The organism is Candidatus Izemoplasmatales bacterium, from assembly GCA_041649275.1.
Taxonomy (GTDB): domain Bacteria; phylum Bacillota_I; class Bacilli_A; order Izemoplasmatales; family Hujiaoplasmataceae; genus UBA12489.
The window spans coordinates 1-55217 of the sequence record JBAZNL010000010.1 but is presented as its reverse complement, the minus strand read 5'-3'; the positions used below and the strand labels follow the sequence as shown (position 1 = coordinate 55217).

The following is a 55217-nucleotide window of genomic DNA, read 5'->3' as shown; positions in this document are numbered from 1 at the left end:
ATTCAGAAATCGGGATGTATTATCTAAATAGCCGCTATTACTCCCCGGCCTTGTCGCGATTCCTGAACGCGGACGGCTTGCTTGGGGAACTTGGCGACATCGCCTCCGTCAACATGTATGCCTATTGTGTCAACAATCCCGTGATGAACGTTGATCCAACCGGGTATTGGGTTCTTGCATGTTCGTTATCATTTTCTGCGTGTATTATTGGAGGCGTTACTGTTTCAATTATCTCATTAACAGATGGAAAAGGAAACTGTGGCTTATTGATCGCAGCATTTGGCATTTTCGGAGTGTTGGCAGAGGGATCGTCACTGGGAGTCGGATTCATGTGGAAATATAAAACCGTTAATGAATATCTTAACGCTATAATGGTGGCTTACTCAATAGATGTTTATGTTGGAATGGATTTCGTTTCTGATCTCCCGAATTATTGGAATGGAGATTTTAAAGAACGTCTCGTTGGCGTACAACTCACTTGTCCCGGATTCGGAGCGGCATATACATCTAATGCCTTCTGGGCGCTCTATATACCCATACGGAAAGCGACATCGTGGGGAGGCGGAGGAAGATCAAGATGAAGAATAATTACTTATTTCGATTTATTACGAAACACAGGAAACTCTTCGCGTGGATATTGGTTTGCCTTGTGGTCATGATGCTCTGCATAATGGCGTTTTTTTATTCCGCAATTATTCGACTAAATACAATAATGCGTTTTGCAAATAACGGACGAGAAGTGGTTTGGAATAACGAGCTAAACGTTTCTGAAGACGATTTTGATGAACTTTCCTTTGTTACGCCGGTAAATACAGATACGCAATACTACATTAATGGGGGATGCAAATACACAGTTAACCGCCTCGAATCGGGCATCATAACAATATGCGGGATTGCAAATTATGAAGTGCTTGACTATAATTATCAGACCACAATTGAACAAATTAACAATCAAAGGTTCATTGTTTGTATGCAGATCATTCATTGGAAATGGACAGTAATAACGGTGGAAAGCATCAATTGAAAAGTACTATGTGCACATGTTTTCACAACCATTAGTTCGTGCATATGTGTGATTAACCTACTTGCGCCTTGCGTTAGAATGGACTGTATGAACGGATTATCGCAGCATATGTAGTGTGGATGGTGTGGGTGTTTGTCAGTGGGCCCCGAGTGATTTCATATAGGTACAACCAGGAGGGTTAGAGAAACCACGCTAAGCAAAAATGGATTGGCGCGGGAATTGAACGAGCGCTCTGCGATACTATGCATATTGGCAGGATATGACTCTCGCTCGTCGGGCAACTTTTACAGATTGCACTTCTCAAATCGTTCGTTCCTATGTCCATATCGAGGTCGATGTGCATCGACATTTCATCATTTGATATGACCAAAACAATTTGCTGCCTCCGCCGTGAGTCTATGTCAGGAAAGTGAACGGCGTCACTCAGGACACCTACGAGATCCGCTACCTGATCGATTCCGACGGAAGCATCCTAGGCTTCGTTTATGAAGATGCGACCTATTACTACCTGAAGGATCTTCAGGGCAACGTCATCGGCGTCATCGACGAAGCCGGAAACGAACTCGTGCAATACGAATATGACGCGTATGGGAACGTCATCAGCAATCCTGACGATCCTAATGGTAACATCTTCGAGATTAACCCATATACATATCGTGGATATCGATATGATTCAGAAATCGGGATGTACTACCTGAACAGCCGTTATTACTCCCCGGCCTTGTCGCGATTCCTGAACGCGGACGGCTTGCTTGGGGAACTTGGCGACATCGCCTCCGTCAACATGTACAACTACTGCGCGAACAATCCCGTGATGAACGTTGATCCAACCGGGTATTCGGTGGTAAGTTTCATTGGTTTTACCATCGTAATTGGCGCAATTGGAGGTGCATCGGTTACCGTTGCATGGGTTATAGATAGTTACGGAAATCAAGGAATTTTAATAACCGCAAGCTACGGGTTTTATCTACCTGGAATATCATTTTCGTGGGCGCCGTTCTTCTCGTGGCGAAGAACCATATATGATTTGCCCGGAATCTCGATGGTGGTTGGTGGCACAACGGCTTCGCCCTTAACATTTGGTATAGAATTCTTCAGCGACAATAAAGGCGTTGCGGGTATTTCATTAAGTATCGGCGTCGGAATTCCGAGTGTAGAAATTCACTTAGGTAGCGCGGTAACCGTGCTAATTCCGTTTAGCAAACAGAAATTGATTGAAAAAGTCCAGATTGTGGAATTGTTGAAACGAATAGGAGAGATGCTCCGTGGTCAAGCCCGCCGATAAGTATCTGGTATCCATATCATATTCATTCTATGAAAACTATCAGTTGTCGACGCTAGCGTTTTTTGATGACGGTTTTTCAATTTCTGGTCCCTTCATTGATACGACGAGATACCAATATCGTCAAGTGATAAAAGTTGTTCGAGCAAAGATATTGCCATTATTAAAGTTATACATGTATGGTTCGTATTTTGTTATTAATTCCTACTTTCCCGGACTAATTATCGAAATTTTCGTTAAGCATCAGGTGTTGTGTGAGAGATATAATAAATCGGTTCACAATCCTGGTTGTTCTTCATTTCAATACTGGCTGAACAATAAATAAGATAGCTGGCAATCTCAATCCGGTTGTATATCATGCAACTAGACCAGGTGTAAAACGTTATTAAACGCGTGACGCTTATTGGAATGACGACTACAATCACAAGCATTGAGGTAGTAATTTAGTTAACGGTCAAACCGCCTTGACGGGCATGGAATGTATCTATGCTTGGCAGGGATATTATTCTGGAGATAGGTATTCAGTTAGTCCAAGTGACTTCTATTGGTATTACTCAATTGTTGAAAAATATGCGAGGGTGGAATAAGCGTGGTATTGTATAAAAAGCGATTGCGTTATCCCATCGTGGGATATTATGGCTTAGTCGTTTCGCTTGTATGTTTTACGGAAGTGATATTGCACTTTGACCGTTATATATTTGCATTTCCTTTCCATATGGCGATATCGATTTTCCTCGTCGTGATAGTGTTGCTGCTGTTTGTGAATAACATATGCGGGTTCCAATTTCTGCTCGTTACCAACGAAAAATAGTAATTCGTCTGGCCGTTTTCAAGAAGACGTTTTTATTATCGTCGTACTCGAATTTACAAATGGTTCACGCAGAGTCCCGCGTTTCCATCGTTGGAAACGTGAATGAAACTGGAAAAGGGGAAATACTCATGCCTTTCATTAGATTGTCTGATCGTGCCCAATCGATCCTTGAAATAATACTGCGAGCAGCTGAGTATCAAGAGCACATCTCTGACAACGTGCGAAGTTAACGTACTTCCATTGGATAGTTGAACTCAACACTAATCCTTTGACGTCGATAAAGCCCCTATCTTGGAGGATGTTGTCTCGACAAATCGATCGATCTCCGGGTCTGCCGATGTCAACATTTGGATTCGTACCGATTCGAGTTATGGAAGTCGCGAGTGCAGGATGTTCCCCCTATACAAGAGAACCACCCCTTGTCTTCGCCAATCGGCGATCGATGCAAGGGGTGGTTCTTTAGTATGCTGGGATTTGAATTGGTTTTTGCGCGCGTTTCAACTGAACAGGGTCGAGATGCCCTGGTCGTCGATGATGTTGATGATGCCCTGCCCGAGCAGGGGAGCGATCGAGAGCTGCTTCAGCTTCGGGAACTTCTTCTCCTCCGGCAGATAAATCGTGTTCGTGCATACGAGTTCGATGATCGGCGAGTTGATCACGCGGTCCGGCGCCGCCCCGTTCAGAAGCGGGTGGGTGCAGAGGGCGTAGATGTCCTTCGCGCCGGCTTCCTTGAGCGCGACCGCGGCCGCGACCATCGATCCGGCGGTGTCGATCATGTCGTCGATGATGATGCAGTTCTTTCCGCGCACGCGGCCGATGATGTTCATCACCTCGGCGACGTTCGGCTCTGGACGCATCTTGTCGATGATGGCGATCGGGGCGACGAGGATGTCGGCGAGCGTCCTGGCGCGGGCGACGCCGCCATGGTCCGGCGAGACGACGCAGACGTTCTCGAGGTTCTTGGACTGGATGTAGTTCGCGAGGATCGGCATCGCGCGGAAGTTGTCGATCGGGATGTCGAAGAAGCCCTGGAGCTGGGCGGCGTGGAGGTCGACGCTGATGACGCGGGTCGCGCCGGCGACGGTGAGCAGGTCGGCGACCAGCTTCGCCGAGATCGGCTGACGCGCCTTCGCCTTGCGGTCCTGGCGGCAGTAGCCGTAGTACGGCATGACGATGTTGATTTCTCGGGCCGACGCGCGCTTCAGGGCGTCGATCATGATGAGCAATTCCATGAGATGCTCGTTCACGGGGTTCGAGGTGGTCTGGATGACGAAGACCTTGTGACCGCGCACCGTTTCGCTGATGTTGATCGAGATCTCGCCGTCCGCGAACCGCGACACTTCGCAATCGGACAGGGGAATCCCGACGTAATCGGCGATCTCCTGGGCGAGCGGATGGTTGGAGCTGAGCGAGAAGATCTTGACTTTGGATCCGTGGAAAATCGCCATCTGGTTCCTCCCGGGTCACTGGAAGTGACACCCCTATTATACACCGCGCCGAGACATAAAAAAAGTGCCAACCTTCCCAAGTCGGCACCGCGTGCGTTTTCATTCCGTAATCTTTTCGACCGGTTCGCCGGGCGGCAGCTTGCTGTAGGCTTCGAGTACGGCGTTTTCGATCATCTGGCGCGTCTCCGAGTTGATCGGATGGGCGACGTCCTTGAACTCGCCCGAAGGCATCTTCCGGCTCGGCATCGCGACGAACAGACCGTTCCGGCCTTCGATGACGCGGAGCTCATGGACCACGAAACTGGCGTCGAACGTGATCGCGGCGATCCCGACGAGGCGATTCTCGCCGTCGACGCGCTTGACCCGGACCTCGGTAATCAACATGTTAACACCTCTGGTCTGGATTATAGCATGAGCGAAACCCTTTTCCAATGGGGTTGCCCTTTTATTTTGTGAATTTGGCCGTGAAAATACGACATTTTTCGCCATTTTCGGCGATGAAACGCGCGATTTCGTCGCTTATTCCGAGGAACGCCTTGAGGATCGTCGAGCCGCTTCCGGTCATGACGACGCCCTCCGGACCCAGTTCGCGGGCGATCTTCGTCTTCCAGGATTCCACTTCGGGAGCGATCGCGAAGGTCGCCGGTTCGAGCGCGTTACGCATGTTCGCGACCATCCCGGAAACGTTCTGCACGGCTGCGGCGGCACGGAATGCGGCGAACGGAACGGACGGATATCCGCCCTCGTCCCACGCCGCGAAGACCTTTTCGGTCGACGTGAAGACGTTCGGATGGACGACCAGCACGGACCAGGCGGACAGGTCGAGGTCCGCCGGGACGATCCGCTCGCCGACGCCGTAAACGGCGGCGGGGCCGCCGACGAGGCAGTAGGGGATGTCGGCGCCGTGGCCGAGGGCGAAGGCGGCCATGTCTTCGGCCGACATGCGCCAGCCGAACAGTCCGTCGAGGCCACGGATCACGGCCGCCGCGTCGGCGGAGTTCCCGCCGAGACCGGCGCCGGCCGGAATCCGCTTCTTGATCGCGATCTCGACCCCCGTCGTCTCGCCGTGGCGCACGAGCAGCGCGGCGGCGACGCGCGTGATCAGGTTGTCGCCGTTTTCAAGGAACCGGTCGTTGGAGTCGATGCGGACGCCGGCAAGGCCGGGGACACGTGCGATCGCGACGTCGTCGCAGAGGTCGATCGTGGCGTTGAACATCTCGAGTTCGTGGTAGCCGTCGGGACGCTTCCCGACGACGTTCAGGAAGAGGTTGACCTTGGCATATGCCTTCTCATCAATCCGATCCAAGACGTCCCCTCCTTCCCGTTCTCCTCCATTGTATCATGCGGACGCGTGTTTTCCAATCGTCCGAAAAGACGAGATCGCCGTCGCCGGCGATCTCATTGAAGCGTGATTTCGAGGATGTCCTCGGCCTTGAAGCGTTCCCAGGTCGAGAGCACGATCTCCTTCGCGGTGTAGTCGACCCTTTTGATCGTGCCGTAGGTGAAGCGCACGTAGCCGTCGTGATGGTACTTGACCTCGATCTCGGCCTTGGTCGAAAGCGCCTCCTGGAGCTGGCGGTTGAGCTCGTCGCAGGCGTCGTCGGACAGCCGCGGCCGTTCCCGCTTGCCGAGCCGGTAGCGCATCTCCTCGAGCATGGAGGTGTATCCGGCGAGGGCGTCGAAGGCGTTCCACTTGATGATCCCGCGGTCCACGTAGGCGCTCATGCGTGGTGACCCCCGATCATTTCGTTCCTGGCCTTGATGGTCGAGGAAACCAGTTCGCTCGAGGCGCGGTTGACGGCGTTCTTCCCGAAGCGGAACTTGATCTCGTCGATCGCGGTGAAGACCGCCTCCTCCCGGACGGCGCGCTCGACGTCGTCGAAGAGGCTCGCCTGGCGCGGCTGTTTGTCGACCAGGTTCCCGACGCCGACGTGGACGCGGCGGATCGGGCAGCGTTCATAGTGCATGTTGAAGAGGTGCAGGCAGGCCTTGTACACGTCGCTCTCGTTGGACGTCGGCTGGTCGAGGGTGATCTGGCGGCCGAAACCGCCGCCGACCTCCTGGCCGTAGCCGATCCCGAAGTGGACGGTGCGGGCCGCCTTGCCGGCGAGACGCAGGCGGCGGCAGACCTCGTCGACCATCTCGATCACGATCTGGTAGATGTCCGGCGGATAGTAGTCGCGGAACAGGACTTGGCCGCTGCCGAAGCTCTTCGTCACGGGCTTGACCTTGGATTTGTCCTGGATCATGCTCATGTCGACGCCGTGCGTATGGTACCAAAGTTCCTCGCCGAGGATCCCGAAGCGCTTCTTGAGGCGGCCGACGTCGCACTTGGCGATGTCGCCGATGCGGTACATCCCCATCTGGTTGAGGTGCGCCTCCATGTTGCGGCCGATCCCCCACATTTCCGAAAGGGGAGTCACCGTCCAGAGCTTGTTCGGCAGATCTTCGTAATCCCATTTGGCGATGAAGTCGGGGGCGCGCTTCGACTCGATGTCGAGCGCCAGCTTCGCCATCAGCATGTTCGGACCGATGCCGCAGGTGGCGGTGACCTTCGTCTCGGCGTAGATCGCCGCCATGATCTCCCTGGCGAGTTCGACGTCGGTCTTCTTGTAATAGTCCACGTATTCGGTGAAGTCCATGAAGACCTCGTCGATCGAGTAGACGTAGAGGTCCTCCTCGGAGACGAAGCGCATGTAGATCTCGACGATCTTGGTGGAGAATTCGAGGTACTTGTCCATCCGCGGCTTCTGGAAGATGATCTTGATGTTGCGCGGCAGTTCGAAGATGCGGCAGCGGCTCGGCACGCCGAGCCTCTTCAGATACGGCGAGACGGCGAGCACGATCGATCCGTCGCCGCGACCCTTGTCGGCGACGACGAGGGGCGTCTCGAAGGGGTCGAGCCCGAGCAGGCTGCATTCGACCGAGGCGTAGAAGCTCTTCAGGTCGATGCACATGATGTGGCGGTGCAGGCGATATTCTTCCACGGTCTCCCCTCCTTCGCAACCATTATACCGATTTTGGCGGCGCTTGGAAAGCCCCGGCGGCGGTTTTCGCGACTGAAAGCGGCATCTTTTTACTATCGTAAAAACGGGCCTCGGGACGATTCTCGCGGCGGTTCGCTTTTCACCGGCGGGCGCCGTTGACATTCGCGTTTCGCGGGTCTATAATATAGTTGTCCAAAATATACAACGCATTGGAGGATATCCATGAAGACACTTGAAACGGCGCTTGGCCGACTCAATTTCTCGCACAACGAGGCCGCCGTCTACCTGTACCTGCTCGAACACCCGGGCCGCACGGTCTACCAGATCGCCCGCGACCTGTCGCTTTCCCGCTCCACCGCCTATCCCGTCGTCGCGAAGCTTTTCTCCGACGGCGCGGTCCTGATGGAATCGTCCGCGGACAAGGACGCCTATTTCGCCGAGGCGCCGGCGGCGCTGCTTTCGCGGATCCGCGCCGGCGTCGACGAGACGATCGGCTATCTCGCGCAGGAACTGCCGAAGACGGCCGTGAAGCCGGAGCGCGACGCCTACGCCACGGTCGTCGGCTACGAGTCCGTCGTCGCCCGCGCCCGGGAAATGCTGCGGTTCGCGACCAGGGAGGTCTACATGAACACCGACCTCGACATCGGTCTGTTTCAAAGCGAGTTCGCAGCCTTGGCGGCGGCGAACGTCCGCGTCATCGTCTTCTCGTTCCATGCGCAACGCGCGTTTCCCGGCATGGTGGAACTCTTCTCGCATGGACTCCCCGGCTTCTGCAACTCCCGCCTGATGCTCGTCGCCGACGGGAAGGAATCGATGCTCGCGAACCTGAACGAGAACCGCGGCGAGTGGACCGGGACGGTCTCCAGCAACGCCCTCTTCACGAAGGTCGTCGCCGAACACATCCATCACGACATCTATCTGACGCGGATCACCGAGACGCAGGGGAAGAACCCCTTCGAGGAACATCCGGAGATCCTGCTCGGCACGCTCGCCGAGCGGCTGGAGTGACATGCTCGAACATCTGAACCGACAGAACTACCTGAAGGTGGTCCTGTCGATCGCCCTGCCGCTGTCGCTGCAGGTCCTCTTCCAGTCATCGCTCGGCATCATCGACCAGATCATGGTCGGAACGCTCGGCGAGACGGTCATCTCCGGAATCGGTCTCGGCGGGAAGATCCCGACGGTGTTCTTCTTCACCTCGGGAGCCTTCACCGTCGGCGCGTCGATCCTGATGAGCCAGTTCTACGGCCGCAAGGATCGCGAGAACGTATCCCGCGCCTTCGTCCTCTTCAGCCGCTGGATCGCCGTCGTCGGCATCGTCTTCTTCCTCGGGGGAATCCTGTTCGCCGAATCGATCATCTCGATCTACACCCCCGACCCGGCGGTCCGCGCCGTCGGCGCCGTCTATCTCCGCATCGTCGCCGTCGGCTTCCTCCCGAGCGTCGTCACCGGCATGGTCGGCAGCCTCTTCCGCAGCCTCGGGAAGGTCAAGCTCCCGACCTACGCCTCGTTCGCCGGCGTGTTCCTGAACACCTTCCTGAACTGGGTGCTCATCTTCGGGAAGTTCGGCCTGCCCGCGATGGGCGCCGCCGGTGCGGCGATCGCGACGACGGCGACGCGGTTCCTCGAGTGCGCGATCCTCGTCGGCTTCTTCCTCGCGCATCAGAAGAAGCCGACGGAGGCCTTCGACCTGAAACTCGGTGTCGGTTCGGTCTTCCGGCTGAATGCCTTCCGGATCACCCTGCCGATCTTCCTGTCGGAACTGCTCTGGAGCCTCGGCGAGAACGCCTACGGCATCATCTACGGCCACATCGGCACCGCCGAGACGGCCGCGATGGTGTCGATCGGTCCCGTCGTGATGCTCACGATCGGCTTCTTCGCCGGAGTCAGCCAGGCGGCGTCGGTGACCACGGGCAACCGGCTCGGCGCCGGCGAACCGGACTTCGCGCTGTTCCTCGGGACGCGGACATGGCTCATCGGAATGTTCGGCGCGATCGTCTTCGGAATCCTCGTGATCGTCGCGTCGCCGTTCTATCCCCGCATCTACAACGTCGGAGAGACGACGCGCGCGACGATGTCGGCGATCCTCATCGCCTATGCCCTCGTGCTCTGGATCAAGGTGTCGAACATGATCCTCGGCGGCGTCCTCAAGGCCGGCGGGAAGACCAAGTATGTCTTCTACATGGATCTCGTCGGAACGTGGGCGATCGGCGTCCCGCTCGGCGCGGTCACGGCGTTTCTCTTCGACTGGCCGATCCAGTACGTCTATCTCGCGATCGCCCTCGAGGAACTGGTGCGACTCATCATCGGCGTGGTCCTCCTGCGCTCGCGAAAATGGATCAGGACGATCTCCGCATAAAGTCCGCGAGCGCGGGATCGACGCCCGTACATGTCAGAGGCTCGAACGAAAACCCCCCGACCATTCCGATCGGGGGGTTTTGCATGTGGCAGGATTCCGTCGCTCAGGCCGGGAACCAAACCGTGATTCTGGTTCCCTTGCCAAGCTCGCTCTCGAGGGTGATCTTCCCCCGGTAGGCGAGCACGATGTGCTTCACGATCGCGAGTCCGAGGCCGGTCCCGCCGGTCTTCTTCGAGCGCGCCTTGTCGACGCGGTAGAAACGTTCGAAGACGCGCGCCTGGTCGGCCTTGGGAATCCCGATGCCGTCGTCCTGTACGACGAGTTCGACCCCGGCGTCGTTCTTGGCAAGGGAGATCCGGACATGGCCGCGTTCGACGCCGTACTTGATCGCGTTGTCGGCGAGGTTGCGGACCAGCTGGGTCATGTGCTCGTGGTCGGCGTAGAGGGCCGTCGGCACGAGGGTGGTCGCGATCGTGATGCCGCGTTCGGCGGCGATCGGCTCGAGTGCGGCGGCGACTTCCTTGACGACGTCCGCGAGGTCGATGTTCGTCGCGTTCTTCGTCAGCCCGCCCTGCTCGTACTTCGAAAGGTCGAGCATGTCGGCGACGAGGTGGTTCATGCGCCGCGCCTCCTGGATGATCCGTTGCGCCAGGTCGATGGTCTCTTCGGGTCCCTTGGTCATGTTCGCGGCGATCAGTTCGGAGGCACCGAGGATCGAGGTGAGCGGGCTCTTGAGTTCGTGCGACGCGTTCACGAAGAAATCGCGCTTGAGAACCTCGAGCTCACGTTCCTTCGTGATGTCGGTGTAGATCAGAAGGACGCTTTCCGTCTCCTTGCCGTCATCCGGGTTCTTGATGACGGTGACGGAATAGGACCGTCCGTCGACGGAATCGGTGCAGTTCGTCCCGATGCCCTTCTCGAGGGCGTCGCGGATCGCCGCCTGGATTGTCTCGCCGCGGAACAGGTACAGATAGTCACGGTCGAGGTTGTCGTCATTGAATCCGAGCAGGGACTTCAGAAAACGGTTGACGAGGACCACGCGGCCGTAGACATCGAGGATGCAGAGCCCTTGGTCCATGTGGTCGAGGATGAAGTCGAGTTTGCGCTTCTCGTTACCGAGTTCCCGGATGTTCGAGGAGATCATCCTGGCAATGTCGTTGATCTCGTTCGTGATCATGTTCATCTCGTCAGCGCTCTCGATCGGAAGACGTTCGACGTAACGCCCTTCGGGGATCGCCTTGAGCGATGCGGCGGTCTCCCGTAGCGGGCGCAGCGTCCGATCGGCGACGAGTTTTGCGAAGACGATGGCGACGCCGACGAGGAAAGTCGCGACCAACAGCGTCAGAAGAACGAACTCGGTAATGAATGGAGTGATCGAAGACGCCGGAATCGAAACCCGAAGATAGCTTCCGTCCGGCAATCTTTCGGCCAGATACATCATTCGTTTCCCGAGCGTCTCCGAATAGCGAACAACGAATGTTCCCGGGTCTTGAAACTCAGGTCTCGAAAGGTGGTTTTCGCTAGAAACGAGGGCGGAATCGGCGAGGACGACCCCCCCCTGATCGATCAGCGTGATGCGCAGATCGGTGCCGATTCCATCGAATGCGTCGATCGTCTCCTCGATGTCTCCTGATTCTTCATAATGGTCTTTGACAATGATCAAATAGTTCTGTATATTCATTTCAGTTGCTTTTGAGATCGAATTCTGGACAACAAGCGTCGATCCGAAAAGAAACGTCGCAAAGACGATGACGATGATCAGACCGAATCGAACGACGAGCTTTTTCTTCATGGAACGAACTTGTACCCGATCCCGCGGACGGTCTTGATCGGGTCCTCCGGCAATCCGGCTCGTGCCAGCTTCTGTCTGACTTCCTTAACGTGAACGTCGAGCGTTCTCGTCTCTCCGAGATAGTCGTAACCCCAGACGGAATCGAGGATCGACTCGCGTGTCAACGCCCGGTTCGGATTGCTCATCAGGAGTCGCAGAAGCGAGAATTCCTTTGCCGTCAGGGAAACCTCGTTTTCACCGACGATGCATGCGTGTTCGGCGATATTCAGAACGATTTGACCCGATTCGACGGTTTCCGTCTGCTTTTTATCGTTTCTTCGAAGCAATGCCTTGACGCGGCTGATCAGTTCGAGGACCCCGAAGGGCTTGACGAGGTAGTCGTCGGCACCGGCGTCGAGGCCGACGACGCGTTCGATCTCGGAACTCTTCGCGGAGACGATCATGATCGGGATCGACGGCATGCCCGGGTTCCCGCGCAGCTTCCTGAGTATCTCGATCCCATCCGAGTCCGGTAACATGATATCGAGCAGAATGAGATCTGGCAACGCCAGTTCAATCGCCGCATACAGCGATTTTCCGTCTGTGAACGTGTCGACTTCGTATCCCGAGTTCGCGAGTGCGATGTGGATGATGTGGCCGATGTTCGGATCATCTTCGACCGAGTAGATCAGAGCGCCCATGGAATCCCTCCTCAGAAAATCAGATTGTGCTTGTGTTCGCCGGTGATCGAGAAGACCACCCATTCGCCGATGTTCACGGCGTGGTCGCCGATGCGTTCGAGGTACTTCGCGACCATCATCGCGTAGATCGCGTAATCGGCGTCGATGGTCCCGCTTCTGATCGCGGAGGCCACCGTCTTCTTGACCGATTCGAAATAATCGTCGACGACGTCGTCGTCGTCATGGATGCGCTCGGCGAGCGCGACGTCGCGGTTGATGAAGGACGAGAGCGCGCTGCGAATCATCTCGGTCGCGGCCTCGGTCATCGGCTTCATTTCCCTGATCTCGTAGGGTTTCTTCGTCTTCTCCATGAAGATCGCCATCTTCGAGATGTCGGCCGCATGGTCGCCGATCCGTTCGAGATCGGTGATCATCTTCAGGACGGACGTGATCAGCCGCAGGTCCTTCGCGACCGGCTGTTCCTTCAGGATGATCTTGAGGCATTCCTTCTCGATCGTCTGTTCGAAGGCGTTCACGACCTTGTCGGCTTTGACGGTGCGTTCCGCGAGATCGACGTCCATCGTCAGAAACGACCGGAGTCCCGCGTCGATGTTCTGCATCACGGTGTCACCCATCTTGATCAGTTCCAGCTTCAGGTTTTCCAGTTCTTCGTCGAAACGGATGCGGCTGTTCATCGGCCTGCTCCCCCTTCAATCATTATATCATAGATGCGCGTCATCATCCGAACCTCCCGGTGATGTATCCTTCCGTCTTCGGATTCGACGGATGGCTGAAGAGCTTGTCGGTGGGTCCGACCTCGACCAGTTCCCCCGAGAGGAAGAACGCGGTGTAGTCGGAGATCCGCGCCGCCTGTTGCATGTTGTGGGTCACGATCACGATCGTGTAATCGTTGCGGAGGCCGACGATCAGCTCCTCGATCTTCGCGGTCGCGATCGGGTCGAGCGCCGACGTCGGCTCGTCCATCAGGATCACGTCCGGTGCCATCGCGATCGCGCGGGCGATGCAGAGCCGCTGCTGCTGCCCGCCGGACAGGCTGAGGGCACTCTCCTTGAGCCGGTCCTTGACCTCCTCGTAGAGGGCGGCGTCCCTGAGCGCGCGCAGGACGATCTCCTCGAGGGTCTTCTTGTCCCTGATGCCCTGGCATCGGGGTCCGTAGGCGACGTTGTCGAACACGCTCATCGGAAACGGATTCGGTTTCTGGAAGACCATCCCGATCCTTCGGCGCAGGTCGATCACGTCGGTCCCCGGCGCATAGATGTCTTCGTCGCGATAGCGCACGTCGCCCTCGATCCGGCAGTTCGGGATCAGGTCGTTCATCCGGTTGAGCGTGCGCAGAAACGTCGATTTCCCGCAGCCGGACGGCCCGATGAGGGCGGTCACGCTGCGCCTGGCGATGTCGACCTTGATGTTCTTGAGCGCATGCGTCGCGCCGTAGTGCAGATTCAGTCCTTCGATCCTGAAGGCGCCGTCGACGTTGCTTTCGCTGTTCATGCGCCCACCCCCGTTCTCTTCCTGATGTAGCGGTTCGTGATCAGTTTGACGACGATGTTGAGGAACACGACGATGACGACGATGATGATCGCGATCGTCGCCGAGAGTTCGACGTTGGCCGGTTCGTCCGTCATCATCGCCCATATGTGCACGGCGAGGGGAGTCGACTTCCCCGTCAGGGAGACGTCGTCCTTGATCGTGGTGCCGATCGCGAAGACGAGTGCGGCCGATTCGCCGATGATGCGCCCGATCGCCAGCAGCACGCCCGTCACGATGCCGGGAAGGGCGCTCGGAAGGACCGCCTTGAAGGTCGTTTGGGTCATGGACGCGCCGAGCGCGAGCGACGCCGAGCGATAGTCGTCGGGAACCGTCTTGAGGCTTTCCTCGGTGGTGCGGATGATCACCGGAAGGAGGATGACCGCGAGCGTCATCGAACCGGAAAGGAGATTTCCGCCGGTCGCGCCGGTCCACTTCACGGTGAGCGGCACGAAGACCGCGAGCCCCAGCAGGCCGTAGATGATCGACGGCACCCCGGTGAGCGTCTCGATGAAGGTGCGGATCGCTTTCGTGAATGGTCCGACGGCGGCGTATTCGGTCAGGTAGATCGCCGCGGCGACGCCGATCGGAAGCGCGATCAGGAGCGTGAGTCCGATGAGCACGAGCGTCGTCAGGATCGATCCGCGGATTCCGCCGCCCTTCGTCTGGAACTCGATTTCACGGATGGCATCGTTCGCATCGAGCGAAGCGATCATGTTCTCGGCCCCGTAGCGCGAAAGCGCGGTGGAATATCCGTCGAAGGCGATCCGGACCACGTCGTAGTCGGTCCGGAGCGGGAGCGGTTCGGTGCCGACGCCCTTGTCGTGCAGATAGGCGAAGGGGCTGTCCGGATGGACGTAGTCGACCTCGACGACCGTCTTTCCGAGCAGATCGGTCGCGTCGGAGAGGGCGATGCCCCATTTCTCCGAATAGAACGATCCTTCCGGCAGGTCGATCCCGGCGGCGCAGTCGCACGCTTCGGATCCTTCGTAGAAGTCGGCGACGAACCCCTGCGATTCGAAGTTCTCGACGACCAGGTCGAGGTTGAGGAGCGCCGCTCCCTTCCCGAAGATGAAGGCGAGGATCGCGATCAGGGCGGCGAGGCTCGCGGTCGATGACAGATAGGTCGCGGCGTTCAGGAAGAAATCCCGGAGCTTGCGCGCGCTACGCCTTGACATGGACGGATCCCACCCTTCGCCTGATCGCGTTCAATGACAGATTGGTGATCAGGATCACGACCATCAGCACGAGACCGACGGAGAAGCGGATGTCGTAGTCGATCCCGGTCGTTTCCTTCAGTCCCTCGAGCATCATCGTGGTCAGCGTCGCGGTGGTGTCGAGGAGGTCGAACGACACCCCGGAGCGCCGTCCGCCGGCGACCAGCGAGACGGCCGTCGCCTCGCCGAGGGCACGGCCGACGCCGAGGATCGCGCTCGTGAAGATGCCCGACTTGGCGGCGGACAGCACGACCTTGAAGTGGGTCTGCGTCTTCGAGGCGCCGAGTGCGAGCGAACCGTGCTCGAGCGCCTTGTCGACCGATCGGATCGCGACCTCCGAGATCGAGGTGATCGTCGGGATCGTCATGAGCGCCAGCACCAGCGCCGCCGCCAGGATCGAGTTCCCGCCTTTCGACTGGTATCCGATCGCCATGCTGAAATCGTAGACGAGCTTCAGGATCACCCCGGCTCCGAAGAGCCCGAAGACGATCGAGGGGATCGAGGCGAGCGTCTCGACGACGGTGCGCAGGACCTTCGCGAGCGGCTTCGGCGCGACCTTGGCGATGAAGAGCGCCGTGAGCACCCCGACGGGAAAAGAGACGGAAAGCGACAGGAAGGTGATGAAGAGCGTCGAGAGGATCAGATATCCGACGCCATAGGCGTTCGAAACGAAGGTCGCGCCGACGAGCCAGACGTCGCCCGTCAGGAAGCGGAACAGGTCGACCGAGCCGAGGCCGTCGTTGTCGGAGACGAACGGGATGATCCCTCGGACCAGGACGATGCCGGCGATCAGGAAGACGAACGAAGCGGAAAGCAGCGCCGCGGCCAGGAAGACGCTCTTTACGACATGGTCGATGCGGCGGCTGCGGACGGTGTTCCGCATCGCGATGCCGATCATCGGATTCGTCATCCGCGATCCCTCCTTTCATGCGAAAAGACCCTTCCGGGTCTCATGAACGCCGATGTGATTCGAATCATTCGCCCGCGGCGACGTCGGACCACTTCGCGCTGGTTCCGTCGTAGATCGCCTTCAGGTCGGCGGCGGTGACGTCGGACAGCGGGTTGCTCAGATGGACGATCGCGACGATGGCGTCCCAGGCGAGCTGGCCGATCTGCGACTCCGGAACCGTTTCGGTGGACTTGAAGAGGCGGGAGGCGAAGGCGACGTCCTTGCCGACGGAAGTATCCTTGATGGCAGGGTCGTTGGTGCGCTTGTAGGCGTCGCCGGAGCCGGTGTGGTCGTGCTCGGCGACGAAGTTGCCGCACTTGGGCATGAAGGCCGCGGTCAGCGCCTGGGCGACCTTCTGGATCGAGTCGGACCCGCCGAAGCGCACGGTCACGCCGCTGTTGTCCTCGACGCAGACGTCGTGCTGGGCTTTGATCGAGTCCCAGGTGGTCGAACTCGGGAGCGAGATGGCGCCGGCATTGGCGATGATGTCGCCGGCATCGGTCGTGCCGAGGAAGGCGACGAACGCGTTGACGATCGCTTCGACCGTATCGGAAGGATAGTCGCCCGCCGCCCGGGTCATCCACATGAACGGACGCTTGAGGGCGTAGGTGTTGTTGATGACGTTGGCTTCCGTGGGAGCGACGCCGTTGTAATACAGTCCCTTGACGCTGGTGTTGACGCTCGAGAGGGAGATGTAGCCGATGCCGTATTCGTCGATCGTCATCGCCGTCAGGATGCCGGTATTGTCCTTGATGATGAAGCCGTCGGCGAGGACCGAATCGTCGGTCTCGGCCTCGGCGAAGCCGATGCCGGCCATGAAACCGGCCCTGGTTCCCGAGGTGGTATCCCGGGTGTAGACGTTGATGGACATGGACGCGTCGAATGCTTCGGTGGTGGTGGTCGTGGATCCGCAGGCGACCAGCGCCGCGGCGGCGATGAGGACGGTCATCGCAAGCAGGATTCTCTTCATGGGTCGATCAATCTCCTTTTCTGGATTTCCGACCTCATTCTACGCTTCCCCGGCGCCGGCTCACACCCGTCTCGTGTAAAGGATTGTAAAGTCGAGGTAAAAAAAACGCCGCGGATGCGCGGCGTCGATGGATCGGATTCGTCAGGATTTCGGCTTGCGGCGGAAGATCCGCGCGCCCTTCAGGAAAGCGAGCGTCCGCTGGTTCCAGAAGAGCATCGCGAACGCCCCGCCCACGGCGACGGCGGGGAGAACGATCGCGAAGACCATCGTACCGGTCTGGATCTTCGCCTTCACGACCACGGTCAGCTCCTCGGTGATTCCGTTCGTGAGCGTGACGATGACCGTCGTGGATCCGAATTTCAAGCCCGATGCGTTCCCGTCGTCGTCGATGGCGAGGATCGTCGGATCGCCGATGGCGTATCCGGCGACGGTCGCGTCCCCGAGGGTCACGTGGTCGAGGAGGGAAATGGATTCCGTTTCGGCGCGGATCACGAGTTCGCGGGACTTCAGACTCAATCCCGCGATCGCCGCGCGGATCGCCGTCGCGGCATCGTCGACGGCCGTCTGCGCGGCATCCGCGTCGTCCATGATCGCATCCGCGGCGTCGATCCGACGCACGAGGATCTGGAAGGACGAGTTGGAATAGACGGCAGCGCGCATCGAGGCTCCGTCCGCGATCGCGGCGGCCAGCACGGTCTTGTCGGCCCGTTCCGTCAGGAGGGAGGAAAGACCGTCGAGCAGCACGAGCGCCGCGTCCGCCTCGCTCTGGTCGGTATCCTTGTCGAGGATCACCGCGAGCACGTCCGCGAGAGTGGTTTCGTAAAGCGCGGCCGATGCCGGAGTGAAGGGCGACAAATCGAGCGCCGCGGCCGTCCGATAGGCGGCGTCGAGCGCGTCGACGTCCGCACGCGGCACCAGGAGCGCGAGCGCGTCTTGAACCTGAGTGAGCAGCGCGTCGGTCTCCGCCTGCGAGGCGTCGGCGTCGGCGATCGCGGCGTTGACCGCCAGATAGGTGCCGTAGGCGAGGACGGCTTCGCGGAAGAGCGCGTGGGACGAGGTGGTGTAGGATTCGCGTTCTTCGTAATAGGCGACGATCGCGGCGTTGTTGGCGAGGACGAGGGCGCTCTTGTCGGCGCGCAGGACGAGGAGGTCGTACAGGGAGGACAGGGCGGTGGTCGCGGCGGCGACCTCCGCGACGTCGGCCTCGGGATCGTCGATCACGGTCTTGACCTGCACGAGTCCGGCGGTGAAGAGCGGTGCCGTCGACGGCGTATACGGCGTCAGGTCGTATTCGACCGCGATTCCGTAATCGGCGATCAGCGACGTCTTGTCGGGTCGCAACGCGAGAAGCGTGAGTGCGGCTTCAACGGCGGACAGGGCGGTTGCGGCTTCGTCGACGCTCGCATCGGCGTTTCCGACGATCTCGTCGACGGTCATCGCGACGCCGGCGAGAATCTCGGTGGCGAAGGCGTCGTAAGCGGCCTGGAATGCGGCGAACGTCGACGGGATGTAGATCGACCCGTCGGATCCGTCGATCGCATCCGCTTCGGCGATGGCCTGAAGCAGATCGGTCTTGTCGGCGAGCGGAACGAGGACGTCGACGGCGCCGAGGATGATCGCCGTCTGGGCGGAGGTCAGGGTCTCGCCGGCACGTTCGTTCTGGATCACGTTGCGCACCGCGTCGAGGATCGCGGTGTAGTCGGCGCGGGAACGGACGGTATAGGCGGTGACGTTCCTCGCCCGGGCGACGATGTAGGCGTCGGAGACGGCATCCCACGTCGCCTTCGTCACAAGCTGCGACAGAAGCTGCCTCAGATCGGCTTCGAGGGCGTCGACGGCGCTCTGTTCGGCGAACGGATCGGAAAGCATCGCGTCGACGGCAGCGAGTCCGCCGAGGTCGTCGAGATCGGCTTCGAACGCGAGGAATGAATCGGCATTGTAACCCGCTTCGGCGGCGATCGCCGCGGCGACCTGGTCGCGCGCATCCTGGAGACCGGTGTAGTCGTCGGCGGCCGAGACCCGGAGAGACGGTGAAAAGGCGATCAGAACGATCGCGGACAGAAGCGCGATGACGGTTTTCCGGATCATGCTCACGGGAACGCCTCCTTTCATTCGATGCGGGCGCGGTATGCCCGCTCCATGCGGGCGAGCATCTCGTCGACGACGCAGCGCGGCGTCGCGATGTTCAATCGGTAGAATCCCTCCCCTTCGGTTCCGAAGAGGGCGCCGTCGTCGCCGTAGACCTTCGCTTCCTTCTCGAAGAAGTCGCGATAGGCCGAGCCGAGTCGACGGCAGTCGACCCAGAGGAGATACGTTCCCTCCAGCGGCACGGGCGCGAGCTTCGGCATCGTCGCGGCGATGCGGGCGCGGACGACGCGCTCGTTGCCTTCGACGTAGACGAGGACTTGGTCGAGCCAGTCGCCGGCGTGACGGTAGGCGGCTTCGACCGCAGCGGCGGCGAAGACGTTCATCGCCCCGAGATGGAGGTTCTCCATGAATCTGCGGATCTTCGTCTCATATGCGGAGTTCTCGGTGTAGATGAACGCCATCCCCGCCTGGGCGAGGTTGAACGTCTTCGTCGCCGATAGCATGACGACGGTCAGTTCCTTCGCCTTTTCGCCGAGCGTGAGGGCGGCGGTGTGCGTGGATCCGGGCAGGATCAGGTCGGAGTGGATCTCGTCGGACAGGAGGATCGTCCCGTGCTTCTCGCAGAGGGCGAGAATCCGGGACAACTCGTCCATCGTCCAGACGCGGCCGACCGGATTGTGGGGCGAGCATGCGAGCAGGACCTTCGAACGCGACAGGCGGGCGTCGAGGTCGGCGAAGTCGATCCGGTAGCGGCCGTCCTCGACGATCAGCGGACTCGTCTCCAGCCGGCGTCCGATCTCCTCGACGGACGGCTTGAAGTTCATATAGGCCGGCGTCATGATCGTGACCGCGTCGCCGGGTTCGGTGAGCGCGGAAAGGACGAGCCGGATCGCCGAGACGACGCTGTAGTACGGAATCGCCTTCGTCGGATCGTAAACCACCCCATGACGGGCGCGATGCCATGCGGCGAATGCCTCGAACAGGCTGTCGGGCAGATAGCCGTAGCCGTAGATGGGATGGTCGGCGCGCTTCTTGATCGCGGCGACGATTTCATCGGCGACGGGAAAGTCCATGTCCGCGATCCAGAGCGGCAGGGCGTCCTTGTCCGGAACGAAGTCGGTCTTGATGCTGCAGGTGTCGCGCCGATCGATCGGCCTGTCGAAATCATATCGTTTCATTGCACGCCTCGCTGTCTGAATCCTCTGATTGCGTCTCCTTGACCGATGGCCGCGTCACGGAAGCGGGATGAAGACCGAGGCGTCGCCGACCACCATCGGCAACTCCCCGTTCCATGTGGCGTAATAGATGACGCTCATGACCACATCGGCGATTTCGGCGTCGGTCAGACCGGGCAGTTCGGTCCTGTAGTAGTCGAAGAGGTCCGCGACCGCGGTCTTCTCCGTCATCACCTTGTAGGCTTCGGCGTCGGCCGCGATCTGGACCGCGTCGGCCGCGCCTTGGGCGGCGATCACGGCCGCATCGGCGAGCGCCTGGGCATTCATCAGGGCGGTCGCGTTCTCGATCTCGGCACGATCCTGGTTGGCCTGGGCGATCTCGATCTGCTGCTGCGCCTGGGCCTTCGCTTGGATCGTCTGCTCGACGAGGTCGCCGGCATCGATGTCGTCGAATGAGGCGCTGTCGAGGGTGATGTAGTACTGGGCGTAGAGGAGCGTCGTCAACTGCGTTTGGAACTCCTCGCGGGCGGCTTCGAGATCGGTGCTCAGGAGTCCGTAGATGTCATAGTTGATCGTGACCGCCTGGAGCGCCTGCTTGGCTGCGGCATTCAACTGGGCGGAGGTGATGTCGGTCGATCCCGTCTTCTTGAAGAAGAGCCCGGCATCGGCCGCCCGGATGTGATACGTGGTGGTGATGACGAACGTCGCATAGACGGAATCCCGGGTCTGTCCGCCGAGGACTTCGTCCTTGGTGGCCCCGAGCGTCACGGTCTTCACGGCCGTGCTGATCGGCGTGATGTGCTCGAAGATCGACTTTGCCTGGAAGCCCTCGAGCTTGACCTCCTCCATGACGCCGTACCGGTCGTCGTAGATGATCCCGACCTCGTTGGCGTCGACGCGGGTGAACGCGCCGAGAAGCAGGATCGCGGGACCGACGAGCGCGATGGAAACCATCAGCCAGCCGTTGCGCTCGCGGTTGACGCGGTTGTAGCGGGTCGCGCCGGCGACGCCGGCGACGGCCAAGACGATCGTGAGGATGATCGAACCAATCAATAGACCCATTCTTGTATGTTCCTTTCTGTTGAGAACCGCCTTCCGGTCGGTCTGAAGTCGTGTTCGAGCGAATGATCAGCGCGTTCCGTCGCCGAAGACCTTGCGGTAGATCCGGTCGACATGGCGCGCGTAGTAGTCGAGGGTGAAGCAGGCGCCGATCGCATCCGTTCCGAGAGCGGCCTTCACGAACTCGTCGCCCTGGAGGAGTTCGCGGAACTCCACGCCCGTCCGGATCGCCTCGGCGGCGATCCTCTGGACGGCGTCATAGGCTTCCTCGCGCCGCCGGCCGGCATCGACAAGGGCTGTCAGGACGCGCTGCGAGAAGATCGTTCCGCGCGTCAGGCCGATGTTCTCCGCCATCCGCTTCGCATCGACGACGAGTCCGACGAGGACGCCGGCATACCGGTCGAGCATGTAGTCGAGCAGGGCGGTGGCGTCGGGGAGGAGGATGCGCTCCACCGAGGAGTGCGAGATGTCGCGCTCGTGCCAGAGCGCGACATCCTCCATCGAAGCGGAAGCGTAGCCGCGCAGGACGCGGGCGAGTCCGCACACGTTCTCGCTGGAGATCGGGTTGTGCTTGTGGGGCATCGCCGACGAACCCTTCTGGGCTTCGGAAAACGGTTCGGAGACTTCGCCGACTTCGGTCCGCTGGAGATGCCGGATCTCGGTGGCGATCTTCTCGAGCTCGCAGCCCACCAGGGCGATCGCGGACAGGTACGCCGCATGCCGGTCGCGCTGCAGCGTCTGGGTGGAGATCGTCGCGGAGCGGATGCCGAGTCGGTTGCAGACGTATGCTTCGACGGCGGGATCGGTGAAGGCGTAGTTCCCGACGGCGCCGCTGATCTTGCCGCACTCGACCTCTTCGGCGGCGGCGAGGAAGCGGCGCTTCGCCCGCGCCATGTCCTCGTGCCAGAGGGCCCATTTCAACCCGAAGACCGTGACCTCGGCGTGCATGCCGTGGGTGCGGCCGACGCAGAACGTGTCCTTGTACGCGTATGCCTGTTTCCGGAGGACCTCCATGAAGCGGTCGATGTCGGCGGCGAGGATCGCGTCCGCCTGTTTCAGCAACGCGCCGTTGGCGGTGTCGACAATGTCCGTCGAGGTCAGGCCGTAATGGATGAACCGCCCTTCCTCGCCGAGCGTTTCCGCGACGGCGCGGGTGAAGGCGATCACGTCGTGCTTCGTAATCGCTTCGAGTTCGCGAACGCGATCGAGCGAGTACGACGCGTTCTTGCGGAGGAGACGGAGTTCGCGTTCGCCGATCACATTCGCGGCGGCGAGCGCCTCCGCGTTCAGGATCTCGATTTCGAGATAGGTGTCGAAGCGGTTCTTGTCGGACCAGACGGCGGCCATCGGTCCGCGTTGGTAGCGGCTGATCATGGGCGCCCTCCGAGGAGTCCGCGGCAGCACGCGATCGTGTTTTCCAGAAGGCAGGCGATGGTCATCGGACCGACGCCGCCGGGAACCGGGGTGATCCATCCGGCGACGGCTTCGGCCGACGCGAAATCGACGTCGCCGGCGATCACGCCGTCGATTTTCGAGATTCCGACGTCGATCACGACGGCGCCGGGCTTCACATAGGATCCGTCGATCATGCGGGTCTTTCCGATGGCGACGACGAGGATGTCGGCGCGCTGCGTCTCGGCGCGCAGGTCGGCGGTCTTGCTATGGCAGACGGTGACGGTGCCGTTGGCGTTCAGAAGCAGTGCGGCCATCGGCTTCCCGACGATCTGGCTGCGGCCGACGACGACGCATTTGCGTCCGGCGACCGGAATCTGGTAATGTTCCAGGAGGCGCATCACGCCCCGCGGCGTGCAGGGGACGAGGCGGGGCCGGCCGTTCGAAAGCGCCGCGACGTTCTCGGGAGTGAAGCCGTCGACGTCCTTCCCTCGGTCGATCCGCGCGATGACGCGGTCGGGATCGAGGTGCTTCGGAATCGGCAGCTGCAGGAGGATGCCGTGGACGCCGGGATCGGCGTTCAGGCCGTCGATGATGGAAAGGAGCCGCGCCTCGTCGACGTCCGAAGGCTCGCGGATCACGGTGGAACGGATGCCGGCATTGCGACAGGCATTTTCTTTGCTCTTGACGTAGGTCTGGCTCGCGGGATCCTCGCCGACGAGGACGACCGCAAGATGCGGGACGACGCCGGCGTCGCGGACGATCGTTTCGACGTCCCGCTTGACGGATTCGCGGATCAGGGCGCCGAGCGCCTTGCCGTCGAGGAGGACCGCCATCAGCGGACCCTCCCATCCACGTAGCAGCCGAGGATGTCGGCGTAGTAGACGGTGTGGTTGGCGTTGTTGGCGGGATTGGAGTAGAAGCGATCCTTGATCGCCTGCGGAACGGCAGCCTGGTCGAGCTTCTGCCGGTACATGATCCGGCATTCGTAGTGGAGGTCGCATTCGCCGATGACCGGCGCGCCGACGAAACGGCCGGCGACCGGCGTCAGGCCGCAGGCGGCGAACTTGTCGACGTCGCGCCCGGACTTCGTACCGCAGAACCGGATCGCGTCCGCGAGTCCGTCGCGCAGGGGAACGCTCACGGTGAACTCGCCGCTCTTCTCGATCAGCGGATAGGTGGCGCGGATGTCGCGGACGAAGACGACCACCATCGGACGGTTCCACATCATGATCGGCCCGCCCCAGCCGATGATCATCGTATTGGCCTTTCCGTCCGTGGATGCGGTCAGAAAGACGCCGGGCTTCATCCGTTCGAGAACGGAACCGGCGTATTCGAACGGCGAAACATCAACATACATGGCGGTCACCTGCCTTCACAGTCATTATATCATATCGTCGTTTTCTTAAAAAGAAAATCCGGCATCCGGCGGCTTCCCGCCGCGAAGGACTTTTCCAAGCTTTTTCGCATAAGGAATTCCATCGCAAATAAAGTGTGTTACAATGATATAAAGTATCCGTTGGGGGTTTTCATACCATGAGAGTCGGCATCGTCGGTCTCGGTCTGATGGGCGGCAGCATCGCCGCCGCATTGAAGCCGAACCACACCATCCTCGCCTACGACATCGATCCGCAGGCGGCGTCCCTCGCGCTTGCGAAGGGGATCGTCGACCGCGCCTGTGCCGCTCCCGCGGAGCTGCTGGGTTCGTGCGACGTCGTCTACCTTTGCCTCTATCCGCGGGCGCTGCTCGAGTTCGTCGATCAGAACGCCGCGACGATCCGTCCCGGGACCGTCTGCGCGGACATCGCCGGCGTCAAGTCGGCGATCGTCGAAGGCGTCCTCGCGCGGATGCCCCAAGGCGTCCAGTTCGTCTTCTCCCATCCGGTCGCCGGACGCGAGAAGACCGGCGTGGCGTACGCCGACCCCGCCATCTTCCGGGGAGCCAACTACATCGTCGTCCCGACGCCGGCGAATACCGTCGCGGCGCTCGAAACGATCCGCTCGCTTGCCCGGGAAATGGGATTCGGCAACGTCACGGACCTGACGGTGGAGGAACACGACGCGATCATCGCCTATACCTCCCAGCTGACGCACGCGATCGCGCTCGCCATCGTCGACAGCGACGACGGGGTCTTCGACACCGGACGCTTCATCGGCGATTCCTACCGCGACCTGACCCGCATCGCGATGATCAACGCGCCGCTGTGGAGCGAACTGTTCCTGGAAAACAAAGACAACCTGATCGCCCGCATCGACGCCTTCCGCGCTTCGCTGGACGAGCTCGAAAGACTCCTTCGAAGCGGCGACATCCACGGCCTGAAACTCAAAATGGCGGAAGCGAACCGCCGTCGCACGCTACTCGAAAAGGGGAAATGACATGAACGTACTGATTACGCCCGGAAACATGACCGGCTCCGTCGCCGTTCCGCCGTCGAAGAGCCAGACCCATCGCGCGATCATCGCCGCTTCGCTCGCCAAGGGCAAGTCGGTGATCCACAACGCCGCCGTCAACGACGACGTCGCCGCGACGATCGCGGCGATGGAGAAGATCGGCGTCAAGATCATCAACAACGGTTCCCAGCTGATCGTGAACGGCGTTTCGCGCATCCTCGTGAGCGACGACAACTTCATCGACTGCAACGAATCGGGATCGACGCTGCGCTTCGTCCTGCCGATCCTCGCGTTGTCCCGCGAAAAGGTGATCTACACCGGCAAGCCGGGACTGATGAAGCGCCCCCTCTCCGCCTACGACGACATCTGCCGCCAGCACGGTCTCGTCTACCAGCAGAACGAGAAGTCGATCATCGTGAGCGGCACCCTGACGCCCGGCGTCTACGAGGTGCCGGGATCGATCTCGAGCCAGTTCATCTCCGGACTGATGTTCGCCCTCCCGCTCCTCAGGGCGGATTCCGAGATCCGCATCCTCGGCTCCCTGGAATCGAAGGGGTACATCGACATGACCGTCGACATCCTCCGCCGCTTCGGCGTGCGGATCGAGGAACGGGTCTCGTCGTATCTCGTCCCGGGAAACCAGACCTACGCGCCGACGAACGTCACGATCGAGGGCGATCATTCGCAGATGGCGTTCTTCGCCGTCGCCGGCGTGCTCGCCGGCGACGTCCTCTGCCGGAACGTCACGCCCGTCTCGCTGCAGCCCGACCGCCGCATCCTCGACGTCATCCGCGACATGAACGGATCCGTCGAAGTCGTCGAGGGCGGCATCCGTTTCCGCCGCTCGGACCTGAAGGGATGCGTCGTCGACGTCTCGCAGTGTCCCGACATCGCGCCGATCATCTCCGTCCTCGGCGCCTATGCTTCCGGCACGACGACGATCGAGAACGCGTCCCGGCTCAAGTACAAGGAGTCGAACCGCCTCCAGACCACATACGACATCCTGAAGGGGCTCGGCGCCGACATCGAGGTGACCGACACGTCGATCGTCCTTCGCGGTCGCGACACGCTCGAAGGCGGTCCGCTCGATCCGGCCCCCGACCACCGGATCGTGATGTCGGCCGCGATCGCGGCGACGCGATGCGCGAAACCCGTCGTGATCCGCCACGGAGAAGCCGTGAACAAGTCCTATCCGAACTTCTGGAACGATTTCATGAACGCCGGCGGCGTCATCGCCGCGATGGAGGAATGACATGCGCCAACTGCAGGTGAAGGCATCTGCGAGGACCTACGAAGTCCTGATCGAGACCGGCCTGCTCGACCGGCTCTCCGGCCATCTCGATCCCGACACGTTCTACGTCGTCGTCTCGGACGACCACATTCCGGCAGCCTACGTCGAAAAGGTGACGGCGGCCTGTCCGAACCACATCGTGATCCGCTTCCCCGAAGGCGAGGGAAGCAAATCGCTCGCGGAACTCGGACGCATCGTCGACATCATGACCGACCAGTGCGTCCGCAAGGACTCGTGCGTCATCGCCCTGGGCGGCGGCGTCACCGGCGACCTCGCCGGATTCGCGGCCGCCGTCTACCTGCGCGGCATCCCCCTCATCCAGATTCCCACGACGCTGCTCGCGCAGATCGACTCGAGCGTCGGCGGGAAAGTCGCGATCGACACCGCCAAGGCCAAGAACGCCATCGGCGCGATCCATGCACCGGTCAAGGTCCTGATCGATCCGGCCGTCCTGAAGACCCTCGACCGGCGCCAGCTCGCCGCCGGCATGGCGGAGATGATCAAGTACGGCATGATCGCCGACAAGGAGTTCTTCCACCGGATCAGGACCGAGGACGTCGCCGCCGACTGGGAGTATTTCATCTACAAGTCGCTGGAGATCAAGCGTCGCTTCGTCGAGGCCGACGAGTTCGACGAAGGCGTCCGCCGCTCGCTCAACTTCGGTCACACGTACGGCCATGCCCTCGAGGCGTACTATGAGTACAAGAAGTATCTCCACGGCGAGGCGATCGCGATCGGCATGGTGATGATCGTCTCCAATCCGGAAGTCCGCCGCGAACTCGTCGAATGCCTGCGCAAGTACGGGCTTCCGACCTCGGATCCGGTCGACATCGAGAACCTCAAGATGTACGTCAACCGCGACAAGAAGAACCGCAAGGATCTCCTCTCGATCGTCGACGTCGTCGACATCGGTTCGTCGGTCATCGTCAAATCGCAGTTCAAGCTGTGAGAAAGAGCTGATACGTTGAACACTTTCGGAAAGAACATCAGAATCACCTTCTCGGGCGCTTCGCACGCCCCGGAGATCGGACTGACGGTCGAAGGCCTTCCCGCCGGCGTCCGGCTCGATGAAGAAGCGATCCGCTCCGCCCTCGCCCGTCGCCGCCCGCAGACGTCGATCTCGACCTCCCGCAGCGAACCGGATCGATATGAGATCCGCTCCGGGGCGCCCGACGGCGTCACCGACGGCACGCCGCTCCGCTTTTCGATCCCCAACACCGACACCCGCTCGCACGATTACGATCCGCTCCGGAACAGACCGCGTCCGGGACATGCGGACTATCCCGCCTATGTGAAGTCCGGCGGGACCGAGGACCTGCGCGGCGGCGGCATCCACTCCGGCCGCATGACGGCTCTCTTCATGATCGCCGGCGCGATCGCCGATACGGTCCTGATCCGCCACGGCATCCGCGTCGGTTCCCACATCCTGTCCGTCGGGCACGTCCTCGACCGCCCGTTCGATCCGCTCGCGATCGAACCCGAAGCCCTCGCGCAGCTCGCGAGCCTTCCGTTCCCGGTGCTCGACGACGACGCCGAAGCGCGCATGCGGGCCGTGATCGAAGACGCCAGGGCGCATGCGGACACCGTCGGCGGAATCGTCGAAACGGCCGTCGTCGGCCTTCCGGTCGGCACCGGCGAACCGCTCTTCGATTCGCTCGAAAGCCGACTCTCGGCAATCCTCTTCTCCGTTCCCGCGGTCAAGGCCGTCGAATTCGGCGACGGCTTCGACATCGCGCGCAAGCTCGGTTCGGAAGTCAAGGATGAATACGCCTTCGATTCCGACGGCCGCGTCGTCACGCTCGCCAACCACAACGGCGGCATTCTCGGCGGAATGGCCACCGGCATGCCCCTGATCCTGCGGGCCGCGGTCAAGCCGACCTCCTCGATCGGTCTTCCGCAGCGCACCGTCGACCTTCAGACGCGCGAAAACGCGACGATCGTCGTCGGCGGACGCCACGACCCCGCCATCGTCCACCGCGCCGTCCACGTGATCAACGCCGCCGTCGCGTTCGCGCTCTTCGACCTGCTTGCGGAGGGCAAGCCGGCCGCCTGGTTCCGATGAAGACCTTCGGACTGCTCGGCCGCCGTTTGTCCCACAGCTTCTCGCCGGCGGTCCACGCCGCGTTCGGCGATCCGTCCTACCACCTGTTCGAAACCGAGGATCCCGTCGGCTTCCTCCGCGAGGGGGGATTCGACGGGCTGAACGTCACGACCCCCTACAAGGAAACCGTCGTTCCGTTCCTCGACGAACTCGAAGGGTTCGCCGCGGCCACCGGATCGGTCAACACGATCGTCCGCCGCGACGGCCGCCTGCATGGATACAACACGGACGTCGACGGCATCGCCGCCACCTTCGCCCGCCACGGCGTCGATCCTTCCGGCAAGCGCGTCGCCGTCATCGGCAACGGCGGGGTCTCCGTGACGCTAAGGCGCTATTTGCTTGACCGCGGCGCCGCGGCGGTCGACGTCTACTGCCGCACCCCGCGCCGCGAGGGCGAAATGCTCCTGACGTCCGCGGGCGGACCGCATGCGATCCTGGTGAACGCCACCCCCGTCGGGATGCACCCCGACGAAGAGGGCATGCCGGTTTCGCTCGATCCGTTTCCCGACCTCGAGTTCGTCTTCGACCTCGTGTACAACCCGCTCCGCACGGACCTTCTGATCACCGCCGCCGATCGCGGGATCAAGACCGCGTCCGGACTCCTGATGCTCGTCATGCAGGCCCGCCGGGCCAGGGAACTCTTCACCGGCGAAACGATCGCCGAGGCGACGGCGCGCGCCGTCCACGGACGGCTTGCGCTCGATCTTGCCAACGTCGTGCTGATCGGCCTGCCGCTGTCGGGCAAGTCGACGTTCGCATCGCGTCTCGCCGCATCGCTCGGCAAGCGGATCCTCGACACCGACGCCGAGATCGAACGGATCGAGGGAAGAAGGATCGCCGCCATCTTCGCTGAAGAGGGCGAAGCCTCTTTCCGCGCGATGGAGGCGCGGCTCGTCGAACGCCACGCGGCAGATCGCGGCCTGATCGTCGCGACCGGCGGCGGGATGGTGAAGGACGCCGAGGCGATGCGTCGCCTCAGGCATAACGGGATCGTCGTGTTCCTCGACAAGGACTACCGCAAGATCATGGCGGCCGACATCCGGAACCGTCCGCTGATCCAATCTCCGGCCGACGTCGAGCGTCTCGCTCGCGAACGGCGGCCGCTATACGAACGATACGCCGACGTGACCGTCGAGGTCACCGGCCGTCATGACGAAACGACACGCGAAATCGAGGCGAAGATCCATGCGCATCTTGATCGTTAACGGACCCAATCTGAACATGCTCGGCGTCCGTGAGCCCTCCGTCTACGGATCGCGTTCCTATCGCGACCTCGTCCGGGAGATCCGTCGCCACGCGACGGCTGGCGGACTCCGGGTCGAATTCGTCCAGTCCAACCACGAAGGATGTCTGATCGATGCGATCCAGCGCCGCTACCGGCGGCTGGACGGCATCGTCGTCAACCCCGGGGCGCTCACGCACTACTCCTATGCACTCCGCGACTGCATCAAGGCCGTCGGCGTCCCGACGGTCGAAGTCCATCTGTCCGACATCCGCGCCCGGGAGGAATTCCGGAAGGTGTCTGTGATCGCCGACGTCTGCGTCGCACAAATCAGCGGGAAGGGGTTCGCCGGATACCTGGAAGCGATCGACGAACTCAAGAAAGGGAAGGCATGAAATGATCGTCAAATTCAAGGAGAACACCAACCATCAGGAGATCGAACAGCTCCGGACCCATCTGACGGGCCTCGGCTTCTCGATCCATGAAAGCGTCGGCCAGACGTACACCATCTTCGGCATCGTCGGCGACACCACCAAGTTCGACATGAACTCGCTTTACGCGTTTCCGTGCGTCGACACCGTCCTGCGCGTCCAGGAGCCATTCAAGAAGGTCAACCGCAAGTTCAAGCTGACGGACACGATCGTCGACGTGGCGGGCGTCCCCATCGGCGGCAGGAACGTCGTGATGATCGCCGGCCCCTGCGCGGTCGAGAGCCGCGCCCAGGTCGACCTCACGACCGGCCTGGTGCAGGCGGCCGGGGCGAAGATCCTCCGGGCCGGCGCCTACAAGCCGCGCACCAGTCCGTACTCGTTCCAGGGGCTGGGACCGGAAGGCCTGGACATCCTCAAGGAGGCGCGGGCCAAGTACGGGATCCCCGTCGTCAGCGAACTGATGGGGGTGGAGGACCTTCCCTTGTTCCTCGAAGCCGTCGACATGATCCAGATCGGCGCCCGGAACATGCAGAACTTCTCGCTTCTGAAGGAGCTCGGCAAGGTCGACAAGCCGATCCTCCTCAAGCGCGGCCTCGCGAACACGATCGAGGAGTGGCTCATGTCCGCGGAATACATCCTCGCCGGCGGGAACGAGAAGGTCGTCCTGTGCGAACGCGGGATCCGCACGTTCGAGACGTCGACGCGGAACACCCTCGACATCAGCGCCGTGCCCGTCCTCAAGAAACTCACCCACCTGCCCGTCATCGTCGACCCGTCCCATGCCAGCGGTCGCTGGGAATACATCGAATCGCTGTCCAAGGCGGCGGTCGCGGCGGGCGCCGACGGTCTGATCGTCGAAGTCCATCCGGAGCCGGAATGCGCGCTCTCGGACGGTCAGCAGTCGCTCAAGCCGGAACGCTTCGCCGACCTGGTCGTCAAGTGCCGCCGCATCGCCGAAGCCGTCGATCGAACGCTCGGGTGATCCCGTTCCGCATATACAAAAAACGGTGAAAAACCGAAAATCGCTTAACAATCGCTCCGTCGTCGTGATATAATCCCGTCTTGAAGGGAGTGATAGAATGAAAGAATACATCAAATTGCTCGATGGTCTGCCTCTGATTCTCCGCATCATTCTCGCCCTGCCGGGCCTGGACAACGTCGTCTACGGCATCTACCGGATCGCCAAGGGTCGCGTCATCGTCGGCATCCTCTGGATCCTCTTCTTCGGATGGGTCGGCGCGCTGATCGACATCTACACCCTCGCCACTTCGAACAAGATCTCCGTCCTCGCCTGATCCGGACGACGGGCAAAAAAAGGATTCCGTCGTGGAATCCTTTTTTCGTTATCACTGGTTTATGGCCGTTTTTGGCCTTTATACGTTCTTCTTCAGGATCTTGACGAGACGCGGGATCTCCTCGAGGTTGACGCTCGAGAGCGCGATGCGGATCAGGCCGGGCATCGCGATGACATAGACGCCGTCGGCGACGAGGTCCTCGAAGATGCGGCAGTTCTTCGTCTCGACGCCGATGAAGAATCCGCCGCCATAAGGAAGATATCGGAGCCCTTCCAGATCCGCGTGATGCTGGAAGAGGGCGATTCGGCTCCGGAGAACCTCGCGCGCTTCCGCGAGTTCGGCCCTGAAGCAGGTCCTGAGGTCCGGCGTGGCGAAGATCCGGCCGATCACGGACATGGCGGGGCGGCTGACGGAGGAGAAGCGGGCGCGGACGCTGTAATCGCCGACGCGGCGGAACTCGTCCATCACCGATTTCGACTTGGAGAGCCCGATCTGGGCCCCGATGCGGAATCCATACATCGAAAAGGTCTTCGATCCGCTGAACGCGACGACCGCGAGGATGCGCGGATCGAGATCGAGATAGCTCGTGAAGATATCGCGCGACTGCTCTTCCGGCTTCATCTGGAAATCGATGTAGGCGATGTCGTGGAGGAGGATCACCGGGATGTCCTTCGCGGCGATTTCGTTCAGCACGCCGATCATCGCGCGCCACTGGTCGGTCGACAGGCAGAGACCGGTGGGATTGTTGCAGGGATCGTTCATCAGGAAGAAAAGTCTTCCCTGACGCGTCGCCAGCTCCTTGGCCTTGCGTTCGAAATCGGAAAGGTTGAAGTTGTAGTCGTCGTCGTACATCCGGAACGTCTCGACGCCCAGGTTCGCCTCCTCGGCGATGTTCTCGTAGGGCGTCCAATAGTAGTTCGGAATCAGGACCTTCTGCCCGAAATCGTTGAAATTGTAGATCGTATTGCTCAGCGCCCCGGACCCTCCGGTGGTCGGAATGACGTTCACCTGGAAGTTCTTGAGGATCGCATCCTTGTTTCTGCCGAACACCCAGTCGATGGCGCCTTCGGAAAAGTTCTTGGTCCCGTTGACTGGTGCGTATACGTACATTTCTTGGTCGTTAAGTTCGTTTAACGACCGCTCGACGGCCACATATCTGAATAACGTTCCGTTGTCTCGATTCAACTGTCCGACCGTCGCATCGATCACGGACGGGTTTTTCGCCTTCGCCGCTTTCGCTTCCTGAGACGTCTTCAGGATGTTCGATTCCATGTGTTTGGTCAGCGCGTGGCTGCCGACGATGTGATTGGTCATGCCGTTCCTCCTCGTATATTTGTCAATCTTCGAATATCTGCTTGAGCGTCACGGTCTGCGATCGGTCGGGGCCGACGGAAAACACGACGACGGGTACGCCGGTGAGCCGTTCGATGGCGCGCAGGTACCCTTTGGCGTTTTCCGGAAGATCTTCGAAGCGGGTGACCTGCGAGATGTCCTCGGTCCAGCCGGGATAGGATTCGTAGACCGGCGTCGCGACGGCGAAATCGCGGTAGCTGCCGGGAACATGATCCGCCGGGGTTCCGTCGATCAGATAGCGGGTGCAGATCTTCAATGTCGGAATTCCCGTCAGGACGTCGAGCAGCATGATCGCCAGTCCCGTCACCCCGGAAACGCGGCGGGAATGCTTCAGGACGACGGCGTCGAGCCATCCGATGCGGCGGGGCCGGCCGGTGGTCGTGCCGTACTCGTGGCCCACCTCGCGGATCCGTTTCGCCGTCTCGTCCTCGAACTCGGTCGGGAAGGCGCCGCCGCCGACGCGGGTCGTATAGGCCTTTGTGACGCCGACGACGTCGGTGATCGCCATCGGCGGGATCCCGCAGTTGAGCGGGACCGAAGCCGCCGTGGGGCTGCTGCTAGTGACGTAGGGGTACGTGCCGTGATCGAGGCAGAGCATGATTCCCTGGGCACCCTCGAAGAGGATGCGCTTCCCCCGTTCGATCGCATCGTTCAGATAGACGGAGGTGTCGGCGACGAATGGTTTGAGACGTTCGCCGTGGACGAGATACTCGCGTGTGAGCGCGTCGGCGTCAAAAGGCTCCCGACCGAGGATCTTCAGGAGCGGATTGGTGACGGCCAGATTGGATTCGATCCGCTGCCGCAGGGCGATCGGGTCCAGAAGGTCGCCGATGCGGATGCCGACGCGGGCGGCCTTGTCCGTATAGGCCGGGCCGATTCCTTTCTTGGTGGTGCCGACGGCCGCGTCGCCCTTGAGCGCCTCGATGGCGCCGTCGAGGACCAGATGGAACGGCATGACGACGTGGGCGCGGTCGGAGATCATCAGTCTGTAATTGCGGACGCCGCGGGCGGCGAGCGCATCGATTTCGCGGAACAGCGAAACCGGATCGATCACCATGCCGTTGGCCATGACGTTCTGGATATCGGGGTTGAAGATGCCCGAGGGGATCAGATGCAGCGCGAATCGCTCGCCGCGGACGGTGATGCTGTGTCCGGCGTTGTTCCCGCCCTGACTGCGGACGACGACTTCGGCACGGCCGGCGAGATAATCGGTGATTTTACCCTTGCCTTCGTCCCCCCACTGGGTGCCGACGACAACGACCCTCTTGCCCATTTTCCTACCTCCCGGAAGCCAATTGTATTATATCATAGGCGCGGACGATTGCACCCGCCGTCGGGGTGAAAAGAAACGGCCGTCGTTTTCACGTGCGGCCGTCCTGATCATTCATTTTCGGCGATGGCGCGGGCGATTCTGACGCCGTTCGCTCCGGCTTGCGCCAGGCCGCGCGTCATGCCGGCGCCGTCTCCGCCCGCATACAGCCCCTTGACGCGCGTTTCGAAGCGATCGTCGACTTCGGGACGGGCGGAATAGAACTTGGCTTCCACGCCGTAGAACAGCGTATGCTCGGACGCGATGCCGGGCGTCACGTGGTCGAGCGCTTCGATCATTTCGATGATCGACATCATCGTCTTGTAGGGCAGGACCAGTCCGAGGTCTCCCGGGACGGCCTCCTTCAGCGTGGGGACGACGAATCCTTCCCTGATCCGCTTTTCGGTCGACCTTCTTCCCATCTTGAGATCGCCGTAGCGCTGCAGAATGATCGATCCGTTCGACAGCATGTTCGCCAGTCCCGAAACGCCCTGGGCGAACTCGTTGGGCTGATGGAACGGCTCCGTGAAGTCGTGACTCACGAGAATCGCGAAGTTCGTGTTCCGCGAACCCAGCCCGGCATCCGCGTAGGCGTGCCCGTTCGCCAGCATGATTCCCGAGAAGTTCTCGACGACGACGTGCCCCGAAGGGTTCGAACAGAACGTACGAACCTGGGTTCCGAGCGACGTGCGGAAGATGAATTTGCCTTCGTAGAGGTTGTCGTTGATCTCCTCCATGATCTCGTTGTTGGTCTCGACGCGCACGCCGATGTCGACGTGGTTCGCGCGCATCGGAACGCCGTGGGTGAGGCAGATGTCGGACAGCCATCGGGATCCGTCGCGCCCCGGACAGACGACGACGCACGGGGCATCGATCGCGGTTCCGTCCTTCAAGACGACTCCGCGAATGGATCCGTCTTCGACGCGGACGTCGACGACTTCGGCCCGGGAACGCATGGCGATCTTTTGCGCCAGGTCGTCGTACAGGTTTCTGAGGATCGTAAGGTTGATTTCGGTTCCGAGATGGCGAACCTTCCCGCGCAGCAGCTTGAGTCCGACCGCGAGCCCCCGGCGTTCGATCTCCCTGACCTTCGCGGTCGTCGGATCGGTGACCTCGCGCGGTGCGCCGAACTTCAGGTTGACGGCGTCGACGTATTCGATCAGTTCCTCGACGTCGGCCGGATCGAGATAGTCGGTGAGCCAGCCGCCGTATTCGGAGGTGATGTTGAACTTGCCGTCGGAATAGGCGCCGGAGCCGCCGAACCCGTTCGTGATCGAACAGGCCGGGAAGCAGCCGGCGACGCCGTCGGGCCGTTCCGGACATTTGACCAGCTTCTTTTCGAGGATCGGGCAATGGCGCCGAGCGATGTCGTTGCCCTTGTCGAGCAGAAGGACGGACAGCGCGGGGTTCTTTTCGTAAAGCTCGTAGGCGCACATCGAGCCGGCAGGGCCGGCGCCGACGATCACGACATCGTAGCGTTCGTTCATGGGATACCTCCGTCCGCGGGACGATATGATGATATCATCGATCGGACCTGAAATCAACGGTGCGAGACAAAAAGAAAGCGGCGCCGCAAAGGGCGCCGCCGATGGTCGAACGTGCGGCTTATTCGGTACGGACCGGCAGGATCAGCTGGATCAGGCCGTGGTCGTTCTCGCCTTCGATGACGAAGGGACGGATCTCGCCGGTGAACTTGACGAACACCTGGTCGGAGACGAACGTCTTGAGCGCGTCGAGGAAATATTTCGCGCTGAAGGCGATCCGGATCGGAATGCCGATGGCCTTGTCGACGGGGAAGACTTCTTCGACGACCTTGCCGATTTCGGGCGAGTTCGACGTGATCTCGACGACGTTGTCGCTGCGGAGGTACAGCTTGACGATCGCCGCCGTCGCTTCGCGGGACGAGAGCAGCGAGGCGCGCTCGATCGCGATGGCGAGGTCGTTCTTGTTGAACTTGATCACGATCGGGAATTCGTACGGAATCAGACGTGACGTCTCGGGGAAGTTGCCGTCGAGCAGGCGCGACTGGAACAGGACGTTGCCGTATTCGAACAGGATCGACTTGTGGTCGAGGTGGATCAGAATCTCCTCGAGGTTGGATTCCATGATCTTGATCAGTTCGTCGAGGCTGCGTCCGGGGATGACGACGTTCATGTTGTCCATCGAGGCAGGGATGTCGACGACCTTCTGGGAAAGACGGAAGGAGTCGGTCGCGATCGCCACGAGGCGCTGCCCGTCGACGCGGATGTTGACGCCGGTCAGGATCGGCCGGTTCTCGACGACGGAAGTCGCGAACGTGGTTTGACGGATGATCGAACGCATGACCTTCGAATCCAGCCGGATCGGGTTGTCGTTCATGAAGAACTCGATCTGCGGGAAGTCATCGACGTTCATCATGTTCAGGGTGATGTCCGAGTTGCCGGCGACGATCCGGAGCATGTTGTTCTCGATCACCGAGACGGCGATCCTGTCTCCGTCGAGCTTGCGGATGATTTCGACGAAATAGCGTCCGGGAACGAGGACTTCGCCCGTCGACTCCACGGAAAGGCTCTCGTGCTTCACCGACAGCTTGATCGATATGTCCGAATTGCTCGTCACCATGACCAGTTCGTTCTGATAGACTTCGAGCTTGACGCCCTGCAGATACGGAGCCGGTGTCTTGGTCGACAGGGCTTTCTGCGCGACCAGCAGGTTGTTCAGCATAACCTCTTTATTGATGGTGAAATTCATAGGCGCCCTCCTGATTCTTTAGGTAATCTTTTATAACTTATTATTGTTATTAGCGTTGGGGATTCGGGGAAAACCCGGTTTGATCTCTGCCTATTATTATACCACAGATAGCCTTATTATAATATCCTTATATGTGCGAAATGTGGGCTTTTTTACGCTTTTTTTCCACATTTGATCAACAGTTTCTCGATGTCCGATTTCTTGTCCTTGTCGGTCTGCATGTCGTTGGCGATCTGCTCGATCGAATAGATGACGGTGGAGTGGTCCTTGTCGTTGAAGATCTGCCCGATCTTCTTGTAGGTCAGGTCGTAGACTTCCTTCAGGATGTACATCGAAACCTGACGCGGATAGACGTACTGCTTCGTCCGTTTGTTCGAGAGAAGGTCCGAGGTCGTGATGTGGTAGTAGGCGCTGACGATGTCAAGAACCGTATTGAAGTTGCCGTTGGCCATCGCCGTGCTGGAGATCTTCTTCGTGTTGATCAGGTTCTTGAGAGCTTCCTCGGCGTTGGCGATCGTGAACTTGTAGTCGAACGCCGTACAGTAGAACAGGACCCGCTTCAGTGCGCCTTCGAGTTCACGCACGTTGTTGTCGAAGATGCTGGCGATGTACTCGAGGACGTTGTCCGGAACGAGTTCGGGGTCGGAGGTTTCGGCCTGGAGCTTCTTTTTCAGAATCTGGATGCGGTGATCGAGCGAGGGCCGGTTGATGTCGACCGACAACCCCCAGGAGAAGCGGCTCGTGAGGCGCGACATGATGTCGTAGAGTTCGGTCGCGGGACGATCGGACGTGATCACGATCTGCTTGTTGTTCTCCTTCAGCTTTTCGAAGATCTTGAAGAACTCGAGCTGCGATTGGTTCTTGCCGGAAAGGAACTGGATGTCGTCGACGAGAAGGATGTCGACGTTCTCGTATTTCTTGGAAAACTCGTCGAACGTCTTTTTTGCGGATGCCTTGGCGTAGTCTTCGATGAACTGATCGGTCTTGACATAGAGAACCTTCATGTTCACGTCGTTTTCGAGGATGTAGTTGCCGACGCATTGCATCAGATGGGTCTTGCCGAGGCCGACCTCGCCGAAGATGTACAGTGGATTGGAGATGATGCCGGGTTGATCCGCGACCTTGATCGCCGACGTGTAGGCGAGTCGGTTCGATGCGCCGACGACGAAGTTCTCGAACGTATAGGAGTTGTTGAGCCCTGTCTTGTACTTGTCGGCGAGCCCGGTCTCGGGACTGTTGACGGCGTATGGCGCCTTGGCGAGTTCCTCGGCCGCCTGCTCCTTCGTGATGATCTTGAACATGTGCTTTTCCTGCACCAGTTCATTGAGCATCCCGTTCAGCCGGTTCAGATAGAACGATTCGATTTTTCCCTTGATGAACGAGTTCGGCGCGACCAGATAGACATAGTTGTTCACGATCTTGAATACGCTCGTGATACCGGCGAAGGTCTCGTTGTATACATCCTCGTCAAGGATGATCTGCAATTTGGTTTTGATCTGTTCCCAGAGCTTCTGAAATTCTTCCATGTCGTACCTCTCGCGTATCATCTACAATATACCATAGATGCCAGTCGAATCAGACAGGAAGTTCTCCACAAAAAATGTGGAAAAAAACATCGAACGAGCCTGCCGGTTCAGCGCGAATGTGGAAAATCGGATCGCCAAGATTCGCAGTTTTATTTGGTTTTCCACATCTCCACATACAACGGTTTTCCACGTTTTCGTGGAGAAGTCGGATGCACGTACTAAGCGCGAAAAATGGCGATAAAGGGGTTGTGGAAAAAAACGCCGATCGCGAAAAAAAACACGGCCGGTCATTTTGTGTTGACAGACTCGGTAAAATCACATATAATGATGTAGCATGGTTTTCGGAATCGTCGCAAGGAGGTGTTGAATGTGAAAAAGACATATCAACCGAGCAAGCTGAAAAGAGCCAAGACGCATGGGTTTCTGGCCAGAATGGCGTCGTCTACCGGACGCAAGGTTCTGAGCAGACGGCGTGCCGTCGGTCGCAAATCGCTGACCGTCTCCGATCGCTAGATCATCCAATCCCCATACAACCGATACCTGAAACCACCGGAATAACGCAAGTCGTTCCGGTGATTTTTCTTTTCCGGGGAGGCGCACGTCATGGACAAGTCGTATCACGTACGCAAGAACGAGGACATCGAGAAGATCATCAAGCGCAAGGATACCGTCGGCGATTCCTGTTTCGTCGTCTACAAGCTGATCAATCCCGTCGTCGCGCATCTTCGGTTCGCCATCAGCGTGCCCAAAAAATACGGAAACGCCGTGGAACGGAACCTAATCAGGCGGCGCGTTCGTGAAATCGTCACGCACGCGAGCCTGAAGGACGATTTCGACTATTTCATCGTGGTCAAGCCGGCCGCCGCGGGGCTGAACTTCGCGGAACTGTCCGCCGATTTGCATAAACTATTCGCGCGAGCGAAAATAATATGAGGTATGAGCCTATGAAAACAAGCAGATTCATCAAATTCATCCTGTTGGCCGCGCTCTTCATTGGTCTGGCGTCCTGCGGAACGAAAACCGGCGAAGTCTCCTACGCCAACTACGAAGCCATCGTCACCGTCGCCGAAGCGACCGAAGATGCGCCCGCGACGACCTACAGCGGCGTCATCATCCTGCTCGGCGCCCCAAGCACCTCGACCTATGATTCCGCGACCAAGCAAGGGTTGCTCACGTGGGTCGAAGGCGAAGCGGTCGTCACCGTCACCATCGCCAACGACGCGGTTTCGGCGTCGACATCCGAAAACCTCTATCGGGATATCTACCACACGCCGATCAGCGCGGCCGAAGACATCGGCATCTGGCAGTCGATCATCCGCTGGATCGGGTACTATACCTTCTACGCCAGTAACCTTTTCGGACTCCTCGACGCCCGTTATTACTGGCTCGGGCTTCTGATCATGACGCTCACGATCAGAACCCTCGGCTGGCCGATCTACGCCAAGTCGAACGACATGACCCTGAAGATGAACATGATGCAGCCGGAGCAGGCGAAGATTCAGGACAAGTACAAAGGACGCACCGATCAGGCGTCCCAGCAGCGCATGCAGATGGAAATGATGGAACTGTACAAGAAATACAAGATCAACTTCCTGGGCTGCCTCATGCCGTTCCTGCAGATGCCGATCTTCATCGCGATGTACCAGGTCGTGCAGCGCTTCCCACTCACCGATACCGCCGTATTCAACGGCGGCGTGACGAGCCAGATGAACATCCAGTTTCTCTGGACCAACCTCGGGAGCACCGACTGGCTTCCCAACCTGCCGCTCGCCCTTCTCGTCGGCGTGACGATGTGGCTGAGCCAGTATCTCGCCCAGCAGCGTACCAAGAAGACCCAGAAGAACGTCCGGTATCAAAACGCCCAGGCGCAGCAGACACAGAAGACGATGCAGTTCATGATGTACTTCATGACGGCGATGATGGCCTGGATCGCGCTCGGCAACGCCGGCATCGCATTCTACTGGATCATCGGCAACGTCTATCAACTCCTGCAGAGCTATCTCGGACAGCGCGGCACGGTCGCCCGTCAGGATGAGCTTCGCAGACGCATGTAGCGATAAGGGGGAACAACATCATGAGATCGATCCGTTTCGAAGCGAAAGCGATGAATGAAGCAACCGTCCGTTACGCCGCCGACGAACTCAAGGTCAACAAGGATTTCGTCGAACTCAACGTCATCGAAGAGAAGGTCGGACTTCTCCGCATCAACAAGACCTTCATCGTCGAGGCGACGATTAGGTTCGATGTCGTCCGCGACAGCATCAAGTATCTGCAGCAGATCCTCGACGACATGCAGCTCGAAGCCGCCGTCGAGGCTCGGATCGTCGCCGACCACGAGATCACCTTTATCGTCAACACGAATGAAAACCCGATCCTGATCGGCAAGAACGGCAAGACCCTGGATGCGATCCAGACGCTGCTCAAGAACTACATCAACCTCTTCACGGACGAACATTACGTGGTCCTGGTCGACATCGGAGGGTACAAGGAGCAGCGGAAGAAGCAGCTCGAGATCCTGGCGACGAAGACCGCGAAGGAAGTCGCCAAGACCAAGGTCGAGGCGAAACTCGGCAAGATGAACGCCTATGAACGCCGCGTGATCCACACGAAACTCGCGGACTGGCGGGATGTGACGACGGAATCCGAAGGCGAGGAACCGAATCGCTGCGTCGTCATCAAGCCGAAGAACAAGTAACATGAAACTCGTCGTCGGGCTTGGCAATCCCGGCAAGGAATACGCCAAGTCGAAGCACAACGTCGGCTTCATGGTCCTTTCCTCATACGCCGCCGCAAACAATCTGAACTTCACGAAATCGATTAAGTTCCATGGCGAAATCGTCAAGACGCAGGATGCGATCCTGCTGAAGCCGAAGACCTACATGAACCTGTCCGGAATCTCCGTCAGGGCCGTTGCGGAATACTATTCAATCAAGAACGAAGATATCCTCGTCGTGTCCGACGACCTCGATCTTCCCTTCCTGCAGGTCCGACTTCGGGAAAAAGGGAGCGCCGGAGGGCACAACGGATTGAAGTCGATCATCGAACATCTGCAGGGAAACGACTTCAAGCGTCTTCGCATCGGCATCGGTCGGGACGATCGTCAGGAAGTCGTCGATTACGTCCTTGACGGATTTACCAAGGCGCAGGAGCGAGAATTGCCCGACATCATGATCACGACATCGCAGATTCTGGCGCTTTTCCTATCGTCGACATCCTTTGACGAAATCATGACCAGATATAACGCCAAGAAGCCGGAATGACCATAAAAAGAGAAGCGGTCCGTAATCGGAACGCTTCTTTTGTTTGTCTTGATGACGGAAATGGCAAAAACCGCGGAAAACCACTTATTAGAGCACATGTGACAATCACAGTTCACAATAAACTATAAATATGGCCAAATATGGGCAAATGTCAATTTCATTATATTTTGATACCAAACTCTACATTTCTACGATCAAATGGGGTGACCTTCGTCGGTCAATCACAAAATAAAAAACAGACGCAATGAAGAAGTCACCAAATCAGACCGAGTTACACATCGCTTGGCAGCACAACGAGTTCTTCTCATCATCGGTGAACAAAAACGAGAGATGCCCGATTTCATTCCTCGATTTCCAAGAGGCGATAGCTGAATCCGGGAAGCAAGATCCGGCCGTCGAGCAAAAGCGGGCGGCCCGTTTCGAGGTCGACGGCAGCCTTCCTGCTGGCGCTTGTCGGGATCTCCACCGAACGACGATCGGCGTTCACGTTCACCATCACGACGAGCGATCCTTTCTGATAGACGAGGACGCCGTCGTCGTGTCGGTGCCATTGGAGCGACGTCGACTTGAAGTCGGGAACCGCCTTGCGCAAGCCGATGATGCGACGCATGAAATCGAACATGTTCAGGTTCTGCCGCTTCTCGTCCCAGACCATGCAACGACGCGAATCGGGATCGTCACTTCCTTCCAAGCCGATCTCGTCACCGTACAGGATCGCTGGCGATCCGCAGAACGTGAAGATGAACAGGTAGGCGAGCTTCGCCAGTTCGACGTTCCCGCCGCAGCGCGTGAGGATCCGCATCGTATCGTGCGAGTCGACGAGGTTGAACATGTTCTTGGCGACCGGCTTTGGATACGACAGGAGAAGGTTGTTGATGCGATAGGCGAAACGTTCGGCATCGATCTTGCCGGGGGTCCTGTACGTTCCGAAGAACTGCCAGATCGGATAGGAGATCTCGTAGTTCATGACGGCGTCCATCTGGTCGCCGCGGAGCCACGGGGTCGAATCGTCCCAGTTCTCGCCGAGGATGTAGACGTCGTTCTTGACGGCGCGGACGGCCTGGCGGAACTTTCGCCAGAAGGCGTGGGAGACCTCGTTGGAGACGTCGAGCCGCCACCCGTCGATGTCGTATTCGCGCACCCAGTAGGTACCGACGTCGAGCAGATACTTCTCCATCAGCGGATTGCCGGTGTTGAGCTTCGGCATGAACGGCGTCATCGCGAAGGTACGGAAGCGCGGCCGGATCGTATGGACCGCCGGTCGGCCGTTGGCGTCGAGCGGAAAGTCGACGAAGTCCTCGTCCTCGATGAAGAAACAGTCCCAGTAGGGCGACTTCTTCCCGTTCTTGACGACGTCCTGGAAGAACGGATGATCCCAGCCGCAGTGATTGAACACGGCGTCGAGCATGACGCGGATGCCGTTCTCGTGGCACTTCGCGACCAGTTCCTTGAAATCGGCGTTCGTCCCGAACGACGGATCGATCGTGAAATAATCCTCGGTGTCGTACTTGTGGGCGGAATACGCCTTGAAGATCGGCGTGAAGTAGATGCCGGTGACGCCAAGCGAACGCAGATGCGGAATCGCCTCGACGACCCCGGGCAGATCGCCGCCGAAGAACATGTTGTTCTTGATGCCCGCCTCGACGGAGCCCCAGGGAAGGTAACCGTCCTTCTGGAAGGCGCTTTTGCGGAAGCGGTCGCAGAAGATCTGGTACCAGACGGTATCGTCCGCCCACGACGGCGCGTCGATCAGGTCCTCGCGGTTGATGTAGGGATAGTTGAAGTAACCCGCCAGGTTGTAGACGAGGGCGTCGTCCCTGGCGAGGTCGACGGGGGTCAGTTCGCGACAGCCGTAGAACCAGGTTCTGCCGTCGGCGTGGACGAGAAACGCATACTTGCTCCGGGTGGACTCGGTATGGACCGAAGCGAACCAGTGGTCGAACAGTTCGGTCTCGCATTCGACCGCCATCGGCTTGCGCGGGAAGGCCTTCCCGCTCCAGACGTAGGCGCCGTTTTCGAGACGCCACTCGAACGGATCGCCGATGATGAGTTCGACGGCGTCGACCTCTCTTTTCGCGGTCTGAAGATGGATATGCAGGGTATGTTCGTCGTTGGCGTATGCCATCGGTCCCTTGGGAACGTGTCGGACGGCGTGCAGGTTCATGGTGTCAAGCCTTCTTTCTGTCGATGCGGTCAATCCTATTTTATCATCATCGCCGCGGAATGCATCCCGGCGCGATATGGAATGGTTTCCATCTTCGCCGCCCGCAGAAATCATCCCCAAAGACGGACGATTATAGTATAATGGTCTGGTACGATGCCACATTTTATCGAGGTACGCCACATGAACAACTCGTATGAACGCCGGATCCGCGCCTTCTCGATCGATCTCTCGATGGCGACGGTCCTGCTGTTCCTGCTGATCGGGATCGCCTCCGTGATCGAGGGCGTCGACGACGGCCTCAAGATCGGCGTCGCCGCCGCGATCGCCTATTTCGGCACCCTCGTGGTTCCGATCTTCTTCTCCCGCGGGCAGTCGTTCGGAAAAAGGACGCAGAAGATCAAGGTCGTGTCGGTCCGGACGGGCGAAGCCGCGCCGCTCGCGATGGGGATCCTGCGCGAACTCTTCAAGGCCGCGTTCCTGATCGTCACGGTCGGCTTCTACATCGTCGTCTGCGGCATCATGGCTTCTTCGCGCAAGGACGGCCGCGTGATCCACGACCTGATCTTCGGCACCCGCGTCGTCTGCCTCACCCGCTACGTCAGCGACCGCGACGGAACCTACATCGAACAGACGCCCGCGATGAAGAAGCGAATGGAGGGAAGCTCCCATGACTAGAAAGCCGATCGCCGTCTTCGCCCTCCTGCTCGTCGCGTTCGGGATTCTGTCGTGCAAGGCCTCCGATCCCGACCTCGCGGCGGTCAATCCCGAGGCCGGCGTGTATTACGAGATCTTCGTCCGCAGCTTCGCCGATTCCGACGGCGACGGCGTCGGCGACTTCAACGGCATCGCCGCGAAGATCGACTACCTCAAGGATCTCGGCATCAAGGGGATCTGGCTCATGCCGATCCATCCCTCGCCTTCCTATCACGGCTACGACGTGACCGACTACTACGCCGTCAATCCCGACTACGGCACGATGGCCGACTTCGAGAATCTCGTCGCCGTCGCCGACGCGGCGGGCATCCGCGTGATGCTCGACATGGTGTTCAATCACACCTCCGACCAGCACCCGTGGTTCCTCGCGGCGCAGGAAGGCGACGAAAAGTACCTCGACTACTACGTCACCGTTCCGAAATCGACCGACACCTCGCGGATCTTCGGCAGCTGGAACCAGAACATCTGGCATTCGACGGACTCCTTCAAATACTGCGGGTACTTCTCCAACACGATGCCGGACCTGAACTTCTACAGCGATGCCGTCAAGACGGAGATCCTCGACATCTCGAAGTTCTGGATCGACAAGGGCGTGAAGGGGTTCCGGCTCGACGCGGTGCACCACTATTACGGCGTGAACGAGTATCTCGGGAAGACCTACGACTTCTACGACAACATCGTCTATCTCAACGACTATTCGGAGGCGATCGACGCGTATGCGGACGACATCCGGATCATCGGCGAAGCCTACATCGAATCCGACTATCAGGTTCCCGCGACCTACTTCTATGGGATCGACGCGCCGATCAACTTCCCGCTGGCGGCGAAGATCAGGAGCGCCGCCCAGAAGACCAAGAACTACAACTACGCCGAGAACCTCGAGGTCTGGTACGACTACTACCGCGACCTCAAGTCCGACTTCATCGATTCGCCCTTCGTCGTGAACCACGACATGGACCGCTTCGCCTCGCAGACGCTCGGGAACACGGCGATGATGAAGCTCGCCGCCGAAATGCTCCTCGTCCTACCGGGCGACCCCGTCATCTATTACGGCGAGGAACTCGGGATGTTCGGCGTCAAGGCGTCGGGTCCCGACATCTGGGACGAGACGCGGCGGATGCCGTTCGTCTGGGGCGACGCGTCCCAGACCGACTGGATCATCTCCGCCAACTCGACGCTTGCGGCGATGGAGACGGCGAACGCCGCGGTCGCGACGGCGGAGGAACAGCTCGCCGACCCGGATTCGATTCTGTCGACCTACAGGGCGATCCTGGCGGTCCGAAACGCCAACATGGCGCTCGCCTACGGCAACGCCTTCACCGCCTGGGAGGATTCGACGCCCTCGCTGTCCGGATTCTACCGCGAATACGCCTATGGCGACCTGACCCAGCGCGTCCTCGTCCTTCACAACTTCGACGACGAGGCGGTCGCGATCCCGGCCGTCGACGGCACCGTGCTCTACCTGAGCGGTTTTGACCCGAGCGGCACGTTCACCGAGATCCCGGCCCGCTCCACCCTCATCATCGACGTCACCCCGGGGGTCGACTGATGCTTCGGATTCTGGCGAACGGATTCACGTTCAGGCGGATCTTCTCGCTTCGTTCGGCGCCTTTCGGGGGATTCATCGCATATTTCCTGTTCCTCGTCCTCCTGATGAGCTTTCCGCTCAACTACCAGATCGTCCGTTCCGGCGGTTGGGACCTCTACAACTTCACCGGCGGAATCCGCGCCGACGCGCCGGAATGGCTTCCCGACGGACTTCCCGCCGACATCGTCATCTCCTCGCGGGGCATGACGTTCACCATGGCGGAGACGTCGGTTTTCGAGACCACGAACGTCGCGGGCGACCCGCTCTTCATCGTGTTCGCCCCCGAAGGCGGATACGCCGCTTCCGGCCGCGCGCTCGTGTTCGAACCCGCGCGCATCGCCTACTGCGACGAGACCGGGACCGAGCTCTTCGACGTCGGGTACGGTTCCGTCGGCGAGACGGTCAGCTTCGGCTCCTTGCGGCTGATGACCTCCGAGGACCTCGCGCTCGAGAAGTTCGTCACGATGATCGACGAGGCGTTCTCCGGACCCGCGATCTTCAAGTCGACGGTCTACTTCACCTTCGTGACGCTCGTCCTGAACCTGATCCTGGTCCTCGTCCTGTCCGCGATCTTCCTCCTCGTCCGTGTCCGCTACCAGAAGGTGACCGGATTCAAGGAGAACGTGCGGATCGTGATCGCCGCGATGACGATCCCTTCGCTTGTGGGCTTTCTCGTCGGTCTGCTCGGCCTGATGGAGGTCAACGCGTTCACGGTCGTGCTCTTCCAGTTGCTCACGCCGCTGATCGCCCTCATGGCGATCCTGCGCGGATCGAACGTCAGGGAAGTCTCCAACAAGGAAGTCTGACAGAAAAAGAATCGGGCCGATTCCCTCCGCGGGAGTCGGCCCGATTCGTCATTCTCGGATCAGTGTTTCCTTCTCATGAAGATGAAGAATGCGAAGAAGACGGCGTTGAAGGCGAAGAAGACGGTTCCGAAGCGGATGCCGAGGAAGGTGCATCCCGTATCCGGTTCCTCGGGGACGATCACGACGCCCTGGTAGAGGATGACCGTTTCGTTCTCCATGACGAACATCGACGAGCCGCCGGAGTAGGTGCGGATCACCGAGTCGCCGATGCCGTCCTGGTTCCCGACGAGGTTCCAGTCCTCGCCCGAGGGGAGCGTGACGGTCGCGAAGTCGCCGGTGTTGTGGATCACCAGGATGTTGTCCCAGGAATCGCCATTGGCGTAGTCGGAGATCATGTATCCGAAGGCGGAGGAATCGCCGAAATCGAGGAACGTGAGGTGCTCTTCCACATCCGCCGCGGCGGGCATCCGGAAGGCCGGATGGGCCTTGCGGAGCGCGATCAGATCCTTATAATATTCGAAGACCTCCGTGTTGTCGCTCTGGGCCTTGAGATCCCAGCGAAGCTGGTTGACGGAGTCGGGCGACTGGTAGGAGTTCCGGTTGTACTTGGTGGCCACGCAGACGTCGGGATTGTCGCCCGGGACGCACGGCTTCGAACGCATGAACTCCGAGCCGGCATGCAGGAACGGGATGCCCTGGGCGGTGAGGACGAGGGCGTTGGCCTGCTTCTGCATCTCCTTGATGAGTCCGTTGGTGCGCTGCGCGTAGGTGGCGGTGTACATGAGCTTGTCGTACAGCGTCAGGTTGTCGTGGGCGGTGACGTAGTTGATCGTCTGGCTCGGATTGTCGTTCCAGAACATGCCGTAGGTCCGTCCCTCGAGGGTGATGCCCGGGAGCTGGACGCCGCCGGCAACGCCGTATTTCAGACGGTTGATGATCGAGGTGTTCTTGGCGTCCTGGACGAAGCCGTCCTCGGTTCCGTCGGGATTGCCCTTGACGGCGTTGCGGAAGTCGTCGTTGAAGGCAGCGACGCCGGGCATGTCGACCAGGTTGACCTTGTCGGCCGCGATCGACGAGGAGAGGATCGTCCCGCCGCCGGTCCACGGCTCGCCGTAGACGATGATCGTCGGATCGATCGCGTGGAGTGCGGCGACGATCGCGTTCATCGTGCCCGTGTCATGGAGCGCCATGAGGTCGAAGCGGAAGCCGGAGATGTTGTACTCTTCGGCCCAGAAGGTGACGGAATCGACCATGAACTTGCTCATCATGTAACGCTCGGAGGCGGTCTCATTGCCGGTTCCGGACCCGTTCGAGAACGAGCCGTCGCTGTTCATGCGGTAGTAGTAGCCGGGGAGGATGAGGTTGAAGTTGGAGTCGCCGCTCTGGCCGGTGTGGTTGTAGACCACGTCCATGACGACGCGCAGGTCGTTTCTGGACATCGTCGCCATCAGCTGCTTGAATTCGTTCACGCGGACGGAACCATCGAACGGATCCGTGGAGTAGTAGCCTTCGAGGCAGTTGTAGTTGAGCGGCATGTAGCCCCAGTTGAACTGGTCGTCCGCGCCCGACTCGTCGACGGCGTTTCCGTAATCGAAGAAGGGCAGGATCTGGACGTGGGTGACGCCGAGCTCCTTGATGTGGTCGATGCCGGTCGACACGCCGCCGTAGGTCGTGCCTTCGACGGTGAAGCCGAGGAACTTCCCGCGGTAGGACTCGTACTGGCTGTCGACTTCCCAGCTTGAATGGCTGGTGAGGTCGCGGACGTGAACTTCATAGATGATCGCGTCCGTGTAGTTGAGCATCGTGTCGGGACGGTCGCCGTAGGTGAAGCCGGCGGGATTCGTCTGGCTGAAGTCGACGACCATGCCGCGGAGACCGTTGACGCCGCAACTCTTCGCGTACGGGTCGACGACTTCGTTGGTCTTGATGCCGTTGGTGACGGTGTAGGTGTAGTATTTGCCGTGAAGGTTGCCGGGGACGGAAGCGATCCAGGTACCCTTCAGGTCTTTCGTCATCGCGATCGTCTGGGAAGGCGTGTCGGTCGCTTCGGAATCCTTGGCGGAAAGCACGGACGGCGTTCCGGAGTCGTAGATCTTCAGGACCACGGAAGTCGAGATCGGAGCCCAGAGACGGAAATCCGTGGTGGTCGCGTTCACGACGGCGCCGAGGTCGTCGCCGTCGTAACCGTAGGCGTCGATGAAGGCTTCGGTGTCGTAGATGCCGTCGAAGGTCACGTCGTATGTCTTCAGCTCGGTGCCGAACAGAACCTCCATCGTATAGGTGTTCTCCAGATCGACGTTGGCGGGGATCGTGATCGTTCCGGTGTTGGCGGACAGCGACAGCGTGAAGGCGGCGGCGGAGCCGTTGACCTTGAGCGTGATCTTGTCGGACGTCACGACCGAAGTGAGTGTGAAGCGGATCGTGCGGAGGGTGTTGAAGTAGGCGTTGACGACCTTGTCGCTGCGGTCGGGGCCGTCCGGATCGTCGACGGAGTAGCCGATCCGCTCGTCGCCTTCGACGAAGTAGACGTGCAGGACGCCGCCTTCGGAAGTCGCGGGGACGGTGATGAAACGATCCTTGTCAACATCTTTCTTGACCCAGTCGCCCTTGCGCATGATGATGCCGATCGAGGACGCGCTCGGGAAGTTCGCCGCGAGGTCGATCGTGGCGACGGCACCGAAGTCGTCGAGGACGACGCCGGATTCGTTTTCATCGAACTGGTAGGCCGCTCCGGCGCCCGCGGCGGGCCAGAGCCACATGTTCCACCCGTCGTCATAGTCGGCGGCGTAGCGGAAATAGTGGATGACCATCGTGTCGGTCGGAGAAGCCGCGGCTTCGACGTGTTTGAACGCGGGGATGAAGAGCATGGTGGCGGATACGAAAAGGATCAATGCGATCTTCTTGATCACGGATATTCCTCCTTATGTGAAAAAATCGGATACACGCCTTTATTCTAGCATAAAAGATGGCCTTTTTTCATATTCGAGTCTGTAACCGATTACGTTTTACGGTCGGATAAAAACGCTTGCATTCATTATATGAAAGTAGTAGAATTAATCACGTTCAAATGGCCACAAGCGCTTTCTTCTTGTGGACAGAGACAAAAATCATAACAGGAGGAAAAAATGAAGAAAAGTCTGTTGCTTCTGTTTTTCGCTGTCACGGCCTTGCTTGGCTTCGCGATGTCGACGAAGAACCTCAACGTCGACGCTGCCGCAGCCGGACAAGTCGTCTTCCACTATCAGAAGTGGGACGGCGTCTATACCAATGTCGGCCTTTGGGTTTGGGGCACCGGCACCGGCGGAACCGCCGATGGCGTTGAAAAAGCCGGAGAAGACGATTTCGGAGCGTACTTCGAAATCACCATCGGCGACGACGCGACCAGCATGGGCGCGCTTCCCATCTCCGACGAGTTCAGCGATGCGACCAACCGCTGGAACCACAAGGACACGATGGACGGACCCGACGAGAACACCGACAAGGACGACCTCGCGATCGATGTGACCGCGGCCGCCGCCGGCGCCACGATGCACGTCTACTTCTTCAGCGGCTCGAGAAGCGTCTTCGTCGCCAGCGAAGAGTACATCAGCGTGTTCGTGACCTATTTCACGACCTCGGAAGTCTACGAAGAGAACCTTGGCGTCCATGCCTGGGAAGGCTGGTATACCGACGAGGCTCTCGGAGCCTGGGCTACCTGGGGCACCCCGACGGAGATCTTCACCGGTGAATTCAGGACTCCCGAAGGCAAGCTCGGCAAAGTCGGCATGATGCAGGCTTTGCCCACCGCCGCGGCGGCCAAGTTCCTGGTCTATGCAGGCGGAGACGCCAACAAGAAGACGGCCGACGTCGTTCTCGACATCGACGCCCTCGAAGGCGGAGACGTCACCGCAGTCTATGTCGCGACCGAAACGTTCGTCGGGCTCGACAAGGCGACGCTGTACGCCGAATCGTCCTTCGCCTTCAAATTCACCCCCTACAGCTTCATCGACGGCAAGCTCGATGGAACCTTCGCGCTCACCAAGAGCATCGTCCAGGTCAAGTTCTCGGCCGAAATCTCCTCGTCCTACGACGATCTAACGAAGCCGATCGTGACCGAGTATCAGGAATATGAGATCATTGGTTACAACTACGTTCCGACCGGTGAAGGCGGAATCACGATCGATGACACCGTCTACGATCCGTACGTCGCCACAGAAATTCCGGCCGGCATGGCTCGCGTGGTCTTCCACTATCAGAAGTGGGACAGTGATTATTCGGATGTCGGAATGTGGGCATGGAACACCGGGACGAACGGCACATCCAACGGCATTACCAAGACCGGCGTTGACGATTTCGGCGCCGTGATTGAAGTTAATGTGGGTACTGATGCAACGTCCATGGGATTCATTCCGATCGCTGATGAAATGGGGACCGACAACCGTTGGAACCACAAGGATTCGTTGAATGGTGCCGACCTTGCTTACGATTTGACCGGCATCGCCGCGGGGGAAGTTCGTCACGTTTACTTCTTCAGCGGCGCCACATCCGCTTCGCTGTTCGTTGCGGATTCCACGAAGTCGAATTTCCTCGTCGTATACCTCAACCAGACCAATACGTATGAAGCCGATCTCGGCATCCACAACTGGAACATGGACGTCAACGCCAGCGGCTGGGGAACCCCGCTTCCGATGATTGACGCGTTCATTACGCCTGATGGAGTCCCGGGCAAGGCCATCCTTCTCACCGACGCCGCTCCGACGGACGGCGGCATCATCGTCCACTCCGGCGACACCAAGTATTCCGGCAACGACAACATCGAAGGCGCGGTCCTGACCGACGTCGCCGCCGGTGAAGTCGTCGTCATCTACGCCGGCATCTCCGGAGCCACCGCCGGAACGTTCGGCTACACCACCAATCATGACGATTTCGTCATGGAACTGATGGTCCCGACGGACAAGGTCCCGGTCTACGGATACGTCGACTACGAGAGAACCACCTATGAGAAGGCGTACTACGACCTCGCCGCGATGTTCACCCTCCTGAAGGACGACGTCGCCGTCGAGGATGCGATCGACAGCGTCAGCTTCAGCCACGACCTTCTCGCGATCAGCGAGCTCGCCATCGAATTCGCCATCGAGTTCGAAGCCGGACACGAGTACAAGCTGGTGTTCGACAACGGCGCCGAAGGCCTTGACAATCGTTCTGCCGAAATCGTCATCGTCACCGACGAAGCCGGCCCGGTCATCACGATCCTCACCTCCGAAGCGGACCTCACGTTCGTCGCCGGAACCGAATGGAGCACCGACTACTGGCCGGTCATCCGCGCCATCGACGACCGCGACGGAAACGTCAACGACCGCATCTACGTGAAGCCCACGGAAGGCATCGTCAACATGAACAAAGCCGGTGTCTATCCGATCACCGTCACCGCTTACGACAACTGGGGCAACGAATCCCAGGCCACGTTCAACATCACCATTCAGGCACCGGAAACCGGCTGCGCCGCGAACAACGCGAGCATCGGACTCCTCGGCCTCTTCGGCGTCGCGTTCTTCTTCGCTCGCCGAAGAGAATGGTTCTGAGTGGGATGAGAGGAGACAAGACCATGAAAAAAATTCTAAGCGTGTTTCTGACCCTCATCGTCCTCTTCACCCTCACCGCCTGCGGTACGGAACTTCCTGACAACATCATCGACTTCTCCGAAAGCCAGACCCAGCCGACCACGATCACGGTGTGGCTCGACGACACCGACGGCGTCTTCGCCGCCGAGGTCATCCCGGCCTTCAACGAAGTCTATCCGGACATCATCGTCAAGTTCCAGCACAAGGGCGCCCTCGACTCCCGCAACGACCTCAAGACCTACGGTCTCGTCGAAGGTCTCGGTGCGGACGTGTTCATGTTCCCGCATGACCACCTCTCCCTCGCCATGCTCGAAAACCTCGTCTACACGCTCCCGGATTCGCTCCTCGAGTCGCTGAAGACGACGGTCCAGCCGATCGCCCTCAACATCGCCACCGCCGGCACGCTCGGTACGACCGATGAAGCCCTTTATGCGGTTCCGATCTCGATCGAATCGATCTTCATGATGTACAACAAGGAAATGATTTCCGCCGAACAAGTCGCCGCCCTCGACACCTGGCCCGAACTGATCGCCTATGCCGAACAGTACGCGATCGACAATCCCGGCAAACAGCTGCTCACGACCAACTCGCACTGGGCGGACAACTACTACCTCCAGACGGTCTACTCCGCCTTCGGATGGCGTCCGCACGGCGTTGACGGCATCGACGGCACGCAGGTCGGCTTCGAATCCGACGCCCTCCTTGCCGCCCTGACCTGGCTGACCACCGAACTGAAACCGGTCGTCACCGGCAACGACGCCTACAACTCCGCCTCCACCACCCTCTTCGAACAGGGCGTCGCCGCGATGATGATCGCCGGCCCGTGGTCGATCCGCTCGATGCAGGATGCGATCGGTGCCGAGAATCTCGGCGCCGCCGTCCTCCCGACCTTTGAAGGCGTCGAAGGCGCGACCCATACGCCGAGCACCTTCGCCGGATCGCAGATGGTCGCCGTCTACAAGAACTCCTCGAACCGCGAAGCCGCGATCAAATTCGTCGAATTTCTCGCCAGCGAAACCGCCCAGGAGATCCTCTACACGACCTCGAACGACCTGCCCGCCCTCATCGACGTCACCGGCATCGCCGGCATCGCCGACGACCCGTTCATGCAGGTCATGATCGCGCAGCTCCAGACCTCCATCCCGATGCCGACCATCGCCGAAGTCACCTATTACTGGGCGGCCGCGCAGACCATGGTCGTCAACATCTGGGACACCAACGCCGACATCGCCACCGAGCAGATCAAAGCCGAAGCATCGTATCTCGCATCCAAGGCGCTCGGATCGAAATAACCGGCCCGTCCATCGTTAGGTTCAGATGGCCTTCGCAAGGAGGCCATCTTTCCTAATAAGAGGACACACGGATGCCAGACATGGGAGGTAACCAATGAACAAAACCGTTCACTCGCTCAAGGCGATCGCCTCGGCGATCATTCCGGGCCTCGGCCAGGTCTTCAACAAGCAGTTCTGGAAGGCGCTCGTCTTCTTCTCCCTATTCGCGCTTTTCGTCGGCGTCGAGCTCGGTTCGAGCCGATATTTCCAGCATTACGACTCGTACGTGAAAGTCGTGAGCGACGCCAACTCGGGCGTCGGCGAACTCTATTCCGACAGTTTCGCGAGAGGCTTCTACAGCCTCTACCTGTACCAGGTCGACCAGGACGAGATCGAACCGTTCGATGCGTTCGACGCGTTCTATGCGGTCGAAGGGACGGACATGGACGGATTCACGATGCGCGACCTCGTCGACTTCACCGCCGCCGACATCGTCGAGCATTCGACCCCGCGCTACTTCAATCTGGTGGACGACCTCATCGTGTCGGGAACCACCGCACGGACGTCGAACACCGGCACCATCGACGATGCCAACGACCTGATCATCGGCGAGGATGACGACGCGATCGCCGCGAAGCAGTTCTACCACATCCTGACGGGATTCACCGTCTACAACGTCGGCGGTCAGGAATACTACACGATCGGCAGCGAGCAGACCGCGGACGTCTACACCAACGTGAACGATCCGAACGACACGATCGCCTCGATCCCCTCGGGATCCGATGCCTACTATCGGACCGGCGTCCTCTACTACGACAGCGTCACCGACAAGGTCTACGTCAAGTGCACGATCTCGATCTCCGTCACTTCGACGTCCGTGTATCGCTACGTCAACGTCGCCGACAGCACCGATTATCTCGCCCCAGACGATCCCATCGTCGGGACGCTGAAGGAACTTGCGGTCAAGGGCGACATCGTCGTCGACGAGACCGACACGCTTTACGTTCAGTACGTACCGGAAGTCGATTACCGGAAGGACGCCGGCTACAACGCCACGCCGTTCTCGATGTATCTGCGCGACTACATCACGACCCGCTACAACCTCTCCACGAGCAGCCTGACCTCGAAGGAGTACAACCGCTTCCTGCTCGAGGTCTACTTCTCGGTCCATCCCGAACTGCGGATCGAATTCGAGGAGAACTACTACAATTGGTTCCATGATTCCGCCGGCTTCTTCGTCAAGGGCTTCTGGTCGATCATCACCCTCGGCGAATCCGATACGCGCGAATACTACTACAACTCGCTCCACGACGCCTTGAAATCGGTCCGCTTCACCGAGGGATCCTCGGTCTACATCCCGGTCTCGGGCATTCTCGACTACACGCCGCTGATCGGCCATACGTCG

Annotated in this window: 49 protein-coding genes; 24 read left to right on the top strand and 25 right to left on the bottom strand. The window is 59.7% G+C overall.

Annotated elements, in window-relative coordinates; translation table 11 throughout:
* The 3 genes from WC509_06520 to WC509_06510 all read left to right on the top strand — a co-directional run.
* Window positions 1–581: RHS repeat-associated core domain-containing protein (locus tag WC509_06520; protein ID MFA5007102.1), on the top strand; the 581-nt coding region annotated here is incomplete at its 5' end.
* Window positions 578–1024, top strand: a complete 447-nt coding sequence (locus WC509_06515; protein MFA5007101.1) for a hypothetical protein — start codon at window positions 578–580, stop codon at window positions 1022–1024. The genes WC509_06520 and WC509_06515, both read left to right, overlap by 4 nt.
* Window positions 1025–1433: 409 nt before the next feature.
* Window positions 1434–2309: an RHS repeat-associated core domain-containing protein gene (locus tag WC509_06510; GenBank protein ID MFA5007100.1), complete on the top strand. Its 876-nt coding sequence runs from the start codon at window positions 1434–1436 to the stop codon at window positions 2307–2309.
* Window positions 2310–3614: 1305 nt separating this feature from the next.
* On the opposite strand, the gene WC509_06505 is transcribed toward WC509_06510, so the two are convergent.
* From WC509_06505 to WC509_06485, 5 genes are all read right to left on the bottom strand, one after another.
* Entirely contained in the window at window positions 3615–4565 is a 951-nt protein-coding gene (locus WC509_06505; protein ID MFA5007099.1) for a ribose-phosphate pyrophosphokinase, read from the bottom strand.
* Window positions 4566–4664: 99 nt separating this feature from the next.
* Entirely contained in the window at window positions 4665–4949 is a 285-nt protein-coding gene (gene spoVG / locus WC509_06500) for a septation regulator SpoVG (protein ID MFA5007098.1), read from the bottom strand.
* Between the two features lie 61 nt (window positions 4950–5010).
* Window positions 5011–5871: a 4-(cytidine 5'-diphospho)-2-C-methyl-D-erythritol kinase gene (gene ispE, locus WC509_06495; GenBank protein ID MFA5007097.1), complete on the bottom strand. Its 861-nt coding sequence runs from the start codon at window positions 5869–5871 to the stop codon at window positions 5011–5013.
* A 92-nt stretch (window positions 5872–5963) separates the two neighbouring features.
* Window positions 5964–6290, bottom strand: coding sequence for a YolD-like family protein (locus WC509_06490; protein ID MFA5007096.1), 327 nt, complete (start codon window positions 6288–6290; stop codon window positions 5964–5966).
* Window positions 6287–7552: a hypothetical protein gene (locus tag WC509_06485; protein MFA5007095.1), complete on the bottom strand. Its 1266-nt coding sequence runs from the start codon at window positions 7550–7552 to the stop codon at window positions 6287–6289. The genes WC509_06490 and WC509_06485 overlap by 4 nt, the downstream gene beginning before the upstream one ends.
* Window positions 7553–7774: 222 nt before the next feature.
* Between WC509_06485 and WC509_06480 the strand changes: the two genes are divergently transcribed.
* Window positions 7775–8560 carry a helix-turn-helix domain-containing protein gene (locus WC509_06480; GenBank protein MFA5007094.1) on the top strand — a complete coding sequence of 262 codons (786 nt, stop codon included), beginning with the start codon at window positions 7775–7777 and terminating at the stop codon, window positions 8558–8560.
* A gap of 1 nt (window position 8561) precedes the next feature.
* On the top strand, window positions 8562–9911 hold the full coding sequence (locus WC509_06475) for an MATE family efflux transporter (protein MFA5007093.1): 1350 nt from the start codon (window positions 8562–8564) through the stop codon (window positions 9909–9911).
* 103 nt (window positions 9912–10014) lie between these two features.
* Here WC509_06475 and WC509_06470 read toward each other — a convergent pair whose 3' ends face one another.
* The 13 genes from WC509_06470 to WC509_06410 all read right to left on the bottom strand — a co-directional run bounded on the left by WC509_06470 (window position 10015) and on the right by WC509_06410 (window position 24120).
* The gene (locus WC509_06470; GenBank protein MFA5007092.1) at window positions 10015–11349 is read right to left on the bottom strand and encodes an ATP-binding protein; all 1335 of its coding nucleotides are present in this window, start codon (window positions 11347–11349) and stop codon (window positions 10015–10017) included.
* Window positions 11350–11699: 350 nt separating this feature from the next.
* Window positions 11700–12383: a response regulator transcription factor gene (locus WC509_06465; protein ID MFA5007091.1), complete on the bottom strand. Its 684-nt coding sequence runs from the start codon at window positions 12381–12383 to the stop codon at window positions 11700–11702.
* Between the two features lie 11 nt (window positions 12384–12394).
* A complete protein-coding gene (gene phoU, locus WC509_06460; protein ID MFA5007090.1) occupies window positions 12395–13057 on the bottom strand; it encodes a phosphate signaling complex protein PhoU in 663 nt (220 codons plus the stop codon).
* 43 nt (window positions 13058–13100) lie between these two features.
* On the bottom strand, window positions 13101–13874 hold the full coding sequence (pstB, locus tag WC509_06455) for a phosphate ABC transporter ATP-binding protein PstB (GenBank protein ID MFA5007089.1): 774 nt from the start codon (window positions 13872–13874) through the stop codon (window positions 13101–13103).
* A complete protein-coding gene (gene pstA, locus WC509_06450; protein MFA5007088.1) occupies window positions 13871–15088 on the bottom strand; it encodes a phosphate ABC transporter permease PstA in 1218 nt (405 codons plus the stop codon). Before pstA ends, pstB begins: the two co-directional genes overlap by 4 nt.
* The gene (pstC, locus tag WC509_06445) at window positions 15075–16037 is read right to left on the bottom strand and encodes a phosphate ABC transporter permease subunit PstC (GenBank protein MFA5007087.1); all 963 of its coding nucleotides are present in this window, start codon (window positions 16035–16037) and stop codon (window positions 15075–15077) included. The genes pstA and pstC overlap by 14 nt, the downstream gene beginning before the upstream one ends.
* Window positions 16038–16101: 64 nt before the next feature.
* On the bottom strand, window positions 16102–17046 hold the full coding sequence (locus tag WC509_06440) for a substrate-binding domain-containing protein (GenBank protein ID MFA5007086.1): 945 nt from the start codon (window positions 17044–17046) through the stop codon (window positions 16102–16104).
* A 141-nt stretch (window positions 17047–17187) separates the two neighbouring features.
* Window positions 17188–19134: a hypothetical protein gene (locus WC509_06435; protein ID MFA5007085.1), complete on the bottom strand. Its 1947-nt coding sequence runs from the start codon at window positions 19132–19134 to the stop codon at window positions 17188–17190.
* Between the two features lie 20 nt (window positions 19135–19154).
* A complete protein-coding gene (locus WC509_06430) occupies window positions 19155–20312 on the bottom strand; it encodes a PatB family C-S lyase (GenBank protein ID MFA5007084.1) in 1158 nt (385 codons plus the stop codon).
* A 54-nt stretch (window positions 20313–20366) separates the two neighbouring features.
* Complete coding sequence (locus WC509_06425; protein MFA5007083.1) at window positions 20367–21371, bottom strand: SPFH domain-containing protein; 1005 nt, start codon at window positions 21369–21371, stop codon at window positions 20367–20369.
* 66 nt (window positions 21372–21437) lie between these two features.
* Window positions 21438–22742: an adenylosuccinate lyase gene (gene purB, locus WC509_06420; GenBank protein MFA5007082.1), complete on the bottom strand. Its 1305-nt coding sequence runs from the start codon at window positions 22740–22742 to the stop codon at window positions 21438–21440.
* Window positions 22739–23596 carry a bifunctional 5,10-methylenetetrahydrofolate dehydrogenase/5,10-methenyltetrahydrofolate cyclohydrolase gene (locus WC509_06415; protein ID MFA5007081.1) on the bottom strand — a complete coding sequence of 286 codons (858 nt, stop codon included), beginning with the start codon at window positions 23594–23596 and terminating at the stop codon, window positions 22739–22741. The genes purB and WC509_06415 overlap by 4 nt, the downstream gene beginning before the upstream one ends.
* A complete protein-coding gene (locus WC509_06410; protein ID MFA5007080.1) occupies window positions 23596–24120 on the bottom strand; it encodes a flavin reductase family protein in 525 nt (174 codons plus the stop codon). The genes WC509_06415 and WC509_06410 overlap by 1 nt, the downstream gene beginning before the upstream one ends.
* A gap of 176 nt (window positions 24121–24296) precedes the next feature.
* Between WC509_06410 and WC509_06405 the strand changes: the two genes are divergently transcribed.
* The 8 genes from WC509_06405 to WC509_06370 all read left to right on the top strand — a co-directional run bounded on the left by WC509_06405 (window position 24297) and on the right by WC509_06370 (window position 31491).
* Window positions 24297–25136 carry a prephenate dehydrogenase gene (locus tag WC509_06405; protein MFA5007079.1) on the top strand — a complete coding sequence of 280 codons (840 nt, stop codon included), beginning with the start codon at window positions 24297–24299 and terminating at the stop codon, window positions 25134–25136.
* A gap of 1 nt (window position 25137) precedes the next feature.
* Window positions 25138–26403, top strand: a complete 1266-nt coding sequence (gene aroA, locus WC509_06400; GenBank protein MFA5007078.1) for a 3-phosphoshikimate 1-carboxyvinyltransferase — start codon at window positions 25138–25140, stop codon at window positions 26401–26403.
* A 1-nt stretch (window position 26404) separates the two neighbouring features.
* Entirely contained in the window at window positions 26405–27391 is a 987-nt protein-coding gene (gene aroB / locus WC509_06395; protein ID MFA5007077.1) for a 3-dehydroquinate synthase, read from the top strand.
* 15 nt (window positions 27392–27406) lie between these two features.
* On the top strand, window positions 27407–28504 hold the full coding sequence (gene aroC / locus WC509_06390; GenBank protein MFA5007076.1) for a chorismate synthase: 1098 nt from the start codon (window positions 27407–27409) through the stop codon (window positions 28502–28504).
* Window positions 28501–29748: a shikimate kinase gene (locus WC509_06385; protein ID MFA5007075.1), complete on the top strand. Its 1248-nt coding sequence runs from the start codon at window positions 28501–28503 to the stop codon at window positions 29746–29748. The genes aroC and WC509_06385 overlap by 4 nt, the downstream gene beginning before the upstream one ends.
* The gene (gene aroQ, locus WC509_06380; GenBank protein ID MFA5007074.1) at window positions 29729–30160 is read left to right on the top strand and encodes a type II 3-dehydroquinate dehydratase; all 432 of its coding nucleotides are present in this window, start codon (window positions 29729–29731) and stop codon (window positions 30158–30160) included. The genes WC509_06385 and aroQ overlap by 20 nt, the downstream gene beginning before the upstream one ends.
* A 1-nt stretch (window position 30161) precedes the next feature.
* A complete protein-coding gene (gene aroF, locus WC509_06375; protein ID MFA5007073.1) occupies window positions 30162–31178 on the top strand; it encodes a 3-deoxy-7-phosphoheptulonate synthase in 1017 nt (338 codons plus the stop codon).
* Window positions 31179–31275: 97 nt separating this feature from the next.
* The gene (locus WC509_06370; GenBank protein MFA5007072.1) at window positions 31276–31491 is read left to right on the top strand and encodes a hypothetical protein; all 216 of its coding nucleotides are present in this window, start codon (window positions 31276–31278) and stop codon (window positions 31489–31491) included.
* A 78-nt stretch (window positions 31492–31569) separates the two neighbouring features.
* On the opposite strand, the gene WC509_06365 is transcribed toward WC509_06370, so the two are convergent.
* The 5 genes from WC509_06365 to dnaA all read right to left on the bottom strand — a co-directional run bounded on the left by WC509_06365 (window position 31570) and on the right by dnaA (window position 38409).
* On the bottom strand, window positions 31570–32805 hold the full coding sequence (locus WC509_06365; GenBank protein ID MFA5007071.1) for an aminotransferase class I/II-fold pyridoxal phosphate-dependent enzyme: 1236 nt from the start codon (window positions 32803–32805) through the stop codon (window positions 31570–31572).
* A 22-nt stretch (window positions 32806–32827) separates the two neighbouring features.
* Window positions 32828–34117 (bottom strand): adenylosuccinate synthase, encoded by a 1290-nt coding sequence (locus WC509_06360; protein MFA5007070.1) that lies wholly within the window; start codon window positions 34115–34117, stop codon window positions 32828–32830.
* 107 nt (window positions 34118–34224) lie between these two features.
* Window positions 34225–35640 (bottom strand): NAD(P)/FAD-dependent oxidoreductase, encoded by a 1416-nt coding sequence (locus WC509_06355; GenBank protein MFA5007069.1) that lies wholly within the window; start codon window positions 35638–35640, stop codon window positions 34225–34227.
* A gap of 118 nt (window positions 35641–35758) precedes the next feature.
* The gene (dnaN, locus tag WC509_06350; GenBank protein MFA5007068.1) at window positions 35759–36883 is read right to left on the bottom strand and encodes a DNA polymerase III subunit beta; all 1125 of its coding nucleotides are present in this window, start codon (window positions 36881–36883) and stop codon (window positions 35759–35761) included.
* Window positions 36884–37035: 152 nt separating this feature from the next.
* Window positions 37036–38409, bottom strand: coding sequence for a chromosomal replication initiator protein DnaA (dnaA, locus tag WC509_06345; GenBank protein MFA5007067.1), 1374 nt, complete (start codon window positions 38407–38409; stop codon window positions 37036–37038).
* 369 nt (window positions 38410–38778) lie between these two features.
* On the opposite strand from dnaA, the gene rpmH reads away from it, so the two are divergent.
* From rpmH to pth, 5 genes are all read left to right on the top strand, one after another.
* Entirely contained in the window at window positions 38779–38922 is a 144-nt protein-coding gene (gene rpmH, locus WC509_06340) for a 50S ribosomal protein L34 (GenBank protein ID MFA5007066.1), read from the top strand.
* A gap of 90 nt (window positions 38923–39012) precedes the next feature.
* The gene (rnpA, locus tag WC509_06335) at window positions 39013–39342 is read left to right on the top strand and encodes a ribonuclease P protein component (protein MFA5007065.1); all 330 of its coding nucleotides are present in this window, start codon (window positions 39013–39015) and stop codon (window positions 39340–39342) included.
* A gap of 11 nt (window positions 39343–39353) precedes the next feature.
* A complete protein-coding gene (locus tag WC509_06330) occupies window positions 39354–40463 on the top strand; it encodes a YidC/Oxa1 family membrane protein insertase (protein MFA5007064.1) in 1110 nt (369 codons plus the stop codon).
* 20 nt (window positions 40464–40483) lie between these two features.
* Window positions 40484–41104, top strand: a complete 621-nt coding sequence (jag, locus tag WC509_06325) for an RNA-binding cell elongation regulator Jag/EloR (protein MFA5007063.1) — start codon at window positions 40484–40486, stop codon at window positions 41102–41104.
* 1 nt (window position 41105) lies between these two features.
* Window positions 41106–41669: an aminoacyl-tRNA hydrolase gene (gene pth, locus WC509_06320; protein MFA5007062.1), complete on the top strand. Its 564-nt coding sequence runs from the start codon at window positions 41106–41108 to the stop codon at window positions 41667–41669.
* 340 nt (window positions 41670–42009) lie between these two features.
* On the opposite strand, the gene WC509_06315 is transcribed toward pth, so the two are convergent.
* Complete coding sequence (locus WC509_06315) at window positions 42010–43833, bottom strand: glycoside hydrolase family 13 protein (protein MFA5007061.1); 1824 nt, start codon at window positions 43831–43833, stop codon at window positions 42010–42012.
* Between the two features lie 180 nt (window positions 43834–44013).
* Between WC509_06315 and WC509_06310 the strand changes: the two genes are divergently transcribed.
* Genes WC509_06310 through WC509_06300 form a run of 3 tightly spaced genes read left to right on the top strand, consistent with a single transcriptional unit; the run spans window position 44014 to window position 46941 of the window.
* On the top strand, window positions 44014–44508 hold the full coding sequence (locus WC509_06310; GenBank protein MFA5007060.1) for an RDD family protein: 495 nt from the start codon (window positions 44014–44016) through the stop codon (window positions 44506–44508).
* Window positions 44501–46096 (top strand): alpha-amylase family glycosyl hydrolase, encoded by a 1596-nt coding sequence (locus tag WC509_06305; GenBank protein ID MFA5007059.1) that lies wholly within the window; start codon window positions 44501–44503, stop codon window positions 46094–46096. The genes WC509_06310 and WC509_06305 overlap by 8 nt, the downstream gene beginning before the upstream one ends.
* A complete protein-coding gene (locus WC509_06300; protein ID MFA5007058.1) occupies window positions 46096–46941 on the top strand; it encodes a DUF1189 family protein in 846 nt (281 codons plus the stop codon). The genes WC509_06305 and WC509_06300 overlap by 1 nt, the downstream gene beginning before the upstream one ends.
* A gap of 59 nt (window positions 46942–47000) precedes the next feature.
* On the opposite strand, the gene pulA is transcribed toward WC509_06300, so the two are convergent.
* Window positions 47001–49850 carry a type I pullulanase gene (gene pulA, locus WC509_06295; GenBank protein ID MFA5007057.1) on the bottom strand — a complete coding sequence of 950 codons (2850 nt, stop codon included), beginning with the start codon at window positions 49848–49850 and terminating at the stop codon, window positions 47001–47003.
* A 216-nt stretch (window positions 49851–50066) separates the two neighbouring features.
* Here pulA and WC509_06290 point away from each other — a divergent pair, with 216 nt between their 5' ends.
* From WC509_06290 to WC509_06280, 3 genes are all read left to right on the top strand, one after another.
* Entirely contained in the window at window positions 50067–52502 is a 2436-nt protein-coding gene (locus WC509_06290; protein ID MFA5007056.1) for a pullulanase-associated domain-containing protein, read from the top strand.
* 23 nt (window positions 52503–52525) lie between these two features.
* On the top strand, window positions 52526–53833 hold the full coding sequence (locus WC509_06285; GenBank protein ID MFA5007055.1) for an extracellular solute-binding protein: 1308 nt from the start codon (window positions 52526–52528) through the stop codon (window positions 53831–53833).
* Window positions 53834–53927: 94 nt separating this feature from the next.
* Window positions 53928–55217: DUF5683 domain-containing protein (locus tag WC509_06280; protein MFA5007054.1), on the top strand; the 1290-nt coding region annotated here is incomplete at its 3' end.

Coding starts and splice junctions, on each gene's coding strand:
- purB (MFA5007082.1), bottom strand. CDS start 22,742: ATGATCAGCCGCTACCAACGCGGACCGATGGCCGCCGTCTGGTCCGAC.
- WC509_06305 (MFA5007059.1), top strand. CDS start 44,501: ATGACTAGAAAGCCGATCGCCGTCTTCGCCCTCCTGCTCGTCGCGTTC.
- pstB (MFA5007089.1), bottom strand. CDS start 13,874: ATGAACAGCGAAAGCAACGTCGACGGCGCCTTCAGGATCGAAGGACTG.
- WC509_06425 (MFA5007083.1), bottom strand. CDS start 21,371: ATGGGTCTATTGATTGGTTCGATCATCCTCACGATCGTCTTGGCCGTC.
- WC509_06370 (MFA5007072.1), top strand. CDS start 31,276: ATGAAAGAATACATCAAATTGCTCGATGGTCTGCCTCTGATTCTCCGC.
- dnaN (MFA5007068.1), bottom strand. CDS start 36,883: ATGAATTTCACCATCAATAAAGAGGTTATGCTGAACAACCTGCTGGTC.
- WC509_06505 (MFA5007099.1), bottom strand. CDS start 4,565: ATGGCGATTTTCCACGGATCCAAAGTCAAGATCTTCTCGCTCAGCTCC.
- WC509_06480 (MFA5007094.1), top strand. CDS start 7,775: ATGAAGACACTTGAAACGGCGCTTGGCCGACTCAATTTCTCGCACAAC.
- jag (MFA5007063.1), top strand. CDS start 40,484: ATGAGATCGATCCGTTTCGAAGCGAAAGCGATGAATGAAGCAACCGTC.
- WC509_06405 (MFA5007079.1), top strand. CDS start 24,297: ATGAGAGTCGGCATCGTCGGTCTCGGTCTGATGGGCGGCAGCATCGCC.
- aroF (MFA5007073.1), top strand. CDS start 30,162: ATGATCGTCAAATTCAAGGAGAACACCAACCATCAGGAGATCGAACAG.
- dnaA (MFA5007067.1), bottom strand. CDS start 38,409: ATGGAAGAATTTCAGAAGCTCTGGGAACAGATCAAAACCAAATTGCAG.
- WC509_06315 (MFA5007061.1), bottom strand. CDS start 43,833: ATGAACCTGCACGCCGTCCGACACGTTCCCAAGGGACCGATGGCATAC.
- WC509_06330 (MFA5007064.1), top strand. CDS start 39,354: ATGAAAACAAGCAGATTCATCAAATTCATCCTGTTGGCCGCGCTCTTC.
- pth (MFA5007062.1), top strand. CDS start 41,106: ATGAAACTCGTCGTCGGGCTTGGCAATCCCGGCAAGGAATACGCCAAG.
- WC509_06515 (MFA5007101.1), top strand. CDS start 578: ATGAAGAATAATTACTTATTTCGATTTATTACGAAACACAGGAAACTC.
- WC509_06310 (MFA5007060.1), top strand. CDS start 44,014: ATGAACAACTCGTATGAACGCCGGATCCGCGCCTTCTCGATCGATCTC.
- WC509_06355 (MFA5007069.1), bottom strand. CDS start 35,640: ATGAACGAACGCTACGATGTCGTGATCGTCGGCGCCGGCCCTGCCGGC.
- aroQ (MFA5007074.1), top strand. CDS start 29,729: ATGCGCATCTTGATCGTTAACGGACCCAATCTGAACATGCTCGGCGTC.
- rnpA (MFA5007065.1), top strand. CDS start 39,013: ATGGACAAGTCGTATCACGTACGCAAGAACGAGGACATCGAGAAGATC.
- aroA (MFA5007078.1), top strand. CDS start 25,138: ATGAACGTACTGATTACGCCCGGAAACATGACCGGCTCCGTCGCCGTT.
- phoU (MFA5007090.1), bottom strand. CDS start 13,057: ATGAACAGCCGCATCCGTTTCGACGAAGAACTGGAAAACCTGAAGCTG.
- WC509_06440 (MFA5007086.1), bottom strand. CDS start 17,046: ATGAAGAGAATCCTGCTTGCGATGACCGTCCTCATCGCCGCCGCGGCG.
- WC509_06365 (MFA5007071.1), bottom strand. CDS start 32,805: ATGACCAATCACATCGTCGGCAGCCACGCGCTGACCAAACACATGGAA.
- WC509_06430 (MFA5007084.1), bottom strand. CDS start 20,312: ATGAAACGATATGATTTCGACAGGCCGATCGATCGGCGCGACACCTGC.
- WC509_06465 (MFA5007091.1), bottom strand. CDS start 12,383: ATGGGCGCTCTGATCTACTCGGTCGAAGATGATCCGAACATCGGCCAC.
- WC509_06415 (MFA5007081.1), bottom strand. CDS start 23,596: ATGGCGGTCCTCCTCGACGGCAAGGCGCTCGGCGCCCTGATCCGCGAA.
- WC509_06410 (MFA5007080.1), bottom strand. CDS start 24,120: ATGTATGTTGATGTTTCGCCGTTCGAATACGCCGGTTCCGTTCTCGAA.
- pstA (MFA5007088.1), bottom strand. CDS start 15,088: ATGTCAAGGCGTAGCGCGCGCAAGCTCCGGGATTTCTTCCTGAACGCC.
- WC509_06300 (MFA5007058.1), top strand. CDS start 46,096: ATGCTTCGGATTCTGGCGAACGGATTCACGTTCAGGCGGATCTTCTCG.
- WC509_06385 (MFA5007075.1), top strand. CDS start 28,501: ATGAAGACCTTCGGACTGCTCGGCCGCCGTTTGTCCCACAGCTTCTCG.
- WC509_06290 (MFA5007056.1), top strand. CDS start 50,067: ATGAAGAAAAGTCTGTTGCTTCTGTTTTTCGCTGTCACGGCCTTGCTT.
- WC509_06475 (MFA5007093.1), top strand. CDS start 8,562: ATGCTCGAACATCTGAACCGACAGAACTACCTGAAGGTGGTCCTGTCG.
- WC509_06490 (MFA5007096.1), bottom strand. CDS start 6,290: ATGAGCGCCTACGTGGACCGCGGGATCATCAAGTGGAACGCCTTCGAC.
- WC509_06470 (MFA5007092.1), bottom strand. CDS start 11,349: ATGTATCTGGCCGAAAGATTGCCGGACGGAAGCTATCTTCGGGTTTCG.
- aroB (MFA5007077.1), top strand. CDS start 26,405: ATGCGCCAACTGCAGGTGAAGGCATCTGCGAGGACCTACGAAGTCCTG.
- WC509_06435 (MFA5007085.1), bottom strand. CDS start 19,134: ATGATCCGGAAAACCGTCATCGCGCTTCTGTCCGCGATCGTTCTGATC.
- spoVG (MFA5007098.1), bottom strand. CDS start 4,949: ATGTTGATTACCGAGGTCCGGGTCAAGCGCGTCGACGGCGAGAATCGC.
- WC509_06360 (MFA5007070.1), bottom strand. CDS start 34,117: ATGGGCAAGAGGGTCGTTGTCGTCGGCACCCAGTGGGGGGACGAAGGC.
- pstC (MFA5007087.1), bottom strand. CDS start 16,037: ATGACGAATCCGATGATCGGCATCGCGATGCGGAACACCGTCCGCAGC.
- WC509_06285 (MFA5007055.1), top strand. CDS start 52,526: ATGAAAAAAATTCTAAGCGTGTTTCTGACCCTCATCGTCCTCTTCACC.